57 protein-coding genes and 1 tRNA gene (2 of these 58 cut by a window edge) are annotated in these 54,968 nt (G+C 59.9%); 29 read left to right on the forward strand and 29 right to left on the reverse strand.

The genetic code is table 11. The features are described 5' to 3' along the window. From V8J84_RS10450 to V8J84_RS10465, 4 genes are all read right to left on the reverse strand, one after another. Positions 1 to 257, reverse strand: partial view of a bifunctional riboflavin kinase/FAD synthetase gene (locus V8J84_RS10450; RefSeq protein ID WP_339930816.1) — the 5' portion only. 682 nt of this gene lie to the left of the window's left edge; the window shows 257 of its 939 coding nt (coding positions 1–257); it begins with the start codon at positions 255 to 257; the stop codon falls past the left edge of the window. Positions 258 to 294: 37 nt separating this feature from the next. After that, a complete protein-coding gene (locus V8J84_RS10455) occupies positions 295 to 738 on the reverse strand; it encodes a MaoC family dehydratase (RefSeq protein WP_339930818.1) in 444 nt (147 codons plus the stop codon). Positions 739 to 830: 92 nt separating this feature from the next. Further along, positions 831 to 1,706: a TIGR01459 family HAD-type hydrolase gene (locus tag V8J84_RS10460; RefSeq protein ID WP_339930820.1), complete on the reverse strand. Its 876-nt coding sequence runs from the start codon at positions 1,704 to 1,706 to the stop codon at positions 831 to 833. 153 nt (positions 1,707 to 1,859) lie between these two features. Further along, entirely contained in the window at positions 1,860 to 2,777 is a 918-nt protein-coding gene (locus V8J84_RS10465; protein ID WP_339930822.1) for a manganese-dependent inorganic pyrophosphatase, read from the reverse strand. Between the two features lie 116 nt (positions 2,778 to 2,893). Between V8J84_RS10465 and V8J84_RS10470 the strand changes: the two genes are divergently transcribed. Beyond that, on the forward strand, positions 2,894 to 3,574 hold the full coding sequence (locus V8J84_RS10470; protein WP_339930824.1) for a DUF2161 domain-containing phosphodiesterase: 681 nt from the start codon (positions 2,894 to 2,896) through the stop codon (positions 3,572 to 3,574). Between the two features lie 158 nt (positions 3,575 to 3,732). Here V8J84_RS10470 and rpmB read toward each other — a convergent pair whose 3' ends face one another. Both rpmB and meaB read right to left on the reverse strand, forming a co-directional pair. Beyond that, positions 3,733 to 4,014 (reverse strand): 50S ribosomal protein L28, encoded by a 282-nt coding sequence (gene rpmB / locus V8J84_RS10475; protein WP_339930826.1) that lies wholly within the window; start codon positions 4,012 to 4,014, stop codon positions 3,733 to 3,735. A gap of 190 nt (positions 4,015 to 4,204) precedes the next feature. Then, positions 4,205 to 5,185 (reverse strand): methylmalonyl Co-A mutase-associated GTPase MeaB, encoded by a 981-nt coding sequence (meaB, locus tag V8J84_RS10480; RefSeq protein ID WP_339932040.1) that lies wholly within the window; start codon positions 5,183 to 5,185, stop codon positions 4,205 to 4,207. A 236-nt stretch (positions 5,186 to 5,421) separates the two neighbouring features. Between meaB and V8J84_RS10485 the strand changes: the two genes are divergently transcribed. Both V8J84_RS10485 and V8J84_RS10490 read left to right on the forward strand, forming a co-directional pair. Then, the gene (locus tag V8J84_RS10485; RefSeq protein ID WP_339930828.1) at positions 5,422 to 5,847 is read left to right on the forward strand and encodes a hypothetical protein; all 426 of its coding nucleotides are present in this window, start codon (positions 5,422 to 5,424) and stop codon (positions 5,845 to 5,847) included. Between the two features lie 32 nt (positions 5,848 to 5,879). Further along, positions 5,880 to 6,743 (forward strand): hypothetical protein, encoded by an 864-nt coding sequence (locus tag V8J84_RS10490; protein WP_339930831.1) that lies wholly within the window; start codon positions 5,880 to 5,882, stop codon positions 6,741 to 6,743. Between the two features lie 27 nt (positions 6,744 to 6,770). Here V8J84_RS10490 and V8J84_RS10495 read toward each other — a convergent pair whose 3' ends face one another. The 4 genes from V8J84_RS10495 to V8J84_RS10510 all read right to left on the reverse strand — a co-directional run bounded on the left by V8J84_RS10495 (position 6,771) and on the right by V8J84_RS10510 (position 9,441). Further along, positions 6,771 to 7,070, reverse strand: coding sequence for an arginine transporter (locus tag V8J84_RS10495; RefSeq protein WP_339930833.1), 300 nt, complete (start codon positions 7,068 to 7,070; stop codon positions 6,771 to 6,773). A 147-nt stretch (positions 7,071 to 7,217) separates the two neighbouring features. Next, positions 7,218 to 7,748 (reverse strand): adenine phosphoribosyltransferase, encoded by a 531-nt coding sequence (locus V8J84_RS10500; protein WP_339930835.1) that lies wholly within the window; start codon positions 7,746 to 7,748, stop codon positions 7,218 to 7,220. Positions 7,749 to 7,794: 46 nt separating this feature from the next. Further along, positions 7,795 to 8,463: a hypothetical protein gene (locus V8J84_RS10505; protein WP_339930837.1), complete on the reverse strand. Its 669-nt coding sequence runs from the start codon at positions 8,461 to 8,463 to the stop codon at positions 7,795 to 7,797. Then, entirely contained in the window at positions 8,464 to 9,441 is a 978-nt protein-coding gene (locus tag V8J84_RS10510) for an S-methyl-5'-thioadenosine phosphorylase (protein WP_339930839.1), read from the reverse strand. 57 nt (positions 9,442 to 9,498) lie between these two features. On the opposite strand from V8J84_RS10510, the gene V8J84_RS10515 reads away from it, so the two are divergent. Further along, a complete protein-coding gene (locus V8J84_RS10515) occupies positions 9,499 to 11,118 on the forward strand; it encodes a SulP family inorganic anion transporter (RefSeq protein ID WP_339930841.1) in 1,620 nt (539 codons plus the stop codon). An 86-nt stretch (positions 11,119 to 11,204) separates the two neighbouring features. Beyond that, positions 11,205 to 12,533, forward strand: a complete 1,329-nt coding sequence (locus V8J84_RS10520) for an ABC1 kinase family protein (protein ID WP_339930843.1) — start codon at positions 11,205 to 11,207, stop codon at positions 12,531 to 12,533. Here V8J84_RS10520 and V8J84_RS10525 read toward each other — a convergent pair. Further along, entirely contained in the window at positions 12,518 to 13,120 is a 603-nt protein-coding gene (locus V8J84_RS10525; protein ID WP_339930845.1) for a flavin reductase family protein, read from the reverse strand. The genes V8J84_RS10520 and V8J84_RS10525 overlap by 16 nt on opposite strands. Before the next feature lie 68 nt (positions 13,121 to 13,188). Between V8J84_RS10525 and V8J84_RS10530 the strand changes: the two genes are divergently transcribed. Continuing rightward, positions 13,189 to 13,695: a GNAT family N-acetyltransferase gene (locus V8J84_RS10530; protein ID WP_339930847.1), complete on the forward strand. Its 507-nt coding sequence runs from the start codon at positions 13,189 to 13,191 to the stop codon at positions 13,693 to 13,695. 39 nt (positions 13,696 to 13,734) lie between these two features. Continuing rightward, complete coding sequence (locus V8J84_RS10535; protein WP_339930849.1) at positions 13,735 to 14,547, forward strand: EcsC family protein; 813 nt, start codon at positions 13,735 to 13,737, stop codon at positions 14,545 to 14,547. Here V8J84_RS10535 and V8J84_RS10540 read toward each other — a convergent pair. The 7 genes from V8J84_RS10540 to V8J84_RS10570 all read right to left on the reverse strand — a co-directional run bounded on the left by V8J84_RS10540 (position 14,544) and on the right by V8J84_RS10570 (position 21,581). Further along, positions 14,544 to 15,173, reverse strand: a complete 630-nt coding sequence (locus V8J84_RS10540; protein ID WP_339930851.1) for a YdeI/OmpD-associated family protein — start codon at positions 15,171 to 15,173, stop codon at positions 14,544 to 14,546. The genes V8J84_RS10535 and V8J84_RS10540 overlap by 4 nt on opposite strands. A gap of 3 nt (positions 15,174 to 15,176) precedes the next feature. Further along, complete coding sequence (gene ptsP, locus V8J84_RS10545; RefSeq protein ID WP_339930853.1) at positions 15,177 to 17,417, reverse strand: phosphoenolpyruvate--protein phosphotransferase; 2,241 nt, start codon at positions 17,415 to 17,417, stop codon at positions 15,177 to 15,179. A gap of 54 nt (positions 17,418 to 17,471) precedes the next feature. Further along, a complete protein-coding gene (locus V8J84_RS10550) occupies positions 17,472 to 18,545 on the reverse strand; it encodes an alcohol dehydrogenase family protein (RefSeq protein WP_339930855.1) in 1,074 nt (357 codons plus the stop codon). Beyond that, a complete protein-coding gene (locus V8J84_RS10555) occupies positions 18,542 to 19,780 on the reverse strand; it encodes an aspartate kinase (protein ID WP_339930857.1) in 1,239 nt (412 codons plus the stop codon). Before V8J84_RS10555 ends, V8J84_RS10550 begins: the two co-directional genes overlap by 4 nt. Before the next feature lie 232 nt (positions 19,781 to 20,012). Beyond that, complete coding sequence (locus V8J84_RS10560; protein WP_339930859.1) at positions 20,013 to 20,660, reverse strand: SDR family NAD(P)-dependent oxidoreductase; 648 nt, start codon at positions 20,658 to 20,660, stop codon at positions 20,013 to 20,015. Positions 20,661 to 20,663: 3 nt separating this feature from the next. Continuing rightward, the gene (locus V8J84_RS10565; RefSeq protein ID WP_339930861.1) at positions 20,664 to 21,059 is read right to left on the reverse strand and encodes a DUF1178 family protein; all 396 of its coding nucleotides are present in this window, start codon (positions 21,057 to 21,059) and stop codon (positions 20,664 to 20,666) included. Positions 21,060 to 21,095: 36 nt separating this feature from the next. Then, positions 21,096 to 21,581 (reverse strand): NUDIX hydrolase, encoded by a 486-nt coding sequence (locus tag V8J84_RS10570; protein ID WP_339930863.1) that lies wholly within the window; start codon positions 21,579 to 21,581, stop codon positions 21,096 to 21,098. A gap of 34 nt (positions 21,582 to 21,615) precedes the next feature. Here V8J84_RS10570 and V8J84_RS10575 point away from each other — a divergent pair, with 34 nt between their 5' ends. From V8J84_RS10575 to V8J84_RS10595, 5 genes are all read left to right on the forward strand, one after another. Continuing rightward, positions 21,616 to 22,773, forward strand: coding sequence for an acetoin utilization protein AcuC (locus V8J84_RS10575; protein WP_339930865.1), 1,158 nt, complete (start codon positions 21,616 to 21,618; stop codon positions 22,771 to 22,773). Positions 22,774 to 22,817: 44 nt separating this feature from the next. Further along, positions 22,818 to 23,546 carry a molybdate ABC transporter substrate-binding protein gene (modA, locus tag V8J84_RS10580; protein ID WP_339930867.1) on the forward strand — a complete coding sequence of 243 codons (729 nt, stop codon included), beginning with the start codon at positions 22,818 to 22,820 and terminating at the stop codon, positions 23,544 to 23,546. Continuing rightward, complete coding sequence (gene modB, locus V8J84_RS10585) at positions 23,543 to 24,220, forward strand: molybdate ABC transporter permease subunit (RefSeq protein ID WP_339930869.1); 678 nt, start codon at positions 23,543 to 23,545, stop codon at positions 24,218 to 24,220. The genes modA and modB overlap by 4 nt, the downstream gene beginning before the upstream one ends. Beyond that, positions 24,193 to 25,269, forward strand: a complete 1,077-nt coding sequence (gene modC, locus V8J84_RS10590) for a molybdenum ABC transporter ATP-binding protein (RefSeq protein ID WP_339930871.1) — start codon at positions 24,193 to 24,195, stop codon at positions 25,267 to 25,269. Before modB ends, modC begins: the two co-directional genes overlap by 28 nt. 73 nt (positions 25,270 to 25,342) lie before the next feature. Beyond that, positions 25,343 to 26,947: a sulfatase-like hydrolase/transferase gene (locus V8J84_RS10595; RefSeq protein WP_339930874.1), complete on the forward strand. Its 1,605-nt coding sequence runs from the start codon at positions 25,343 to 25,345 to the stop codon at positions 26,945 to 26,947. Here the strand turns inward: V8J84_RS10595 and V8J84_RS10600 are convergent. From V8J84_RS10600 to V8J84_RS10610, 3 genes are all read right to left on the reverse strand, one after another. Continuing rightward, positions 26,940 to 27,605: an MIP/aquaporin family protein gene (locus tag V8J84_RS10600; protein WP_339930876.1), complete on the reverse strand. Its 666-nt coding sequence runs from the start codon at positions 27,603 to 27,605 to the stop codon at positions 26,940 to 26,942. The genes V8J84_RS10595 and V8J84_RS10600 overlap by 8 nt on opposite strands. 164 nt (positions 27,606 to 27,769) lie before the next feature. Next, positions 27,770 to 28,540 (reverse strand): Bax inhibitor-1/YccA family protein, encoded by a 771-nt coding sequence (locus V8J84_RS10605; RefSeq protein ID WP_339930878.1) that lies wholly within the window; start codon positions 28,538 to 28,540, stop codon positions 27,770 to 27,772. Positions 28,541 to 28,710: 170 nt separating this feature from the next. After that, complete coding sequence (locus V8J84_RS10610) at positions 28,711 to 28,923, reverse strand: DUF1127 domain-containing protein (RefSeq protein ID WP_339930880.1); 213 nt, start codon at positions 28,921 to 28,923, stop codon at positions 28,711 to 28,713. A gap of 112 nt (positions 28,924 to 29,035) precedes the next feature. Between V8J84_RS10610 and V8J84_RS10615 the strand changes: the two genes are divergently transcribed. Next, a complete protein-coding gene (locus V8J84_RS10615; protein WP_339930882.1) occupies positions 29,036 to 29,923 on the forward strand; it encodes a LysR family transcriptional regulator in 888 nt (295 codons plus the stop codon). Here the strand turns inward: V8J84_RS10615 and V8J84_RS10620 are convergent. After that, entirely contained in the window at positions 29,920 to 30,879 is a 960-nt protein-coding gene (locus tag V8J84_RS10620; protein ID WP_339930884.1) for an NADPH:quinone oxidoreductase family protein, read from the reverse strand. The two genes, V8J84_RS10615 and V8J84_RS10620, sit on opposite strands and share 4 nt — an antisense overlap. Before the next feature lie 284 nt (positions 30,880 to 31,163). On the opposite strand from V8J84_RS10620, the gene V8J84_RS10625 reads away from it, so the two are divergent. From V8J84_RS10625 to V8J84_RS10635, 3 genes are all read left to right on the forward strand, one after another. Continuing rightward, positions 31,164 to 31,532, forward strand: a complete 369-nt coding sequence (locus tag V8J84_RS10625; RefSeq protein WP_339930886.1) for a helix-turn-helix domain-containing protein — start codon at positions 31,164 to 31,166, stop codon at positions 31,530 to 31,532. Positions 31,533 to 31,607: 75 nt separating this feature from the next. Next, a complete protein-coding gene (locus V8J84_RS10630; protein ID WP_339930888.1) occupies positions 31,608 to 32,429 on the forward strand; it encodes an inositol monophosphatase family protein in 822 nt (273 codons plus the stop codon). Continuing rightward, entirely contained in the window at positions 32,422 to 33,759 is a 1,338-nt protein-coding gene (locus V8J84_RS10635; protein ID WP_339930890.1) for an 8-oxoguanine deaminase, read from the forward strand. The genes V8J84_RS10630 and V8J84_RS10635 overlap by 8 nt, the downstream gene beginning before the upstream one ends. Here V8J84_RS10635 and guaD read toward each other — a convergent pair. Next, the gene (gene guaD / locus V8J84_RS10640) at positions 33,756 to 35,045 is read right to left on the reverse strand and encodes a guanine deaminase (protein ID WP_339930892.1); all 1,290 of its coding nucleotides are present in this window, start codon (positions 35,043 to 35,045) and stop codon (positions 33,756 to 33,758) included. The two genes, V8J84_RS10635 and guaD, sit on opposite strands and share 4 nt — an antisense overlap. Positions 35,046 to 35,170: 125 nt before the next feature. Between guaD and mgtE the strand changes: the two genes are divergently transcribed. From mgtE to V8J84_RS10660, 4 genes are all read left to right on the forward strand, one after another. Then, positions 35,171 to 36,559, forward strand: coding sequence for a magnesium transporter (mgtE, locus tag V8J84_RS10645; RefSeq protein WP_339930894.1), 1,389 nt, complete (start codon positions 35,171 to 35,173; stop codon positions 36,557 to 36,559). Next, positions 36,556 to 37,110 carry a 5-formyltetrahydrofolate cyclo-ligase gene (locus V8J84_RS10650; protein WP_339930896.1) on the forward strand — a complete coding sequence of 185 codons (555 nt, stop codon included), beginning with the start codon at positions 36,556 to 36,558 and terminating at the stop codon, positions 37,108 to 37,110. Before mgtE ends, V8J84_RS10650 begins: the two co-directional genes overlap by 4 nt. A 71-nt stretch (positions 37,111 to 37,181) precedes the next feature. Beyond that, a complete protein-coding gene (locus tag V8J84_RS10655) occupies positions 37,182 to 37,997 on the forward strand; it encodes a TIGR00282 family metallophosphoesterase (protein WP_339930898.1) in 816 nt (271 codons plus the stop codon). Between the two features lie 70 nt (positions 37,998 to 38,067). Then, complete coding sequence (locus tag V8J84_RS10660; RefSeq protein WP_339930900.1) at positions 38,068 to 39,849, forward strand: SLC13 family permease; 1,782 nt, start codon at positions 38,068 to 38,070, stop codon at positions 39,847 to 39,849. 21 nt (positions 39,850 to 39,870) lie between these two features. Here V8J84_RS10660 and V8J84_RS10665 read toward each other — a convergent pair whose 3' ends face one another. Further along, entirely contained in the window at positions 39,871 to 40,875 is a 1,005-nt protein-coding gene (locus tag V8J84_RS10665; protein ID WP_339930902.1) for a hypothetical protein, read from the reverse strand. Between the two features lie 98 nt (positions 40,876 to 40,973). On the opposite strand from V8J84_RS10665, the gene V8J84_RS10670 reads away from it, so the two are divergent. The 4 genes from V8J84_RS10670 (at position 40,974) to V8J84_RS10685 (ending at position 49,121) form a co-directional block, all read left to right on the forward strand. Beyond that, the gene (locus V8J84_RS10670) at positions 40,974 to 41,507 is read left to right on the forward strand and encodes a hypothetical protein (RefSeq protein ID WP_339930904.1); all 534 of its coding nucleotides are present in this window, start codon (positions 40,974 to 40,976) and stop codon (positions 41,505 to 41,507) included. A gap of 147 nt (positions 41,508 to 41,654) precedes the next feature. Then, positions 41,655 to 44,567 carry a calcium-binding protein gene (locus V8J84_RS10675; RefSeq protein ID WP_339930906.1) on the forward strand — a complete coding sequence of 971 codons (2,913 nt, stop codon included), beginning with the start codon at positions 41,655 to 41,657 and terminating at the stop codon, positions 44,565 to 44,567. 129 nt (positions 44,568 to 44,696) lie between these two features. Continuing rightward, positions 44,697 to 46,871, forward strand: coding sequence for a calcium-binding protein (locus V8J84_RS10680; RefSeq protein WP_339930908.1), 2,175 nt, complete (start codon positions 44,697 to 44,699; stop codon positions 46,869 to 46,871). A gap of 93 nt (positions 46,872 to 46,964) precedes the next feature. After that, positions 46,965 to 49,121: a beta strand repeat-containing protein gene (locus V8J84_RS10685; protein WP_339930909.1), complete on the forward strand. Its 2,157-nt coding sequence runs from the start codon at positions 46,965 to 46,967 to the stop codon at positions 49,119 to 49,121. Positions 49,122 to 49,566: 445 nt separating this feature from the next. On the opposite strand, the gene V8J84_RS10690 is transcribed toward V8J84_RS10685, so the two are convergent. Next, a tRNA-Tyr gene (locus tag V8J84_RS10690) sits at positions 49,567 to 49,650 on the reverse strand. Positions 49,651 to 49,766: 116 nt separating this feature from the next. Between V8J84_RS10690 and rlmB the strand changes: the two genes are divergently transcribed. From rlmB to V8J84_RS10705, 3 genes are all read left to right on the forward strand, one after another. Next, positions 49,767 to 50,543 carry a 23S rRNA (guanosine(2251)-2'-O)-methyltransferase RlmB gene (rlmB, locus tag V8J84_RS10695; protein ID WP_339930910.1) on the forward strand — a complete coding sequence of 259 codons (777 nt, stop codon included), beginning with the start codon at positions 49,767 to 49,769 and terminating at the stop codon, positions 50,541 to 50,543. Positions 50,544 to 50,557: 14 nt separating this feature from the next. Beyond that, positions 50,558 to 50,914 carry a hypothetical protein gene (locus tag V8J84_RS10700; RefSeq protein WP_339930912.1) on the forward strand — a complete coding sequence of 119 codons (357 nt, stop codon included), beginning with the start codon at positions 50,558 to 50,560 and terminating at the stop codon, positions 50,912 to 50,914. Positions 50,915 to 51,099: 185 nt separating this feature from the next. Beyond that, on the forward strand, positions 51,100 to 51,570 hold the full coding sequence (locus V8J84_RS10705) for a CoA-binding protein (protein WP_339930914.1): 471 nt from the start codon (positions 51,100 to 51,102) through the stop codon (positions 51,568 to 51,570). A 49-nt stretch (positions 51,571 to 51,619) separates the two neighbouring features. Here V8J84_RS10705 and V8J84_RS10710 read toward each other — a convergent pair whose 3' ends face one another. Both V8J84_RS10710 and hisF read right to left on the reverse strand, forming a co-directional pair. Beyond that, positions 51,620 to 51,925, reverse strand: a complete 306-nt coding sequence (locus tag V8J84_RS10710; protein ID WP_339930916.1) for a phosphoribosyl-ATP diphosphatase — start codon at positions 51,923 to 51,925, stop codon at positions 51,620 to 51,622. After that, entirely contained in the window at positions 51,926 to 52,687 is a 762-nt protein-coding gene (hisF, locus tag V8J84_RS10715) for an imidazole glycerol phosphate synthase subunit HisF (protein ID WP_339930918.1), read from the reverse strand. It lies immediately after the preceding gene. Positions 52,688 to 52,765: 78 nt separating this feature from the next. Here hisF and V8J84_RS10720 point away from each other — a divergent pair, with 78 nt between their 5' ends. Further along, positions 52,766 to 53,212, forward strand: a complete 447-nt coding sequence (locus tag V8J84_RS10720; RefSeq protein ID WP_339930920.1) for a DUF302 domain-containing protein — start codon at positions 52,766 to 52,768, stop codon at positions 53,210 to 53,212. A 28-nt stretch (positions 53,213 to 53,240) separates the two neighbouring features. On the opposite strand, the gene hisA is transcribed toward V8J84_RS10720, so the two are convergent. Further along, positions 53,241 to 53,957 (reverse strand): 1-(5-phosphoribosyl)-5-[(5-phosphoribosylamino)methylideneamino]imidazole-4-carboxamide isomerase, encoded by a 717-nt coding sequence (gene hisA / locus V8J84_RS10725; RefSeq protein WP_339930922.1) that lies wholly within the window; start codon positions 53,955 to 53,957, stop codon positions 53,241 to 53,243. Between the two features lie 141 nt (positions 53,958 to 54,098). Here hisA and V8J84_RS10730 point away from each other — a divergent pair, with 141 nt between their 5' ends. Further along, on the forward strand, positions 54,099 to 54,494 hold the full coding sequence (locus V8J84_RS10730) for a DUF2147 domain-containing protein (protein WP_339930924.1): 396 nt from the start codon (positions 54,099 to 54,101) through the stop codon (positions 54,492 to 54,494). Between the two features lie 53 nt (positions 54,495 to 54,547). On the opposite strand, the gene V8J84_RS10735 is transcribed toward V8J84_RS10730, so the two are convergent. Continuing rightward, positions 54,548 to 54,968, reverse strand: partial view of a transglycosylase SLT domain-containing protein gene (locus V8J84_RS10735; protein ID WP_339930926.1) — the 3' portion only. 83 nt of this gene lie beyond the right edge of the window; 421 of the gene's 504 nt are visible here — the last part of the coding sequence; its start codon lies beyond the right edge, outside the window — the gene reads right to left on this strand; the stop codon is at positions 54,548 to 54,550.

Below are 54,968 nucleotides of genomic sequence, written 5' to 3' on the forward strand. Positions count from 1 at the left end.
ACACCCAGCTTTTCCAGACGGTTTGCCTTGGCTGTGGCGTTCATCAGGCGGAAGGGCTTGGGATCGCGCGAGAAATAGCTGCGCGGGTGCGGCTCGAACGTCATGATACCCAGCGGCGCGCCAGCGGCATCAGCCGCGGTGCGCGTCAGGTCGATAACCGATTGATGGCCCAGATGCACACCATCGAAATTGCCGATGGCCGCAGCAGCGCCTCGGTCGGCAGGATCGATGAAAAGTGTGTCACGGATGATGCGCATGGGCGATGCCTAGCGCGGGCGCGTCAGCGGTGCAAGGTCAGTCGAATTTACGCGACGGGGCCAGCACAGTTGCGTCACCCACCAGCACCTTTTTGTCGTTCACCAGACAGCGCGTGTTCATGGTCACACGGCGTTTGGAATGGTCAATGTCGGTCACCTCAACCTCGGCCACCACCATGTCGCCAGGGCGCACGGGGGCCAGAAATTTCAGGCTTTGACCCAGATAAACGGTGCCATGACCGGGCAGCTGTTCGCCAATCACCGCAGACACCAGACCGGCGGTCAGCATGCCGTGGGCGATGCGCCCGCCAAAGATGGTGTCCTGTGCGTAATCCTCATCCAGATGAACGGGATTTTTATCTGTGGAGACTTCGGCAAACAGCTCGATATCGCGGTCGGTAATCACTTTACGCAACGACCGGACCATGCCGATTTCAATGTCTTCGATGCAGATCGTGCCGCGGGGTGCGTTATCAAGCATTGCTGCCTCCGTTCGGTAATTAAAAATCACATACTGGCGTCAGTTTGAAATTTTATTACTTCGCAAATGCAGCAATGGCAAGCCCTTTTTGCCTAGCGCAGATGCCCGATTGTATATGTCGGCGATATCATTTCCGTTTGTAAATAATCGCTTAACGCTTGCGGGTCCGGTGTCGTGTCGGTTTTTGTCTCGGCTGCGGCTAGTCCGCCGGAGATGAAGAGGGAATCAATATCCTCTTGCAAGGCGCCGGAAATATCGGTGCCGATCCCGTCACCAATTGCGATGATACGTGGGTCTGATGGCGATTTCCCTAACGCGGCGAGCCTGCGGCGGGCCAGATCGTAGATCGGCGGGTGTGGCTTGCCGAAATAGAGGCTCTCACCGCCCATTTCAGTATAAAGAGCGGCCAGCGCGCCCGCGCACCATTCCCGGACATCGCCGCGATCCACGATGATGTCGGGATTTGCGCACAGCAGCTTCAGACCTTTCTGCTTGGCATAGAGAAATTCGGGGCGGTTCACATCCACATCGGCCAGCGGATCAAACGGGCCACAGCAGACGATCCCTTCGGCCTCTTCCAAGGGGACCTTTTTGATTTCGACCGGATCGTCGATGATTTTCAAAGGCTTGAAGAAGTCGTCATCGCGCGGGCTTTCGCCCATGAACCAGATTTTCGACCCCACCACACCGCGGAACATCGCCGCGCGCGCACTGTCGCCGGAGGTGGCGATTGCATCCCAAGCATCATCAGGCACGCCAAGTCCAAGGATCTGGTCTGCGACGCTGTCCCACGGACGCGGGGAGTTGGTGACAAGGATTACAACACCGCCGCGCGTGCGGTAATCCTGCATTGCCTTTACGGCGGCGGGATGGGCGGTGATGCCGTTGTGCATACAGCCCCACAGGTCCACGAAGGCGGCGTCATAGTCAGAAGAGATATCTGCAAAAGTGTTGATGATCTGGGTCATATTCAGGGGGCCTGTTAACTTTGATTTGGGCGCGAAAAGTGGTGTGCACCGGGCGTACACTGACCGTGCACCGCGCGTGCACAAATGGAAAGGGGCGCCGGATGCGCCCCATTTCTTAACTCAATAGCGGAAGTTTGGTTCAGCCTGCTGGCCTTAGACCGTCAGGCTGGGGATGATCTGCTTTTTGCGGCTCATGATGCCGGGCAGGACCACCGTGTCGCCCGTGACCTGCGCGCCAAACGAACGCTCGACCACTGTCTTGACCAGATCGTTTGGCACCAGCAGCGTGGCCTCTTCTTTCAGGATGTCGATGACGAAGAGCAGCACCTGATCGACGCCGTCCTCTTTTGCCACGTCAACCATGGATGTCATCAGGCTGTCCTTGCGGTCCAGCACGATCGCGGGGGCCGTGGTTTCCAGCACGGAGACGCGGAAGGCGTTGCCATCAACGGTGTATTCCTTGCTGTCCATGCGCAGCAGTTCCGCATCCGAAAAGCGTGAGACGTCGGATTTGGCAGCGAACATCTCGGCGGCGTAATCGGTGATGTTGATGTCCAGTGCGGCGGCCAGCCCCTCGGCCAGTGTCTGGTCCTGCGCGGTTGTGGTGGGCGAGCGGAATTCCAGCGTGTCAGACAGGATGCACGACAGCATCAGGCCTTTGACAGCGTCAGGCATCTGGGTGGCGTGTTCGCCCATCAAGTCGTTCATGATGGTGGCCGTGCAAGCCAGCGGGCGGATCGTGATGTCAATCGGGCCGGATGTTTCCAGACCGCCGACCAGTTTGTGGTGGTCGATGATCGCCGTGATATGCGCGTTGTTGATATTGGCGGGCAATTCGGCGGGGTTGTTGGTGTCCACGACAACGCAGGGCTGGTCGTTGGCCACATCGCCGATGATTTCGGGCAGATCAAAGCCCCAGCGCTTTGCGACAAAGGCCGCTTCGGTGTTGGGCGTGCCCAGCAGCACGGCTTTGGCGTCAAGGCCAAGGTGGTTCATGTACCACGCCCAGATCAACGGAGAGCCGGTGGAATCAGTGTCGGGGGCCTTGTGGCCGAAAACGAGGGTTGTCATGGTATGCATGCCTTGGGGTTGGTCGTGGAATTTGGCCGCCTTATAGCAGGTGCGCAGCCCCTGTCACGGGGCCAAAAAAGAAGGGCCGATATGCAGCGATCACAAGGCGAATGGCGATGGCTGGCGACAGTGTGAAAGAGGCTGATCTTTACCCGCCCGTCAAAGCGTTCCTGCAACGGCAGGGCTACGAGGTGAAGGGCGAGGTGGGCGCGGCAGATATTGTGGCCATGCGCGGGAAAGAAGATCCCGTCGTGGTCGAGCTGAAGCTGGGGTTTTCGCTGGCGCTGTTCCATCAGGGGATCGCGCGGCTGGGCGTGACGGAGCTTGTCTATGTGGCGGTGCCGCACAAGCCCGGCAAGCCGTTCGCGCGGGCGCTCAAGGACAACGTGGCGCTGGCCCGTCGCGTGGGGCTGGGTGTGCTGACTGTGCGGCTGCGCGACGGTCACGTCGAGGCGCACGCCGATCCGGGGCCTTATGCGGCCCGCACGATCAAGAAGAAAAAGCAGCGCCTGCTCAAGGCGTTTGACAGGCTCAAGGGTGATCCCAATGCGGGCGGGGCGACGCGGCACGGGCTGGTGACTGGCTACCGGCAGGACGCGGTGGCATGTGCGCGGTTTCTGGCGGTGCACGGCCCGTCAAAAGGCGCCAAGGTCAAGGAGTGGGCCGAGGTGCCGGATGCCACACGCATTATGCGCGACGATCACTATGGCTGGTTCGAGAGGGTGGAAAAGGGTGTCTATGGCCTGACCGCGAAGGGGCGCAAAGGGCTGGCCGATTACGGCGATACCGACGTTTGACCAAACGGAGCGGCTGCGCCGCACGCGATTTTTTTGGTCAAAGGCGCACCCAGTGTCCGCCGTAGGACCAATATGCAAGCTGATCGCAAGCACCAGACATGCAAAAAGGCCCGCCTGCGGTCAGGGGGCCTTGTGCATTGATCCAAGAAAGCAGCGCCTTAGGCGGTTGCTTTGTCGATCTCTTTTTTGACTTTCAACGCGCCTGTGGACAGCTCCGCCTCTTTTGCGCGGGCCATGAATGCGTCAAGGCCACCACGGTGATCGACCGTGCGCAGGGCTGCGTTGGAAACGCGGAACTTGAATGTGCGGCCAAGCGTGTCAGAGCGCAGGGATACGTCCTGCAGGTTTGGCAAGAACCGGCGGCGGGTGCGGTTCTTGGCGTGGCTGACATTGTTGCCAGACATCGGGCCTTTACCGGTAAGTTCGCAACGACGCGACATAAGCGTATTCCTTGTCTAAGTGGGTGTCACGCGCAGGAGGTGCGGGTCACCTTTTGTCAAACGGTTGAGCCCCCACGCGGGAGGCCCTGAATTCAGATGTCGGGATGTAGGAGGATTCCGCTGGGGCGTCAACCCGCTTGTGACGGGCAGATGCGCAAAATGCACAGGCCGCCTGTAGTGTGACGAAAGGTCAGCTGTCCAGCGTTGCAATGACGCTTGCAGCAGCGGCGGCGGGGGAGGTGGCCCCATCAGTCACAGCCTGTTCGAGTTGGGCCAGTTTGGCGCGCAGGCTGGCGTCTTCTGCCAGGCGGGCCAGCAGTTGCAGGCGCACCTCTTCGTGGAACCAGTAGCGGGCTTGCGCGGCCCGGGTTGTGGCCCAGATGTGGTTGTCCCGTCGCCAGTCTGAAAGTGTCTGCATCGCCTCCCATGCGCCTGTAAGTCCGTTGTTTTCAAGCGCAGATACGGTCAGTGCCTTTGGGAAACCATCGGGATCCTGCGCGCGCTTGCGCATCAGACGCAAGGCACCGGCGTAGTCGGCGCAGGTCCGGCTGGCCTGTGCCTTGAGGTCTCCATCCGCCTTGTTGACCAGCACCAGATCGGCGATTTCCATGATGCCGCGTTTGACGCCCTGTAGTTCGTCGCCGCCCGCCGGAGCCAGCAGCAGCACAAACAGATCGGCCATCTGCGCCACCATGGTTTCGGATTGGCCAACCCCCACGGTTTCGATCAGGACGATGTCAAAGCCTGCCGCTTCGCACAGCGCCACCGCGTCGCGGGTGCGGCGGGCCACACCGCCAAGCTGCGTTTGCGATGGTGAGGGGCGGATGAAAGCCAGCGGGTCGCGCGACAGCTGCTCCATGCGGGTTTTGTCGCCAAGGATGGAGCCGCCCGAACGCGCCGACGATGGATCAACCGCCAGCACCGCCACACGTTTGCCCATGCCCGTCAGCATAAGTCCGAAGCTTTCGATGAAAGTGGATTTGCCCACGCCCGGCGTGCCGGACAGACCGATGCGCAGCGCTTGTTGTGTGGTGCCCAGCGTATCGAGAAGGGTCAGCGCATCGGCGCGGTGGTCGCCGCGTCCGCTTTCGACAAGCGTAATGGCGCGGGCCAGTGCACGGCGGTTGCCTGCGGCGATATCGGTGGCAAGCTTGGCGAGATCGGTGGTCATAAAGGTCTGATAGCCAACGCGCAGGCGCTTGTCGAACACTTGCAGCGGGCCAATGGGTCGCGGACTGGCAAAGTGGCCAAACATGCGAAATTCTTGCGCGAACACGGAAATCGGCGTTTAATCTATGACATAAGCGGAGACGTGGCCGTTTTGGGCCAACACATCTGCGCTGGACGCCTTGCATGGCGGCGGTCTGTATTTCTCCGTCGTTGCCGTTTTGAAGGGGAGAACATTTGATGAAAACACCCATCCACCTTTGGATTGTCGGGGTGCTGTCGCTGCTCTGGAACGCGGGCGGAGCCTTTGACTATGTCATGACCCGGTCCGGCAGTGCGGAGTATCTTGCACAGATGCCAGACGAGCGCCTCGCCATGTTACAGAATGCGCCGCTTTGGTTTGATGTCTCGTGGCCTGTGGGTGTTTGGTTCTCGGTCATCGGGTCGCTGCTTTTGCTGTTGCGATCGCGCTTTGCGGTTGCAGCGTTCCGCCTGTCGCTGATCGGGCTGGCCGCATCGATGGTCTATACATATGGCATTGCCGATCCATCCGCGTTGACCATGGGTGGACCGTTTGAGGCCACCTTCACGGCTGCCATCATCGGCGTTTTGTTGCTGTTGATTGTCTATGCCCGCGTGATGCGAAACCGCGGTGTGCTGCGCTAACCCCCAATTTTTTTCAAACAAGAGGATTTTGAATGCCAAATCTAGTAAAGTTGTCCTGCGCTGTTGTTGCGTCTGTCGGAGTATCGGCCTGTGGCGGATCATCGTCGGGGCCGGACATTCCGCAATTAATGCTGGCCCCCGAAGCGCTGCAATCGGGCGATGTGGTTTTATCAAACGGCGGTGACGGCACGATGCCCGTGATCAACGGCCAGCCTGTTGATCTGACGCAGGGCGTCACATTTGGGGTCACAGATCCAATCGCTTTTGGTCAGCCGCTCGACAAATCGTTTGAGTATCTGGTTGGCACGGCAGGCTCTTTGGTGGGGTCCGTTTTTGTGCAGCAGACAAACACCATTGTTGCCGCAGACGGGCTGAGCCTGTCGCGCGGGCAGGACACGACTGTTCAGATTGCGGGTGACGCGCAATTAAGTGGTCCGTATCGCGGCTTTATCCGTGATGCCAATGCACCGCTGCGTTCGGGGGGATTTGATAACGCAGCGCAGGTCAGTGGCAATACGCAGGTGACCGTCAATCTGGGCGAGGGCACCTTTGCGGGCAGCATCACAGATCGCCGGACAAACGGCTTTGTGCCCTTCCTGCCCACGAAACAGGGTGCTGACCTGGATGATCTGACGATCACAAGCGGCATGTTAGATGCCAACGGTGTCTTTACGGGTCAGGCAATCGGCGGCAATGGCAATTTCGAAGGTGCAACCGTGACGGCCTTTCCTGCCACGATCAATGCGATGATTGACCGCGAATCCGCCACCGGTGCGGCCAGTGACCTTGTGGCCGTCGGCACAGTTGAACAGCGCCAGACAATCAGATTGGCCCCGACAACCGGCCCCGCGCAGGAGTTTACCACACGCGAAACTGGCGTCTTTGTGATCGACTAAAAAGCAAAACGGGCGTGCGGCCAGCCGTTAGCGGCAGTTGCGCCGCGCATCGTTGGCAAAAGCGGTGTAGCGGCGCCAGAAGGCCGATGTGCTGGGGATACCGCGCTGGCGGATATCCTGCGCCTCTTGCGGATCTTCAAAGAAGCCTGCGGCAAGGGTCTGATCGGACGATGACAACGTCCGGTCGGCGGCGCGTTGCACGCAAGAACATAGCTGTGGTGTGGCCGCCCGACGATCTGCATCCAGACACGCCTGCGAAATTTGGCCCGATCCGCCGGAACATGCGGCCAGAGCGGTAAACGATAGGGCGATAAAAATGCGCTGCATAGCGTGCCTCTTGCTTGTCACTTGGGGCCCGAAATTGCGGGCGGCGACTTGATCTTGTTTGGCCGTCAATATGCCGAAGGGCGGGCGGTGATGCAATTCAACTTTCGCGTCAGTGGCCCTATGCGGGGATTGTCGCTTGGCGTGGTCCTAGTCGCCGTCAAACGCGCAAAGGGCGTGCACGTCCATGCCCAGCGCTTCCAGCTTTTTGCGCCCGCCCAGATCGGGCAGGTCGATGACAAAGGCGCAGCCCACAACCTCGGCGCCCATACGCTCAACCAGTTTGATGCCTGCCTCGGCGGTGCCGCCCGTGGCCAGCAGATCATCGACCAGCAGCACTTTCTCACCCGGTTGCAGCGCGTCGTCATGCACTTCCATGACAGCCTCGCCGTATTCCAGCGTGTAGGCCTGTTCGATGGTCTTGCCGGGCAGTTTGCCCTTCTTGCGGATCGGGACAAAGCCGCGTGACAACTGGTGCGCGATCGCCCCGCCAAGGATGAATCCGCGTGCTTCCAACCCGACGATGGTGTCAATCTGCGTGCCAACATACGGGTGAAGCAGTTGATCAATCGCCAGACGAAACCCGCGCGGGTCGCTGAAAAGCGTGGTCACATCACGGAACATAATGCCTTCATGCGGAAAATGGGGGATCGTGCGGATGTAGTCGGAGACGGTTTTCATAAGCTGGCGATCCTTTGTGAACGTCGGATAATCTGGCGCGCTTTCATCATGAACCATAGAGCCTGCGCAAGACCATCCGGTCCTGTGCGCCCAGTTTCATCACCGTATTACTGTCCTCGGCAAAGACAGACCGGTTATTGTACCATGGGTTCTTGATATCGGTCAGAGGGCCAAGCGACTGGGTCATTTCCTCAAGCAGGATGGGGAACACCTCGTCGTTTTCGATGGTTGCGCCCATGACAATCAGCGCGTCGTCGATATAGTTGTCGCCGCCCCACCAGACGTGCACATGCGCTGCCCCGATGCGGGTCCCGTTGACCTGCGCGCGCGGCAGGCCCGTCATTCGGTCACCTGCCTGCCAGTTGCGCGGATAGATCACGACGTCGGCCGCAGTCAGCTTGTTGGTGCGCACGACTTGCAGATCAGCGCCCGCATCATTGATCGCCACGATGGCCTGATCCAGCGCATCCGGTAAACGCTCCGCCAAACGGCGCGGATAATCTTCGGGAAACGGCGCGATCGCAAAGCTGAGACTGGCAGCGTCCTCGGGGGCCCAGCGGATAATATCAAAGTCACACCGCCCGCCTGGTGCGGCACCGCAGGCCACAAGCCGGTAGAAATCATTGTCCGATAACTGACCATCCGTGCGCACGTAGTCCTGCGCGCATGCGGGCAGGGCACAGGCCATCATCAGGGCAAGACTGGCGCGCCACATCTAAAGGACGCGCCCCGCCACAGCGTCAAGCTTGGCCAGCAGCGCCGGATCGCGTTTGGAAGGGGCTGTCATAATGGCGTTGTCCAGTGCCGTTTGGCATCCCGCCCCACACACTGTGGCGAGACCGCCTGTCAGGGCGGGCAAGCGGCGGATCATATCGGCGGCTTTGGTGCCGTTGCCTTGCAGGGTTGCAATGACCTCTGCCACATCCACAGCGCCATGATCGGGGTGCCAGCTGTCATAATCCGTGACCATCGCGACAGAGGCATAGCAAAGCTCTGCCTCGCGGGCGAGCTTGGCCTCGGGCATGTTGGTCATGCCAATCACATCGCAGCCCCATGATTTATACATCACGCTTTCCGCGCGCGACGAAAATTGCGGGCCTTCCATCGCCAGATAGGTGCCGCCCGCATGAACGGTGATCCCCGCGTCGCGCGCGGCCGTGTGACAGGCATCGGACAAATGCGGGCAGGTCGGATGCGCCACGCTCACGTGGGCCACGCAGCCCGCGCTGAAAAACGATTTGGCACGTGCGAAAGTGCGGTCGATAAACTGGTCCACGATTACAAAATCACCCGGTGCCATCTCCTCGCGGAATGATCCGCAGGCGGACACGCTGACGACATGGGTTACGCCAAGCCGTTTGAGGGCATCAATATTTGCGCGGTAGGGCACGTCGGTCGGGCTGTGCACGTGGCCGCGCCCGTGGCGGGGCAGGAACACCATATCAACACCGTCCAGCCGCCCCGTCAGCATCGCATCCGACGGCGTGCCCCACGGGCTGTCGACCGCGACCCATGTGGCATCTTCCAGCCCGTCCATGTCATAGATCCCCGATCCGCCAATGATGCCGATTTTGGTCACGTCATGCCTCTTTTGTCGCGCTGCCCCAGCCAGACAATCAGAGCGTGCAGCCTGTGACAAGTGCGCAAAGCCCGCAGCGGCAATCGGTTGCAGGCGCGGCTGCGGGGGTGACATTGCCGCTATGGTCGTTTAGGCGGCTGGCAAAACCGCTTTCCAACCACAGGTATTCCGATGGCCCGCGCCCTTCTGGCAAGATTTGCCGACAACCTTTCCATGAGCGACCCCGAAACCCCGATGAACGCCGGACGCGTGCGGATCGAACTGTTGTCGGGTCTGACCGTCGCACTGGCGCTTGTGCCAGAGGCCGTGGCCTTTGCCTTTGTCGCAGGGGTGGAGCCGCTGGTAGGGCTCTACGCCGCCTTTATCGTCGGCCTGATCACAGCGCTGATCGGCGGGCGTCCGGGCATGATCTCGGGCGCGACGGGTGCGCTGGCCGTGGTGATGGTGTCGCTGGTGGCTGTGCACGGTGTCGAATATCTGTTTGCGACCGTGATCCTGATGGGTCTGATCCAGCTGGTCGTGGGCTTTATGCATTGGGGCAAGTTCATTCGTCTTGTGCCACATCCTGTGATGCTAGGCTTTGTGAACGGTCTGGCGATTGTGATTTTCTTGGCCCAGTTGGGTCAGTTTCAGGTGCCGGGCACGGCGCATGGCGGCGGTGGTCACGGCATGGCCAACGGAGAATGGCTGTCGGGTCTGCCGCTCTATCTGATGCTGGCGCTGACCGCGCTGACAATGGCGATTATCTGGGTCTGGCCCAAGGTGACAAACCTGATCCCTGCACCCCTTGCAGGTATCGGAATTGTCGCGCTGATCGTGATTGTGCTGGGCCTTGATGTGCCTTTGGTGGGCGATCTTGCCAGCATCGAAGGCGGACTGCCTGTTCTGCATATCCCCGCAGTCCCGCTCACGTGGGAAACCTTCATGATTATTCTGCCCTATGCGGTTATCCTTGCCGCCATCGGCCTGATCGAAAGCCTGCTGACGCTCAACCTTGTGGGCGAGATTGTGAACAAGCGTGGCGGCGCCAGTCAGGAATGTCTGGCACAGGGTGTGGCCAATACAGTGACGGGTTTCTTTGGCGGCATGGGCGGCTGTGCCATGATCGGCCAGTCGATGATTAACGTCAAATCCGGCGGTCGCACGCGGCTGGCGGGCCTTGCCGCGGCCTTGTTCTTGCTGGCGTTCATCCTGTTCGCATCGGGCCTGATCGAACAGATCCCGTTGGCTGCACTGGTGGGCGTGATGTTCATGGTCGTGATCGGCACGTTTGCGTGGAACTCGCTGACCATCCTGCGCAAGGTGCCCAAGATGGACGCGTTTGTGACCATCCTTGTCACCGTGGTGACCGTGGCCACTGATCTTGCCACCGCCGTTGTGGTCGGCGTGATCGTGTCCGCGCTGGCCTATGCGTGGAACAACGCGACCCGCATTCACGCCGTCACCTACGAGACACCCGAAAAGGCCAAGGTCTATCAGGTGCAAGGCCCCCTATTTTTCGGCTCCTCGGATGGATTTTCAGAGCTGTTCAAGGCCGAAACTGACCCCGCATTGGTCATCGTGGATTTTGAAAACAGCCGCGTGGTTGACCAATCCGCGTTACAGGCGATCGAGGCGGTGGCCGGAAAGTATCAGGCGCTGGGCAAGCAAATCCAGTTGCGCCATTTGAGCCGCGACTGCCACCGACTGCTGTCCAAAGCGGGGCACCTTGTGGTCGATAGCGATGATGATCCCGATTACGAAGTGGCCGTGGATTACGGCGTGCGCACAGGTATTCTGGGCGACCACTAAACCGCCCACCGCGATAAATTCGAAAGCCCCGCAGGTCATGCTTGCGGGGCTTTTGCTTTTGCGCCTCTGCCGCCTAGTTTATGGGCATGAGTGACAAACCCAGCAAAGCGCAGGCGATGGCCGTGCCATCAAGCCGCATCGGCCGCGTCAGTCGCCTTGGCGCGATGACGGCAGGCGTGGCGGGCAATATGGCGCTCAACGGTCTGGCGCAGGTCGGGCGCGGGCAACGGCCAAAGATGCGTGATCTGCTGCTGACACCACGCAACATGACCCGCGTGGCCGACCAGCTTGCGCAGATGCGCGGTGCTGCGATGAAGATCGGGCAGCTTGTGTCGATGGACAGCGGTGATGTGCTGCCACCGGAACTGGCGCAGATCATGGCGCGCTTGCGCGACGATGCGCATTTCATGCCGCCCGCCCAGCTGAAACAGGTGCTGGCCGCGCAGTGGCCGGACCGCTGGCTGGCGTCGTTTGCCAAGTTTGACGTGCGCCCCATCGCTGCCGCTTCAATCGGGCAGGTGCACCGCGCGCTGCTCAAGGACGGGCGGGATCTGGCGGTCAAGGTGCAGTACCCCGGCGTGGCCCGCAGTATCGACAGTGACGTGGCCAACGTCGGCGCGCTGATGCGCATGTCCGGCTTGCTGCCCAAGGGGATCGACATCGGCCCCTATCTGGAGGAAGCGGCCAAACAACTGCACGAGGAAACAGACTACGCCCGCGAGGGGGCGTGGCTCACGCGCTTTGGTGAACTGCTGGCAGAGGACCCGCGATTTGTGGTGCCCGCGATGCACGCAGACTGGAGCACGGACAGTATTCTGGCGATGGACTACGTTGCGGGTGAGCCGATTGAGGCGATGGTCAGCGCGCCGCAGGACGTGCGTAACGCGGTCGCCGAAAAGCTGATTGATCTGACCTTGCAAGAGCTGTTCACGCTGGGCGCGATGCAGACCGACCCGAACTTCGCCAACTATTTGTATCAGGCGGACACAGGCCGGATTGTGTTGCTGGACTTTGGTGCTGCCCGCCAGATTGATCCTGTGGTCACCGACCAGTATCGCCGTTTGATGCTGGCAGGGCTGGATCGTGATTTGCCTGCACTGGGCGAGATTGCGCAAGATATCGGCTTTGTCGCCAGTGACACCGCACAGCGGCATCGTGACCAGATCATCGCGATGATGGGAATGGTGTTTGACCACTTGCAGGCCGGTGATCGGGTCGATTTCTCTGACACGTCCCTGTCGCGCCACATGCAGGCCAAGGGCATGGCATTGGCCGAGGACGGTTTTGTCCCGCCACTTGTGCCGGTTGATGTTTTGCTACTTCAGCGCAAATTTGGTGGCGTGTTCTTGCTGGCAGCACGGCTTGGCGCGCAGGTTGATGTGGTGCGCTTGCTGGCGCGCTACTTGGGCCGCTGAAGCTGGAAGACATCCCTGACGGTCGTATAATCCATGTAGCCCATCCGCGCGAGCGGCTGATACTTGGTCACATCAAACGCGCCATCGACCACGCAGGCATCGGCCAGATGCACGCCGACAACTTCGCCCATGACCATGATATTGGTGTCGCCGATCAGGTCGATGATCTGGGTGACGCGACATTCCAGAACAGCGGGCGCGTCTGATACATAAGCGCAGTCGATCCCTTGCGCCTCTGACTTTGCCAGATTGGCCAGCGCAAATTCGTCGGTTTCGCGTGCTGCATTGGCCGCACTGGCGTTCATCGCATCACGCAGGGCGTGGCTGACGATATTGACGCAAAACACGCCCGTATCGCGCGCGTTGCCAACAGTGTCTTTGGTGTTGTCACGGTCCGGCTTTTGCCCGTTGGAGGCAAACATCACCTGCGGCGGGTCGGAGGCGATGGCATTGAAGAACGAATAAGGCGCCAGATTATCGCGGCCCTGCGCGTCGCGGGTCGACACCCACGCGATAGGGCGGGGCGATATAATCGCTTTGAACGGGTCATGGGGCAGGCCGTGGCCGTCTTTTGGGTGGTAGAACATGCACTTCCCCTTTTCGTCCAGTTGCCTTGGGGGTAGCGTGTGATCCAGCGCAAGGCCAGACAGAAATCATGCACCAACATATCAAGATCGCTCTGGCCCCTGAAACTGCCGCCGACTGGTGGGAGGTCGAGGCGCTTTATGACACCTGCTTTGCGCCGGGCCGGACGGCGTTGTCGTCGTATCGTCTGCGTGACGCATGTCCGCCGATTGCCGGTCTGTGCTTTACCGCCCGCGACCCCGACGGGGTGCTGGCAGGCGTTGTGCGCAACTGGCCTGTTATGGTGGGCGGCCAGGTGGCCGTTTTGCTGGGGCCGATTGCGGTGCACCCGACGCGTCAGGGCGAAGGCATTGCGGCGCTTTTGATGGTGCAGGCGATTGAGGCCGCGCGTTTGGCAAACTGGGACAGGATCATGCTGGTTGGCGACCTGCCGTTTTACGCCCGCTTTGATTTTCAACGGCTTGACGGCGTGGTCATGCCGCCGCCGACAAACCCCGACCGCGTGCTGGGTTTGGCCCTGCGCGATGGCGCTTGGGACGGTGTCACAGGCGATGTCACACCCGCCACAACGGACTGACAGTTTGCAATTCGTGCATTCGGCCCCCATTTTGAAAGTATGGATATGGACGAAAAGAACCTTAAACTGGTGAATCCCGATCATGCACCAGCCCCTTTGACCGATGACGCCAAGGCGCAGATCGCGGCGCTGGCTGCGCGTCAACGCAAGGCCAATGGCGTGTTGATGAGTGCGATCAACTTCGTGGGCGGTCAGGTTGAGGACGGGATGAAGATGCTGCCGAAAGGTGTGCGATCCCAGATTGACGGCGCGGCCCGTGCAGCGCTGACGTATAGCTATTCAGCGGCAGAGCGGTCCCGCAGCGGTGCCTTCTCAAAGGTGGCCGGATCGGACCGGATGCACCGCGTTCTGGGGGCAATCTCTGGCGCGATTGGGGGCGTGGGCGGATTGCCGACCGCCCTTGCCGAATTGCCGGTCGCGACCACCGTGATCTTCCGCGCCGTGCAGGGCGTCGCCGCTGAATACGGTGAAGATCCGCTAAGCGAGGACACGCGCAAGGAATGTCTGGCGGTGTTTGGCGCAGGCGGACCGGGCAGCGATGATGACGGGGTCGACACATCCTTTGTCGGTGCACGGCTAAGCCTGTCAGGGGCCGCGTTGCACAAGCTGATCGCCAAGATCGCGCCGAAATTTGCGGCAGTCCTGTCGCAAAAGCTCGCCACGCAAGCGGTGCCGATCCTTGGTGCGGCAGCGGGGGCTGGCACCAACTTTGCCTTTGTGGACTATTACGTCAGCATGGCGCATGTGCATTTTGGCTTGCGCAAGATCGCCCGTGACCATGGGGACGAGGCCGTGCTGGACGAATTCCACCGCGTCTTGGCGGCGGCCAAATTACCGGTGAACCGCGCTTAGTAGTCCTGCGTGCCTTTGCCCGCGATGATCTTGTCACGATATTTGGCGATCCGCGTAATGCGGGTTTCAGCTTTCTTCGCCTGACCGATGACAATGGCATAGCTGCGCTGCCGCCCGCGTGTCAGGGCCGCAAATGCCGCTGCCAGTTCATCGTCTGCATCCAGCGCATCAACCAGCTCTTGCGGTAAGTCGAACTGCGCCTGTGTCTTGGCGGGTTTGCGATTTGCGGCGGCGTTGGCTTTGGCCTGCGCCAGAAAGTCGTCAATCCGGGACGCCATCGCGGCCAGATCAGCGAGCGAGGCAAACCGCAGATGATCGGCGGTTTGCGTATGCGGGCCGGACTTCTGCAAGACGCCCGCGGGATCGTCCAGCAGGCCCGCGTGAAAGAAACTCAGGCTGAAATGCGCCTGTGACGCGCCGATCATTGCGATGTTGCGCTTGCCTTGCATGTAGACCGGAAAGCCCCATTTGGCTGTCTCGTGCAGGCCAGCACCCAGACAGATGTCGCGCAAGGCTGCGACCCCTTCGGCCCAGATGCGTGACGCGCAATCAGGTGTGTCAAACCGCGCGCACCGCCCGCAGCCTTTGTCAAAGAAAACCTGCGGGTCGGTGGTCATGTCGGGCATGGGTCAGACCTGATAGGCAAGCCAGTCAGCCACAGCGCGGCGGGCCGACGGATCACCGTTTGCGCGTGCTTCATCCATCACGCGGCGCACGTCGCCCAGATCAACGCGGCGCAGGACGTGCTTGACCGGACCCACCGACGCGGGGCGCATCGACAGGAATTTGAAGCCGAGGGCGGCAAATACCAGTGCCTCAACAGGGCGGCCCGCATCCTCGCCACAAAATGAAAGGCGCGTGCCCGCTTTTTCGCACCGCTCCACGACCAGAGACAGGAAATCCAGAAAACTGAATGACAGCGTGTCATAGCGTTTGCGCACGCGTTCGTTTTCACGGTCAGCGGCAAAGAAGAACTGTTTCAGATCGTTGCCGCCGATCGACACAAAATCGACCTCTTCGAAAAATGCATCCGGCGCAAAAGCCAGTGATGGCGTTTCCAGCATCGCCCCCACCTCAAGCGATGAGGGCAGAGGGTGGCCCAACACGCTTTCGCGTTTCTTGGCCTTTTCGATCTCGGCCTTGGCGGTGCGGAATTCCTCAAGCTGGGTGATGAAGGGGAACATCAGCGTCAGAGGACCACCGTTGGCGGCGCGCATCAGCGCCTGTAACTGCATCCGCAGCACGCCGGGCTTATCAAGTCCCACACGGATCGCACGCCAGCCCATCGCGGGGTTCGGCTCGTCGTTGGGCTTCATGTAGGTCAGCACTTTGTCGGACCCGATATCAAGGGTGCGGAAGGCAACACGTTTGCCTTTGGCGGCCCCCATCACGCGGCTGTAAAGTGCCACAAGTTCGGTCCGGCGGGGCATTTTGTTGCGGATCAGGAACTGCAATTCGGTGCGGAACAATCCCACGCCGGCGGCACCTGACCCTTCCAGCGAAGGCAGGTCGGCCATCAGGCCCGCGTTCATCGACAGTGTAATATCGGTGCCGCATTTGGTTAGGGCAGGCAGGTCGCGGATCGACGCATAGCGTTCCTGTGCCGCCGCCTGCATCGCGATCTTTTCGCGGAAAGCGCCTTGCACGGTTTCATCGGGGCGCAGGTGAACGATACCCTGATCGCCGTCGACCAGAATGGCATCACCATTCAACGCCTCGCGCACAATGGCCTTGGCGTTGATCACCAACGGAATGGCCCAAGCGCGGGCCACGATGGTGGCGTGACTGCCTACCGATCCTTCTTCCAGCACGATCCCCTTGAGCGCCTTGCCGTATTCCAGCAATTCACCGGGGCCGATGTTGCGCGCGACCAGAATCGGATTTTCGGGCAATTCGCCCCGATCAGCGCCTTGGCCGGTCAGGATGCGCAAAAGTCGGTTCGACAGATCATCCAGGTCATTGATGCGTTCGCGCATATAGGCGCTGCCAGCGCGGCTGAGCCTTGCGCGGGCAAGTGACTGTTCTTTCTCGACGGCAGCCTCGGCAGACAGACCATTTGATACATCCGCTTCCATCCGGCGCAGCCAGCTGCGCGAATTGGCAAATTCGCGGTAGGTATCAAGAATTTGGGTCTGTTCGTCGTTCATCCCGCCGGTGTCGGAGATCATGGATTCCACCGTGCTGCGCAGGCTTTCCATTGCATCGCGCAGACGGATCAATTCGCTTTCGGGATCGTCCGAAATCGGATTGGTGACCAACACGCGGGCCTCGTGCAGGTAAACCTGACCTTCAACAGCGCCTTCCTGCGCGATTGAGCCGCGAAACAGGCTGGGGCGCTGGTGCGGGGCTGTCAACGCGGCCCCTTCGCCCACAAAGGCACCCAGTTCGGTCATTTCGGCCAGCACCATGGCCACAACCTCGAGCGCGTAAACCTCATCGGCGGAAAACTGGCGCGCGGCTTTGGATTGCACGACAAGCACGCCCTGCGCGCTGCCAAGCCGCTGGATCGGAACGCCGCAGAACGACGAATAGCGTTCCTCGCCGGTTTCGGCCATGTAGCGGAAACCCTTGGCATTTGGCGCATCGGCGGTGTTGATGACGCGGCGTGACCGCGCGGTTCGGCCCACCAGACCTTCGCCCAGCTTCATGCGGGTCTGGTGCACGGCCTCGGCTTGCAGGCCTTGGGTGGCACAAAGTTCCAGCGTATCGGCATCACGAAACAGATAGATCGAGCACACTTCGGTGCGCATGGAGGACGCGATCAGTTGCACCACGCGGTCCAGCCGCTGCTGGCCTGCGCCGTCTTCGGCCAGTGCCATCCGCAACTTGCCCAGCAGTTTGCGGCTTTCTGTTTCAATCGATTGCGGCATGAGTTTTCCCCTTGGGTCTTACATACGTGTCCGGACGGGGTAGGGGAAGCGCGATTAGGGCGCAGGACGTGTCACATCCAGAACGATCTTGCCGATCAGGGTCTTTGCCATGAACGCTTGCTGTGCCGCTGCAATATCATTCAGGGGAAAAACTGCCGATACCAAAGGTTTGAGCGTGCCTGCCGCGATATAGGACACGATAGCGGGCAGAATATGCGCAGGCTGCGCCGTTGACCCGATTAGCGTCAGGTCCTTGAGGTAAAGCGTGCGCACATCAAGCGTGACCATCGGGCCTGCGATGGCACCGGACGTCACATAGCGGCCCTGCGGCTTGAGCGCGTCAAGAAGATCGGGAAAGCGCGCGCCTGCCACCAGATCAAGCACCACATCGTAGTGATTTTCCGGCAAGGGCGCGTCGTGGTCCAGCGTGTGATCCGCGCCAATGTCTTGCAGTGCGGCGGCCTTATCGGCTTGGGTCACGGCGGTGACGGTTGCGCCGCGCCGTTTGGCAAGCTGGATCAAGGCTGACCCCACGCCACCGGACGCGCCCGTGATCAAAACGGTCTCGGCGCCCAGATTACAGCGGGCCAGCATGCCCTCGGCAGTGGTGTAGGCGCAGGGGATCGAGGCCAGTTCGATATCGGTCCAATCGGCGGCGACTGTGATGGCGTCAAACGAAGGTGCCGCCATGTATTGCGCAAATGCGCCTTGCGTTTCAGAGCCTTGGGTCACCACCTTGTTGGTGCCGTCAGGCTGGGTCGTGTTGCGCATGGTGCGCGTCAGCACGCGCTGCCCGATCCGGTCGGCCGAGATGTTGTCACCCACAGCGACGATGTGACCGCAGCAATCGGCACCTTGGATGTGCGGAAATGTCAGCGTGTCACCGCTCCATGTGCCGTCTTCGCCAATGGCGGGACGCACATCATCGGACGTCGCAGCTGTCACAGACTTTGCGTACCAGCCAGTGCGGGTGTTGATATCGGTGTTATTGACGCCAGCCGCCGCCACGCGGATCAGCACATCGTCGGGGCCGACCTGCGGCACCGGCAGATCATCACGCCATTCCAGACAGTCCAGCCCGCCATAGCCCGTCAGGACCACGCCGGACATGACCGTCGGCAGGCTCATGCGGCTTTTTCAAGCTCGAACGCATCGTGGAGCGCCTGCACGGCCAGTTCCAGATACTTGCGGTCGATCAGCACCGAGATCTTGATCTCGGATGTGGTGATAACCTTGATGTTGATGCTTTCATCCTGCAGCGCCTTGAACATCTTGGCGGCGACACCTGCGTGGCTGCGCATGCCGATGCCGACGACAGACACTTTGCACACGCCGTCATCTGTCACCAGATCGTGGTAGTTGATCTCGCCCTTGGCCATCGCGTCGGCCACGGCCTTTTCGGCGCGCAAGACCTGATCGGTGGGGCAGGAGAAGGTCATATCGGTGCGACCTTCTTCGGAAATGTTCTGCACGATCATATCCACATTCACGCCTGCATCGGCCAGAGGGCCAAAGATTGCAGCGGCGATACCGGGGCGGTCGGCCACGGAAATGAGGGTCATTTTCGCCTCGTCACGGGAATAGGCCACACCGGCCACAGCGTTCTGTTCCATGATTTCCTCCTCGTCGCAGACCAGCGTGCCCGCTTTGTCCGACGGTTCTTCGAATGATGACAGCACCCGCAGGCGCACTTTGTAGCGCATCGCCAGCTCGACCGAGCGGGTTTGCAGGACTTTTGCGCCCAAGGACGCGAGTTCCAGCATTTCCTCAAACGCGATCTTGTCGAGCTTGCGGGCCTTGGATGTGATGCGCGGGTCGGTGGTATAGACACCGTCCACGTCTGTATAAATATCGCAACGCTCCGCGCCAAAGGCAGCGGCAAAGGCCACGGCAGTTGTGTCGGACCCGCCACGGCCCAGCGTTGTGATGCGGCCTTCGGGGCTGATCCCCTGAAAACCGGCCACGACCGCGACGCGCATGCCTTCGCCGAACTTGGCGGTGATGTTGTCGGTGGGGATTTCTTCGATCCGCGCGGAAGAGTGGGCGGATGTGGTTTTCACCGGCACCTGCCAGCCCTGCCAGCTGCGCGCAGGAATATCCATTTCCTGCAGGCGCAGGGCCATCAGGCCAGCGGTGACATTTTCGCCCGACGACACAATCGCATCGTATTCGCGTGCGTCATAAAGGGGCGAGGTGTCGTTGACCCAGCCGACCAGTTCGTTGGTCTTGCCCGACATGGCGCTGACAATGACGATGACGTCATAGCCGTTGGCCACTTCCAAAGCGACGCGCTTGGCCGCGCGGGCGATCCGGTCGAGGTTGGCGACGGATGTGCCGCCGAATTTCATCACGAGGGTGGGCATGGTCTGTCCTTGGTCAGGCTGCCTTTGTTTCCGCGTCTCTTAATCAGCTAAGTGACCCCACGCAATGCAGGTTTGACCAAAAGGAGCGTGCGCTGCGTGCCCGCACATCATTTTTTGTCCGCGCCGAGGCTGCCGGGACCGCACAGTTGGAGAGTGCGGAATGCGTATTTGGGGCAATCGAGCCGTCAATGAAACACTCCAGTGGAGTGTTTCCAGGTGAAGATGATGCAGGTCAGACCGCGTGGGGGCGCCCGTCCCAGTTTTCAAAGCAGCCGGTTTTGTCCAGCGACAGGTCTTTGAAACGTGCGATAAGGCCGCTTGCCGATGCCTCTGGCGTGATAGCCGCACTTTCGCCGCCCATATCGGTCTGCACCCAGCCCGGATGGTAGATGCCCACAGCGATGCCGTCCGGTTTGACGGTCTGTGCGACATTCATGCCAAGGTTCAGCACGGCGGCCTTGGAGGCACGATAGATGAACCCGTTTGTGCCCAGTTGCGTGCTGGACCCCAGCTGCGAGGAGATGATTGCGATCTTGCCTTTTGCGGCGCGCAGGTTGGGAAGCAGCGCCTGAATGGTGAGGAACACGCCGGTAACGTTGGTGGCAAATTCCTCCGCCCACATATCGGCGGGGTAGCCTGTCTCGATCGTTTCGTCACGGTCGATGAAAATGCCCGCATTGCAGACCAGAAGATCAAGCGGGGTATCGCCATATGCGGTCGCCATCGCCGTGACGGAGGCGGCATCGGCCACATCACAGGCCAGCAGATCGCCGGACGGATCGCGGGCTGTGCCACGTGCGGTCACGCCATCTGCATTAAGCTGCGCAAGCATTTCTGCGCCAATGCCGCGATTGGCACCTGTGATCAAAGCTGTTTTCATAGGTCAGTGCGCCTTTTTGCGGGGAATGAAAGGGAGCGGGAGGACAGGCACGCCATCCTCGATCAGTGATTTGGCCTCGGCACCATTGGCCTGTCCGTAGATCGGGCGTTCGGGGGCATCGCCCAGATGCATGGCGCGCGCCTCTGTTGCAAAGCGGTTGCCGACGTCATCGGCGTTTGCCTCGATCTCGGCGCGCAGTTTTTCCAGCGGCGCGGGCGCGGCTTTGGGTGCTTTGGTGGCCGTCACGGTCGGGGCCATCAGGGACTTGCTGACCGTGCTGGACCCGCAAACTGCGCAACTGACCATGCCAGCCGCCGCCAGCGTGTCGTAGGCGGCAGAGGACTGGAACCAGCTTTCAAAGGCGTGGTCGTTGTCACAGGTAAGATGGTAGCGGATCATACCCCTAAGATAGAGGGTGCGCGCAGACCCGCAAGCCTAGCTGCGCGACAAAAGTGCCGGATCAAAGTCCCGCAGGATTTGCTGAAGTGCCGGCTCTGCGACCTTTGTTGCGGCTTTTGCGGGCGTGAACCATTTGCGGCGGCGCTGGTCCTTTTCGGGCCAGTCACTGTGCACGTTCTTGACCTTTACAGGGTAGACGAGGACCAGAATGGGCAGTGGCCGTTTTTTGATCGGTTTGCGGTAGCTGTAGACGCCTAGACATGTGTTTGATGCCTTGCCTGTTAGACCGGCTTCTTCCCAGGCTTCGGTGGCGGCGGCACTTGCGGGGGTTTGTTTGTGCATCGGCCAGCCTTTGGGCACGATCCAGCGTTTGGTATTGCGGCTGGTGATTAGGCAGACCTGCACCTGCTTGCCCTTCACGCGCCAGCACAGGGCGGCGAATTGCGTGCGCACATCTGTCTTGGCAGCCCCGCGCAGGTGCAGGGGCCGGACCTTTGGTTTGGTCTTTGTGCGTTTGGCCATGGGTTTCGGGCTGCTCGGCGCTATTGTTGGTTTTATGCAAGTAACGTCACATGATGACGCCTCTGTGGCAAGAGGTGCCCCGCGTCTGATCGGGGCAGAGATTTACCGCACATCAAGCTATGGTGCCGCCCATCCGTTGCGGGTGCCGCGCGTGTCGACGGTGCTTGATCTGGTGCGGGCGCTGGGCTGGCTGCCGCCCGCGCGGTATCTTACATCGCCTGTGGCGAAACCGGCAGCGCTGACAAGCTTTCACACGCCGCGCTATCTGGCGGCGCTCCAAGCGGCAGAGGCCACGCAATCGGTGAGCGATGAGGTGCGCCAGCGGCATGGGCTGGGCACGCCGTCCAATCCCGTTTTCGCGGAAATGTATCGCAGGCCAGCCACGTCAGCCGGGGCGGCGATGCTGGCGGGTGAACTGGTGGCGCGTGGCGGGGTGATTTACACGCCTGCGGGTGGCACGCATCACGGCATGCCTGATCGCGCGAACGGGTTTTGCTATCTCAATGATCCGGTGCTGGCGATCCAGTCGCTGCGGCGCAACGGGGCCACACGGGTGGCCTATGTGGATATCGACGCGCATCACGCGGACGGGGTGGAGCATGCCTTTGCCGATGATCCGGATACCTTGCTGATATCGGTACACGAGGAAAACCGCTGGCCGCGCACGGGCAAGATCACGGATCGCGGAGTCGGGCAAGTGTGGAACGTGCCGCTGCCGCGTGGCAGCAACGATAGTGATACGGCGCTGGTGCGCGACGCGGTGATCCTGCCCGTCGTGCAGGCATTCGCGCCTGATGCGATTGTGCTGCAATGCGGGGCCGACGCGCTGTTGGAGGACCCGCAGTCGGGGCTTGCGATGTCGAACAACGCGCATTGGGCGGTGGTGCGGGCGCTGATGGCGCTTGCACCGCGCTACGTGGTGCTGGGCGGCGGCGGTTATAATCCGTGGTCGGTGGGGCGCTGCTGGACAGGCGTCTGGGCGACGCTGAATGGCTATGAGGTGCCGGACCATTTGCCTGATGCCGCGCAATCCGTGCTGCGGGCGCTGCGATGGGACGGGCAAAAGCGCGTGAAACTCCCGCCCGACCATTGGATTACGACCTTACAAGACGCCCCGCGCGACGGCCCGATAGCGGATGATGTGCGGACCCGCGTTCAGACATTGCAGGCGCGGATGGGTGCTTGGGTGTGATGCGGGCTTGCCTGTGCTGCGCGGGGCGCGGATAAGTTGACACGATGAAACAGCTTTTTGCCATTTTGCTGATGCTTTGCGCGGCACCTGTACGCGCGGACGATCTGGTCGTCTTTGCCGCAGCAAGCCTGAAAGGGCCGCTTGATGCGATAGCGGCGGATTTTGGCGGCGTTGTGGTGTCTTACGCGGGCAGCGGCACCATCGCGCGGCAGGTCAGCTTTGGCGCGCCCGCCGATGTTGTGCTGCTGGCGAATGTGGCGTGGATGGATGACCTTGTGGCGCGGGATGCCGTAGACCCGACCACCGTGGTGGATTTTGCGAGCAACGCGCTGGTGATCGTAGGCCAAGCCCACGCCACACCGCTGGACCTGACGCCGGATGCGCTGATGGCGGCACTTGGCGAAGGGCGGCTGGCGATGGGCAATACTGCATCGGTGCCTGCAGGGATTTACGGCAAAGCGGCCTTGGAACTCCTCGGCTTGTGGGCGGTCGCCGCACCCCGACTGGCCGAGGTTGAAAACGTGCGCGCGGCGCTGGCGCTGGTGGCGCGCGGCGAGGTGCCATTGGGGCTGGTGTATCAAAGCGATGCGCGGGTGGTGCCAGACCTGCCAGTGGTCGCGCAGTTGCCTGCGTCGGCGCACCCCACAATTCGCTATGTCGGTGCTGCAGTGTCGGACGATCCCCATGCCAAGGCGTTCTTGGCGGCGGTTGTCGCTGCGGAAGATACGTTGACCGCCGCAGGCTTTTGCCCTGTCGGGGGCTGCGCGGAATGACGTGGACGCCAGAGCTTTGGGGCATTGTCGCCTTGTCGCTGAAGGTGGCGTTGTGGGCCACTATTGTCGCCTTACCGTTTGCGGTGGCCGTCGCGTGGCTTTTGGCGCGCAAACGGTTCTGGGGCTGGCAGATCGTGAACGGGTTGGTGCATTTACCACTGGTCCTGCCGCCGGTCGTCACAGGCTATCTGTTGCTGGTGGTGTTCGGGCGGCAAGGGGCCGTGGGCGCATGGCTTTATGACCTGTTTGGCATCACGCTGGCGTTCCGCTGGACGGGGGCGGCGCTGGCGGCGGGGATCATGGCGTTCCCGCTGATGGTCCGCGCGATCCGGCTTGCGATCGAGGCCGTCGATGAAGGGTTGGAGGATGCCGCCGCGACCTTGGGCGCATCGCGCTGGCGGGTGTTTCGTACGGTTACAGTACCGCTCATCGCGCCGGGGATCATCGCGGGCGCTGTGCTTGGGTTTGCCAAGGCGCTGGGCGAGTTTGGCGCGACGATCACATTTGTCGCGGCGATCCCCGGACAGACGCAAACCATTCCGTCAGCGATCTACGGCCTGTTACAGGTGCCGGGGCAGGAAGGGGCCGTGCTGGCCCTTGTTGCCGTGTCGATCATCTTTGCAATGGGCGCGCTGATCCTGTCGGAATGGCTCGCGCGGCGGGTGCGGTCATGACGCTCGACGTGCACATTCAGGGCCGCTTGGGCGCTACGCAATTTGATGCGGGCTTTGTGGCTCCTGTCGGGGTCACCGCCCTGTTCGGACCATCCGGCGCGGGCAAGACAAGCATCGTGAACGCCATCGCGGGGCTTTGGCGGCCAAAGACAGGGCGCATCGCGCTGGGCGATCAGGTCTGGTGTGACAGCGCAAAAGGTCTTTGGACGCCGCCGCACAAACGCCGCGTGGGCTATGTGTTTCAGGATGCGCGGCTGTTCCCGCACCTGAGCGTGCAGGACAACCTGCGCTATGGCGGCCAACATGACGAGGCGGCGCTGGTTGAGCTACTGGGATTGGGCGATCTGCTGACCCGCAAACCGGCCAGCCTGTCAGGGGGTGAGGCGCAACGGGTGGCGCTTGCCCGCGCCTTGATGCGACGCCCCGACCTTGTGCTGATGGATGAGCCGCTGGCGTCATTGGACGGGCCGCGCAAGGCAGACATCCTGCCGTATCTGGAACGTTTGCGCGATGAAACGCAGGTGCCGGTGATCTATGTCAGCCACGCGATGAACGAGGTCACGCGACTGGCCAGCTATATCGTGCTGATGCAGGCGGGCCGCGTGGTGCAGGCCGGTCCGGTGACACAGGTTCTGGGTGATCCGGCCCAGGCGCATCTGCTTGCGCGAGGTGATCGCGGGGCGTTGCTGGACTACACGATCACGGCGCACGATGCGGATGACATGGTGACAACACTGACGTTCAGTGGTGGCACGTTGACGCTGGCGGGGCAGATTGGCACGGTTGGCAACAGAATGCGGCTACGCGTGCCGGCCCATGATATCATCCTGTCGCTGAGGCCGCCCACGGGGCTATCGGCGCAAAACGTGCTGCCTGTCACCGTGACAAGCGTGCATAGCGATACGCAGGGTGGTGCCGCCATTGGACTACAGGCCGGTAACACCGCACTTTGGGCGGGGATCACGGCAAAAGCCGCGCGCGAACTGGATTTGCAACGCGGCCAGCATATCTATGCGATCATCAAGGCAACGGCGGTGGCACCAGCCTGATGCACCGCTTGTCGGACGCGGCAGAACGGCATATGTGCGTCTGATTGCGCAGCACAAGCGACGGATGAGTGGAATGAAAAAGCTATGGGCATGGCGGTTTGACGTGTCGGTCTATGTGTTCGCACTGGCCGTGGCACTGCTGCATCTGGGCGTTTTCCAGCATCCGCTTGTGGGCTATGCGCTGTCGGTGTCCGACGCGGGATCAAACGCGCTGGTCAATGTGATATCGCTTCAGGTGCTGCAAATCGCGCTGATGGTCAGCTTTCTTTTGCTGCTGGCGGCGGTGTCGGTGACGCTGGCCAAGATCGTGGCGACCGCATTTGTCATCACGAACGCCATCGCGCTTTATTTCATGCGGACCTACGGGATTGAGCTGGATATCTCGATGATCTCTAACATTCTTGGGACAAACACGCGGCAATCATTTGATCTGTGGCACTGGCATATTGCGGTGTATTTTGTGGTGCTTGGTCTGCTGCCCGTCATCGCGATCTGGAAGGCCCGCATTCGCCGCCCGCGCTGGTTTGCGTCCCTTGCGGCCTCTGTCGGTGTGTTTGCCGCACTGCTGGCGTTTCTGTTCGCCACGTCATTCACATGGCTCTGGTATGACGCCCATGGCACGCGGTTGGGCGCACGGATTTTGCCGTGGTCCTATGTCGTGAACACAGGCCGCTATTACAACAAAAAGGCCAAAAGCAATCGCGAGCAGGAACTGCTGCCCGATGCGACCTTCACTGGCGCGGCACCTGCGGGCAAAGACATTGTCGTGCTGATTTTGGGCGAGGCTACGCGGGCTGCCAACTATGACTGGTATGGATACGAGCGCGATACCACGCCCTATACCGACGATAAGGATCTGGCGATCTTTCCCTACGGCGATGCGTGTTCCACCAACACCATCGGCTCAATGGCGTGCATTAATACCCATGAAGGGCGCGAGGCCGGATCGCGCACCGGATACGAACCTTTGGTCAGCTACATGACGCGCCACGGGGTCGAGACGATCTACCGTACCAACGGCGCGGGCGAGCCGCCGTTTAACGCCACCAGCCTGATGCGCGGCAGCGAAGTTGTGGCTGAGTGCGCAGGCGACGATTGCCCTGATCCCTATCTGGACGGCGCGCTGAACTATAAACTGGGCGAGGCGCTGGACGCGTCAGAGGCGGATCGCATCCTTGTGACGTTCCACCATACCGGCAGCCATGGCCCGCGCTATTCCGAGAAATACCCCGAAGCGTTCGAAGTTTTCACGCCAGTGTGCAGAACCGTGCAGGTGGCCGAGTGTGACCAGCAGATCCTTGTGAATGCCTACGACAATACGCTGGTCTATAACGACTATCTGATGGCCGACCTGATCGATCAGCTTGATCGCATCGATAACGCCAATGTTGTGCTGATCTATGTGTCCGACCACGGGCAATCGCTGGGCGAGGGGGGCATGTATTTGCACGGCGTGCCGCCCGCCATTGCCCCTGCCGAACAATTCGAAGTGCCGTTCTTCATCTGGATGAATGATGCCTTCAAACAATCACGCGGGCTGACCACAGACGCGATTGTCACCGATGTCACCTATCCGCATGATTTCCCGTTCCATTCGGTCATGGGTGCATTCGGAATGAGGAGCGATATCTACAAGCCCGAATACGATGTCTTTAACTCCGAAGTGCAAGCTAACTAACTAAGTCCTCGGCCAGCAGCCACTTGAAGAACACGGTCGCGACCACAGCGGCAATCAGCTGCACGATGATGAACGCCACCACATCGGCGGGTGCGATGCCTGCAAAGGTGTTGGAAAAGCCGCGCGCGATTGTCACCGCAGGGTTGGCAAAGGATGTGGATGACGTGAACCAATAGGCGGCCGTGATATAAAGCCCCACCGCCATGGGAACCGCCTGCGGGCGGGCCTTGATACAGGCCAGAATGGTGCCAACCAGACCAAAGGTGGCCACAAATTCCCCGGCCCACTGGCCCACGCCTGTGCGTGCGGTCGTTGAGGGATCAAAAAGCGGATGTTCAAACATCACGTGCGCGGCCAGCACACCAAGGATGCCGCTGGCAATTTGCACCATCACAAAAAGCACCGCATCCGGCACGGTGATTTCACGGCGGATCGCAAATGAAAGCGTGACAGCGGGATTGAAGTGCGCGCCCGAAATCGGGCCGAAGATTGTGATCAGCACCACGAGGATCGCGCCTGTGGGGATCGTGTTACCCAGCAAAGCAACCGCGATATTCCCGCCTGCCAGACGCTCTGCCATGATCCCCGAGCCCACAACTGTGGCCAGCAGGAAAAACGTGCCAAGGGCCTCGGCCATGAGGCGGCGGTCAAGTGTCATCAGGAAGGCTCCGGTCTGAATTGTCAGGCCACAGTCGGCTAGGACATTGGCGGCGTTGGGTCAAGATTGTGCGGCCACCCTTGCATCCCAATGTAACAGAACAAAGAAAAACCCCGCCCGACGTGCTGTCGGGCGGGGCTGAAAAACTCAGACTGTGGCGTTGCTTATTCGCGGTTGCCGAACAGCTGCAGCAGGAACATAAACATGTTGATAAAGTCCAGATACAGGTTAAGCGCACCCATGATCGCCGACTTTGCCAGCCACTCCTGATCGCCATGTGCGGCATGTGCGATGTAGTCTGTCTTGATCTTCTGCGTGTCATAGGCTGTGAGGCCCGCAAAGATCAGAACACCGATCATCGACACCGCGTACATGATCGCAGGCGACTGCAACCAGATGTTTACCAGCGACGCCACGATCAGGCCGATGACGCCCATGATCAGGAAGCTACCCCAGCCGGAGATGTCCTTTTTCGTGGTGTAGCCCCAGAGGGACAGACCCGCAAAGGCGATCGCCGTAATCAGGAACACCTGAATGATCGAGAAGCCTGTGAAGACCGCAAAGATCCACGAAATCGACACACCCATCGCGGCGGCAAAGACGTAGAAGAACAGTTGCGCACCGGCAGCCGACAGGCGGTTAATCATTGCACCGAATGCAAAGACCATCACCAGCGGCAGGAACATGACGACCCACTTCAACGGGCTTGTCCAAAGTGTTGCACCGAATTCGGTCAGATATGTGTTTGCACCGATCTGGTAGGCGGTGGGTTCGGTTGCGATTGCAAGACCGGACAGTGCCCAAGCAGCGGCTGCGGTGATGATCATGCCCACGGACATTGTGCCGTAGACTTTATTCATATGGGCGCGAAGGCCCTCATCGATCGCCGCCGTGCGAACGCCGCCCACGGTCCGGGTGGTTTGATATTCAGCCATGGATACCTCCAAAAAAGAATGACGCACGCCGGAATGGCGTATTGGCACAGATATTGGCAGCATGGGCGCGTTTTTCAAGATGCATCCGCACCTGACGGGCAGGTTTCTGACCTTTTTGGGCGGGTTTGTCGCAGGTCAGCGGATAATGCTGAAAAAACAGGGTAAATGTCTCAGTTGCGCCATGTGGCTGGCACGTCCCACGGCTTGCGCGATGCTTCCTGTGATGCTTGCGCGCTGGTCAGGCCGATATCGCGCAGTTGCGCGTCGCTCAGACCGGACAGCTGATGACGCTGACGCCGCAAGGCGAACATCTGCAAAAGGCGGGCGAAACCGCTCAGGCGCGGGGCAGGGCGGCAGTGGCGGACGGAAACATAGCTGGTCATGATATATCCTTTCGTGATGGTTTGGCGTAAATGCATGTCGATGCTTGATGTGTCGACGAAGGGATGACATAAGTGAAACGAATGTTTCTTATGTCCACCATCAAGGATTGTGATGATGCGAAATCTGGATATGACGGCGCTGCGGTCTTTCGTGGCTGTGGCAGAAGAGGGCGGCGTGACGCGCGCGGCCGGTTTTTTGAACCTCACGCAATCTGCGGTGTCGATGCAGCTGAAACGGTTAGAGGAGTCGCTGAATGTGTCTCTGCTCGACCGGACGGCGCGCACCATCGCGCTGACCGGCGCGGGTGAACAGTTGCTCAGCTACGCGCGGCGGATGCTGGCCCTGAACGACGAGGTCTATGGCAAGCTGACGGCCAATGATTTTGAGGGCGAGATCATCCTTGGCGTGCCGCATGACATCGTCTATCCGGCCATTCCGCCCGTGTTGCAACGCTTTGCTGCGGCTTATCCACGGGTGAAAGTGCAACTGCTTTCGTCCTTCACAACCGAGCTGAAACAGCAATTCAAACGCGGTGAGGCCGATATCATTCTGACCACCGAAGACGATCTGGATGCTGGCGGCGAAGAGCTTGGTGCGCGTCAGATGGTCTGGATCGGATCGCCCGGCGGTATCGCCTACAAGCAGCGACCGCTGAAACTGGCCTTTGAACAGCGTTGCATGTTCCGCCAGATGGCGCAGGCGCGTCTGGATGCGGCGGGCGTGCCGTGGGAAATGGCCGTGGAATCCGCATCATCGCGCACGATCGAGGCAACCGTGAGCGCCGATCTGGCGGTGCATGTGATGCTCGAGGGTACAGTGCCGGCCCATTGTGCGACATTGCCCGCAAATTGCGGTCTACCGGAACTGGGGCAGACGCGGATCAACATGTATCACACGCGGCAGGGCCACGCGCCGATGGTCGCCGATATGGTCGATATGATCCGCGCGGCCTATCGCGGGAAGCCCGCAGCGCAAGCACCAGTTACGGTGATGGCCTAGGGTGTCACCACCACCTTGCCGGTCGATTTGCGGCTTTCCATCAGATCCAGCGCGTCCTGCGCGTTTTCCAATGGCAAGACGTGGCTGATATGCGGCGTCAGCTTGCCCGCCGTGTAAAGATGAAGCAACTCGGCGAGGCTTTGGGTGAGGGCGGCGGGATTGAACTTCAGATAGCCGCCCCAGTAAAAGCCGATGACGGTGATGTTCTTGACCAGAATGATATTGGCGGGGATTTGCGGCACGTCACCACTGGCAAAACCGATGGTGATAACCCGCGCCTCGCGATTACAGGCACCAAGGGCGGCCTTGAAAGCGTCACCGCCCACGGGATCGTAAACCACATCTGCGCCGCCCAGCGCTTTGACCGCTGCCTTGATATCGTCGGTGGTGCTGTCGATCAGATGGTCGGCGCCCGCCTTGCGCGCCACCTCCAGCTTGTCCGCGCCACGCGCCACGGCGATCACGGTTGCGCCCAGCGCCTTGCCGATCTCGACCGCCGTCAGGCCAACACCGCCCGCTGCACCCAGCACAAGCAGGGTTTCGCCCGATTGCAGACCAGCGCGCCGTGTCAGCGCCAGATGCGAGGTGCCGTAGGCGACCATGAAACCGGCAGCCACGTCTGCGGGCATGTCATCGGGCACCGCACGGCAAAGCGCTGCCGGAAAGACGCCCTGTTCAGCAAGACCGCCCTGACCGCCGAAAACAGCGACGCGCGTGCCAACCGCAGGCGATGTGACCCCTTCGCCAAGTGCTGCAACGGTGCCGCAAACCTCCATACCAAGCGTGAATGGCGGGGTAGGCGTATCCTGATAGGTGCCTTTCGCCATCAGCAAATCGGCAAAATTCAGGCCGCAGGCCGCGATATCAATCAGCACTTCGCCTTTGGCGGGAACCGGCGGCGCGATGTCGCTGACCGCTGCGGGTGTGCTGAAATCGGTCACTTGAAAGGCTTTCATCGGGGCAGGCTCCGGCTTGGAATCGGTTTGTCTGGCGGACCATAGCGGAATGGCACGGGGGCGAAACCCTGCCCGGAATTAAGGCAATCGAAACCATGATTTTGAAAATGTTTGGGAACAGCCTGTCCTAAAGGTCAGGTTCGGCGCTGCAACCGTTGCGTGTCCGATATCTGATGTGCACGTAAGGCGGCAGTAAATACACACCGGGCCAGTTGCACGGTTGTCGCAACAGGAGCGAACGCCGCAGTTTGCCGTAAGACATGAAGCCGAAGGAAGACAAGAAAATGAGCCACCCAGTTGACGTTCACGTTGGAAAACGCATCCGCCATCGGCGCTGGATGAACGGGGTGACCCAACAACAACTGGCCGAACAGGTCGGGATCAAGTTTCAGCAGATTCAGAAATATGAAACCGGCATGAACCGCGTCAGCGCCTCCCGCCTTTGGGATATCGCAAGCGTGCTGGGTGTCGAAGTTTCTTTTTTCTTCGAAGGGTTAGACGAAGAAGCGGCGCAGCATGCCAGTGGTGACCTGCCCACCGATATCATGACCGACAAAGAGGCGCTGGACCTGCTGCGCTCTTATTATGCGATCCCCGAGAACCAGCGTCGGCGCTTGTTCGATCTGGCCCGTGTCCTGAGCGACGCAGCCTGATATCGCCGCTGCAAGCCTTGACCCCGTCCCGAGTGTCGCGTTACCGCTAACTGCAACACACGGGCAGGGGAACACATGGAAACGCAGATTGATCAGGCAACACAGGCAGACCTGATCCGGGTGGCGCATCTTGTCGCTGATGCGGCGCGCCCCGAGACACTTCGCCTGTTCCGCAACCCAGGGTTGGTTGCGGATGACAAGTCTACAGACACCACACCCTTTGATCCTGTGACCGAGGCTGATCGCGCCGCCGAGCTGGCCATGCGCACCATCATCGAGGCCGAGCGCCCCGACGATGGCATCCTTGGCGAGGAATATGGCACCAAGCCCGGAACAAGCGGTCTCACATGGGTTCTGGACCCGATTGACGGGACCCGCGGCTTTATCAGCGGCACGCCCACGTGGGGGGTGTTGATTTCGGTGTCCGATGCAACCGGCCCGCAGTTCGGGATTATCGACCAGCCTTACATCGGCGAACGCTTTTGCGGCGGTTTTGGCCATGCCGAATTGCAAGGCCCGCAGGGCAAAATGCCCTTGGCGACGCGCCTGTCGCGCGGGTTTAGCGCTGCGACGTTGCTGACCACATTCCCCGAGGTTGGCTCTGCTGCCGAACGCCGCGCGTTCGAGGCCGTTGCAAAGCAGGTGAAGCTGACCCGCTACGGCATGGATTGTTACGGTTACGCCCTTCTGGCCGCCGGTCAGGTGGATCTGGTGATCGAGGCGGCTTTGCAGCCCTACGATATTCATGCGCCCATCGCTGTCATACAGGCCGCTGGCGGCATCGTGTCCAACTGGCAGGGCGGGGCCGCGCACAACGGTGGTCGCGTGATCGCTGCCGCCAATCGCGATATCCATGCGGTGGCGCTTGCGGTTTTGCAGGACAGTATCGATGGGTAAGACACTGATCCGACAGGCTGATGTTGTCCTGACAATGGACGACAACCGCGCAGAGCTTGCTGGCGCCGATATCCTGATTGAAGGCGGCATTATCGCTGACATCGGCGTTGATCTGGCCGTTACAGACGCGAATGTTGTTCTGGCGAAAGGCTGTGTCGTGACACCCGGCCTCGTGAATACGCACCACCACCTGTATCAAACGCTGACCCGCGCCGTGCCCGGCGGGCAGGACGCGCTGCTGTTTGGTTGGCTAAAAACGCTCTATCCGATCTGGTCGCGGTTTGGCCCTGAAGAAATGTTCATCTCGGCGCAGATCGGGCTGGCGGAACTGGCGCTGTCGGGCTGCACGCTCACGTCGGACCACCTGTATCTCTATCCCAACGGGTCACGGCTTGATGACACCATCGCTGCGGCCAGCGAGGTGGGCTTGCGGTTCCACCCCACGCGCGGCGCGATGAGCATTGGTGAAAGTGATGGCGGCCTGCCGCCTGATAGCTTGGTTGAAAAAGAGGCCGCGATTCTTGAGGACTGCATCCGCGTGATCGACGCGCACCATGATGCGTCAGAGGGCGCGATGGTGCGGGTGGGCGTGGCCCCGTGTTCGCCGTTCTCAGTTACCCGCGATCTGATGCGCGATGCTGCAATCCTTGCCCGCGACAAGGGCGTGATGCTGCACACCCATTTGGCCGAAAATGACGAAGATATCGCCTATAGCCTCGAGAAATTCGGCTGCCGTCCGGGCCAATACGCCGAGGATTTGGGTTGGACGGGTGATGATGTCTGGCATGCGCATTGCGTGAAGCTCGACGGGCAAGAGATTGATCTGTTTGCCAAAAGCCGGACCGGCGTGGCGCATTGCCCATGTTCGAACTGTCGTCTTGGCTCTGGCATCGCGCCTGTGCGGGCGATGCGTGACGCGGGCGTGCCGGTTGGGCTTGGCGTGGATGGATCGGCAAGCAATGACATTGGCAATCTGGTGGGCGAGGCGCGACAGGCGATGCTGCTGCAACGGGTTGCGAATGGCGCCGACGCGATGAGCGCCCGCGAGGCGCTTGAGATCGTCACACGCGGCGGGGCGCAGGTGCTGAGCCGTCACGATTGTGGTCAGATCGCCGTTGGCAAGCGCGCCGATATTGCCGTGTGGGACGTGTCCGGCGTGGAAAGCGCAGGGAGCTGGGATCCGGCAGCGCTGCTACTAGCGGGACCAAGCAAGGTGCGCGATCTGTTTGTCGAAGGACGGCAGGTCGTGCGTGACGGACACATGGCGACGATTGATCTGCCGCGCGTCATTGAACGGCAGAACGGTTTGGCACGGGCGCTGGCGATCTAGGCGACCCGCTGACCTGCAACCCAAACATCGCGCACGGCGCGGTCATCGCCCATCATGATGGTCGGGAACAGCGCGTCCCAGATGTCATCCGCCCGCACTTCGCGCTGCGCAATCGCGCGGGTCGAGGCCAGATCAAGCACGCAGATATCCGCAGCGGCACCAACGGCCAGATTGCCGATCTGCCCCTCCATTCGTAGCGCCTGCGCCGATCCGGCGGTCGCCAGCCACATCAGTTGCGCCGGATGCAGTGCCACACCGCGCAACTGCCCGATCTCATAGGCCGCAGCCATGGTGTGCAGCATGGAAAACGACGATCCGCCGCCGGTATCGGTGGCCAGCCCCGTGCGGATGCCTGCCGCCGCCACGCCCATTAGATCAAACAAGCCCGATCCGATAAAAGTGTTGGACGTGGGGCAATGCACAACCGCAGCGCCAACTTCGGCCAATCGCGCCACTTCGCGGTCTTCCAGATGGATCGCGTGGCCGTAAAGCCCGTTTTCGCCCAGCAGGCCGAAGGCTTCGTAGGTGTCCAGATAGTCGCGGGCCTGTGGAAACAAATCCTTGACCCAAGCGATTTCCGGTAGCTGTTCGCTCAGGTGGGTTTGCATCAGGACATGTGGAAATTCGCCCCACAATGCGCCCAGCGCAGTCAGTTGATCGGGAGTTGAGGTGGGCGAAAAGCGCGGTGTGATCGCGTAGGACGCACGACCCACATCATGCCACTTCTCCAGCAGCGCCTTGCTGTCGTCATAGGCCGATTGTGCAGTATCGTGCAGGGCAGGGATCGCGTTGCGGTCCATGCAGGTCTTGCCTGCGACAACGGCCATATTGCGCTGTGCTGCCGCCTCGAAAAACGCATCAACGCTTTCGGTGTGGATCGTGCAAAAGCTGGTGAGCGTGGTTGTGCCATGCGCCAGCGCTAGATCAAGCGTATCGGCAGCCACCGCGTCGGCATAGGCTTTATCGCCAAACTTCGCCTCTTGCGGGAACGTATAGGTATTCAGCCAATCAATCAGTTGCTTGCCCCATGACGCAATCATCCGCGTCTGCGGGTAGTGCATGTGCGCATCGACAAAGCCCGCGTGGATCAGATCGCGCCCGTAATCGACAATTTTGGCCTGCGGATTGTCGCGGCGCAGCGTGGCCCCATTGCCAACGGCTGCAATCACGTCATCGCGGATCAGCACGCCGCCAGCACTGTCATGGCGGGCGCAATCGGCCCATGGGCCCACAAGCGGATTGCCATCAAACCACAGGGTCTGCCCCAGAAGAAGAGTATCAGTCATGGCCCTGTTGATAGGCCGCATCGGCGCATTGGTAAATTGCCGATCACGCCGTTGGCCCTACGTTATCAGGTTGTCGCGGCACAGCGTTCCGCTAATGTGCCCGCAGCTTTCAGGAACAGCCGAACATGACTGAACAACCCGACATTCGCGACGATCAAGACGACGAAGCCTTTGGTATCACCGATGCGCTGCTAGGCGATGTTCTGGCTGCGGTTGACGCGGGCGATGAGGCGGCTGTTGATGCCATTCTTGATCCGCTGCACCCCGCCGATATTGCGCACCTGATCGAATTGATCGACGGCAAGAAGCGCACGGCGCTTTTGCGTGTCTGGCAAGGCGGCGTTGACGGTGATGTGCTGTCGGAACTGGATGAAAACCTCCGCGAAGAGGTGATCGACGCGCTCAAGCCTGCCGAACTGGCCGAGGCGGTGCGCGATCTGGACAGCGACGATGTTGTCGATCTGGTCGAAACTCTTGAGGAAAGCCAGCAAGAGGCTGTGCTGGACGCGCTGGACGTCAGCGACCGGATCGCGGTGGAACGCGCGCTGTCCTACCCCGAGGAATCTGCCGGTCGCCACATGCAGTCCGAACTGGTGCGTGCGCCGGACTATTGGAACGTGGGCGAGGCGATTGATTACCTGCGGTCCGACGATCACACGCTGCCGGAGCAGTTTTATCACCTGATCCTTGTTGATCCGCGCATGAAAGCCGTGGGTTATGTCACGCTGGGCCGCATTCTTGCCAATCGCCGTGATGTAAAGCTGGTCGATATCGTGGAGGACAGCTTTCGCACCTTCCACGTGGCGCAGGATGTGGAGGAGGTCGCACAAGCGATCAACCACTACCATATGATCACAGCCCCCGTTGTTGATGACGATGACCGGCTTGTCGGTGTGATTACCATCGACGACGCGATGGCGTTTCTGGAAGAAGAAGCCGAAGAGGATATCATGCGCCTTGCCGGTGTGGTCGGCGACGGATCGCTGTCTGATCGCGTGCGCGAAACCGCCAAGCAGCGTTTCCCGTGGCTTGCGGTGAACCTTGTGACGGCGATCTTTGCCTCGATGGTGATTTCACTTTTCGAGGAAACGATTGCCGGATTGGTCGCGCTTGCGGTCCTGATGCCCATCGTCGCCTCCATGGGCGGCAACGCAGGCACGCAATCACTGACAGTGGCGGTGCGTGCGCTAGCCACCCGAGACCTGACAGGCGCCAATGTCTGGCGCGTCATCCGGCGAGAGGCGCTTGTGGGTCTGATCAATGGCGCGATATTCGCCGTGGTGATGGGTATCATTGGTGTTGTCTGGTTCGGCACCCCGATGCTGGGCGTGGTGATCGCAGTGGCGATGGTGGTGAATATGGTGGTGGCCGGATTGGCTGGCACCGGCATCCCGATTGTGCTTGAAAAGCTGGGCGTTGACCCTGCTTTGGCCTCGGGTGCATTCGTCACAACCGTGACCGACGTTGTTGGCTTCTTCGCCTTCCTTGGACTGGCCTCCGCGTGGTTGCTGTGACCGATCTGTCCGCGGCCAAAGACGCAGCGCGCAAGGCAGCATTTGCCCGTCGCAAGGCCGCGCATGATCCGTTTGCAGCCTCTGCGGGGCATCTGAGCGCTTTTCTGGCGGGACATCGTGGTGTGCCATTGGCAGGCTACAGCGCCATGCGCACCGAAATCGACCCTGCACCCGCCTTGGAAGAGGCTGCAGCCCACGGGCCTGTCGGCATGCCTGTGATCATAGGTGGAGGGCAGCCGCTGAAGTTCCGGACGTGGACCCCCGATTGCAAGATGGTGGCGGGTGAATTTGGTGCCGCAATTCCCGAAACCGGTGATTGGATGACGCCTGAAATTGTGATCGTGCCGCTGGTGGCGTTTGATCTTGGCGGCGGGCGGCTTGGCTATGGCGGCGGGTTCTATGACAGGACGCTGGAAATGCTGCGGGCCAAACGCCCTACGCTAGCTGTTGGATTTGCCTATGCCGCGCAGCAGGCCGAAGATCTCCCGCTGGAACCCACGGACCAGCCGCTTGACCTGATCATCACCGAAAATGGCGTGGTCTCTTTCTAAAGCACGGCGTGGCGCTATGTGATGCACCAGATATATCTGGCTTTGCCGCCGTTCCCACCGTAAGAGGCGCCATGAAAATACTCTTCCTTGGCGATGTGATGGGCCGCGCAGGCCGCGCCGCGATCACCGAACACCTTCCTGAATTACGCAAGTCCTGGCGTCTGGATTTTGTCGTCGTGAACGGCGAGAACGCGACAAACGGCATGGGTCTTTCCGCGCCGCATGCCCGCCTGCTGCTGGAGGCCGGTGCCGACGTCGTAACGCTGGGCGATCATGCGTTTGACCAAAAAGACATGCTGGCCTTTTGCGCCACGGAACCGCGTATCATTCGCCCGCTCAATTTCTCAAGATCTGCACCGGGTATGGGCGCGCGTGTGTTTGACGCCCCGCAGGGCCGCAAGGTTCTGGTCTGTCAGGTGCTGGGGCAGGTCTTTATGAAACGCCCCTTTGATGATCCGTTTTCGGCTGTGGACACTGTGCTGCGCCAGTATCCGATGGGCGGGCAGGTGCAGGCCAGCCTTGTCGACATGCATTGCGAGGCGACGTCCGAAAAGATGGCGATGGGGCATTATTGCGATGGCCGCGCCAGTATCGTTGTCGGCACGCACACCCACGTGCCCACCGCCGATGCGATGATCCTGCCAAGCGGGACCGCCTATCAGACCGATGCGGGCATGTGTGGCGACTACAATTCAGTGATCGGGATGGAAAAGGCCGAACCGCTGCGCCGCTTTATCACGGGCATGCCCAAGGACCGTTTCACCCCTGCGGCTGACCCTGCCACACTGTCAGGTCTTTACGTCGAAACCGATGATCGCACGGGCCGCGCAAACCGCGTGGAGATGGTGCGTCATGGCGGGCGACTGTCCGCTGCCGGACCCGCGTGACACGTCAGCACTTGCCGCGCGGCTGCGGTGACGCAAGTATAGCCCAACTGTTCCTGCATGGTGCCAGACTGTGACCGATTTCCTGACCCTGACCGATCTTCAATCCGCGATCCTCACGCTCTGCGTGGTGGCGGGCATGTTCATCATGTTCCTGCGCGAGGTTTACCCGACCGAGGTTGTGGCCCTGATCGGGATGTCGCTGCTGCTGGTGACAGGCGTGCTGTCCTATGATGATGCGGTGGCCACGCTATCCAATCCGGCCCCGTGGACCATTGCCGCGATGTTCATCATCGTGGGCGCGCTTGTGCGAACGGGTGCGCTGAATGAGCTGACGCAGGTGGTCGAACGGCAGGCGCAGATCAATCCGGCCCGCGCCATTGGCGGCGCGTTGGTTTTCGTAGCCTTCGCCAGTGCGATTATGAACAACACGCCGCTGGTGGTCGTGATGATCCCTGTGTTTGTGCAACTGTCCCGCAGTTTAGGCACATCCGCGTCGAAACTTCTGATCCCGCTCAGCTATGCCGCGATCGTGGGTGGCACCATGACACTGCTGGGCACATCGACAAACCTTCTGGTGGATGGTGTGGCCCGCGCACAGGGGCTTGAGCCGTTTTCAATCCTTGAGATCACGCCCATCGGATTGGTGGTTGTGGCGTGGACGTTCACCTACCTTTACTTCTTTTCCAACCGTCTGCTGCCAGACCGCACATCTATGGCGAATATGCTATCGGACCGCTCCAAGATGCGGTTCTTTTCCGAGGCGGTGATCCCAAAGGACAGTAACCTCATTGGCCGACAGGCCACAGATGTGCGCCTGTTCAAACGCGAAGGCGTGCGCCTGATCGACGTTGTGCGCGGCGACACATCCCTGCGCTATGATCTGGATGCGGTGATCCTACAGCAACGCGACCGCGTGATCCTGCGCACCGCCATGAGCGAGATCCTGTCGCTGCAAGCCACGCCTGAACTGCGCCGCGTCGATCAGGTGTCTGCGGTGGAAACAACCACCGTTGAGGTGCTGATCACACCGAACTGCAACATGGTAGGCCGCCGTTTGGGAAGCCTGCGCCTGCGTCGCCGCTACGCGGTTTATACGCTGGCCGTCCATCGTCGTGATACCAATATCAATCAAAAGATGAACGATATCGTTGTCAAAGTGGGGGACACCCTGCTTTTGGAAGGCGCGCCGGAGGATATCCAGCGCCTGTCGAACGACATGAACCTTGGCGATGTGTCGCGGCCGTCCGAACGCGCGTTCCGCCGCCCCAAAGCGCCCATCGCCATTCTGACCCTGATTTTTGTTGTCGCGTTGGCGGCGCTGAACGTAGCACCCATCCTGCTGTTGGCCGTGGTGGGCGTGGCGGTCGTGCTGATGACCGGCTGCATTGATGCCGACGAGGCTTTTGGCCATGTCGACGGACGCTTGCTGACCCTGATCTTTGCCATGCTTGGGGTCGGCGCGGCGCTGCAATCATCGGGGGCCGTGGCGCTGATTGCCGATACCATATCGCCCGTGATGACGGTCCTGCCGCCATTCTTCATCGTTTTGTCGGTGTACCTGCTGTCTTCGATCTTGACCGAACTGGTCAGTAACAACGCGGTGGCCGTGGTGATGACACCTATTGCAATTGGTCTGGCCAGCGCCTTGGGCGTTGATCCGCGCCCATTGGTCGTGGCCGTAATGGTTGCCGCATCCGCCAGCTTTGCAACGCCCATTGGTTATCAGACCAATACGCTGGTCTATGGTCCCGGCGGCTACAAATTCTCTGACTTTATGAAATTCGGCATCCCGTTAAACCTGACGCTGGCGCCGGTCGTGTCGTTTGTGATTCCGTTCATCTGGCCGCTTTAGGGAAGTATCCGTCGAGTCGGGTTACCTGATCCAGAACCCTGCCGATTTGATCCGGTTTCTGATTTGCTTTTCTTTGACGGGAAGATCGTTGCGGTCAAACATCGCCCGCAGTTTCTGGCCGCGACCCTGAAAAATTAGCCGCTTGAACGCATTATACTGCTTGAGCCATTTTTTCACTTTGTTGGGCGCTGTAACTTCTTCCATCACCGCCACTGCGTGATCGCTTTCGCGGGCGTAAAACAACGGCAACAGCCGCCAATGGCAGGTAATATCACCGTCCAGCCCGTCCAGTTCCGGTCCCGGTCTGCCACCGCCAAAGGAGTGGATGACAAGCGGCAGCACGATCTGGTCAAGCCACGGATCAATGGATTGCACGACCATCGTGTCGGGCCTGTCATCGCGCACGGCCAGCGCATATTCGAGAAACCGCTCGCCAAAGGCTGCGGGATCAGCACCGAAAAACCAGCCAGCATTGAAATACATATAGCGTTGCCAGTATTCGTCCGGCTGGCTGAGATCGAGCGTGTCTTCAAAGCCTTCCAGACCAAATTTATCATAAAGCGATTTCCAGATCGCGGTGTAGCCCGGCCAATAAAGCTCTTCCTCGGGCCACGTGCCCTCGCGTTTCATCGATGCTGACGGCCGGTCAAAATCAAACGGCACGGACATCAGATCGCCTGTGATGATCGTATCGGTGTCGAAAAACACAAACGGCTCACCAGCGGGCAGGATGGAAAGCCCTTCGATCTTGTTGCCATAGGGATAGGACTGCCCGAAGTGGCGGCTTTCGAACGGCACTACCTCGGCGCCCATATCGGTCAGCACGGCGCGGATATCATCCGACATGCGCGGATCATTGTCCCAGCGGTCGCCGGGCTGCGGTTCGGCCACAATGACGCGGCCAGCAAAATCGGGTGACATGGCATTCAGCGACGCCATAAACAGCACCGCCTCGTATTCCAGCCTGCCGCTTTGCCCCACGATCATGATGTTGAATGGCTGGCTTGCTGCCTTTTTCTTCGCCATAGTCTGCTTATCCTGCTTATTCTTGGCAGGCACTATAGGGTGGATTGCGTCCACGGGATAGAGCGTGGACGCCCCGCGCGTCAGCGAAAGGAAATAGGATGCTGGATTTATTTTTGCCATTTGTGATCGGCGTGGCCATCGGGATCGCGCCGCCAGAGCAAGAGACCGACATTGCGGTCAATGAATTGCCGCAGGTCGAAGAGGTGCCGCCGCTGGAAGTGGGGTCGGGTGATGATATCACCACCCGCGAACCCGAAGCGCAGGTGCCCACCGGCAAATACACCACCGCCGTTGAGGTCCGCCCGATTTTGGGGATGACCAAAAGCAACTGGGCGGCTGTGCGGCTCTTTAATGATCAGGATCTGGTCTACTTCACACACCTGATGGGCTGGCGCTGCGGCCTGTGGGAGATCCGCTATGGTATCAACGGTGATCCGGCGGACAACATCGTCCCGATGGAGCCTTGCAACGAAGAGTATCAGCAGCCCAACGTGATGATCGATGTCGAGAATTTCCTGCCCTACATCACACTGCCCCCCAACAGCGTTGAGACCGTCTATGTCGAGATCACATTTGACGATGGCACCACCGATTTTGCGCAGTTCAACCGCAATGAAATCCTGATCCCCTAGGGCGCTTTTCGCCATTTTCTGGCACGGGCCGCACTGTTGATTTGCGCAACAGCCTGTGCTTGAAATTATACATATTACATGCGGCGCCCGCATTTGGGCGCGCCGGCATGACATTTTATGAACCCATTTTGCCAACGGAGAACAACTATGAGCGGTGCAATCAAAACAATTACGGACACTTTTTTAGAAAACGGTTTTTCAACTGGTGCGGAGAACCCCGACCTTGTCGCGACCCAGTCGGGCGGCTTTACGATCTCGTTTGGTGATGAATACGGGGCTGACGACTTTGACGCACGCGGGCGCACCTTTGATGGGTTTGGCGCATCCTTGGCGACCTTCGCAATTTCATCCAGTTCGGTGACATTGGCAGCGACCCATGCCGCCACGACCTATCTTGCCGATGGGCGGCGCGTATCGGTTTGGTCACAAGACCAGCGTAACCCGACAACCGAAAACGTCGATCTTTATGGCCGGATCTGGCACCCTGACGGCACGGCGGATATTCTTCAGTTCTCCGTGTCGCAGGACGTGGGAAACCAGTTCGCGCCGCTTGTATTGGCAGGTGAAGACGGTGGATTTGCAGTGGCCTACGCCGATAGCCCCACTGGCACTGCTGTTATGAAGTTCTACAATCAAAACGGTGGCCTGATCCGCACCGTCAGTCCGGCCAACCCCAGTGGCAATGTGTCTGTGTCGTCGCCCAATGGATCAAGCCCGATTGAGGGCCTTGCGCTGGATAGCGGCAACTATGTGCTGACGTGGTACGCGTCAGGCGTATCGTTTTTCCAGATTTACGATGCCGGCGGCCTTCCTGTCGGCGCGACCGTCACGCTTGGCACCATGTCCACATTTGAGAACATGCCAAGGATGGCCCAGCTTGAGGACGGGCGTTTCGTCGTCACGTATCAAACATTTAACAGCATTTATGCAGAGATTTACGACGAAGACGGCACGGTTTCGGTTTCCCAGTTTCAGGTTGCAACAGATACGGTAACCTCATCCTCATCAGCGTCCGATGCGTCGATCGCAGGCTTGCAGGACGGTCGTTTTGTTGTCGTTTACGTCGCAGTCGGAAGCAATGGTATCAAGGCGCAGATTGTGCACGCGGATGGCACCCTTGATGGTGCGGCCTTTGACGTCTCAAGCGTCGATACCGGAACACAACGGGCCCCAACTGTTTCGACCCTTGCCGATGGCCGCTTTGCGGTCGCATGGCAAACAAGTGAAACCGGAACGGAAGAAATCAAATACGCCGTCTTTGATCCCCGCGAGGAAGGGATCGTCTTGGCCGGAACGCGTTTTGATGATTCCTTTGTCGGCACCGATTTTGTCGACTTCATCGCCGGAGGCCGTGGCGACGATACAATTCAGGGACAAGGATCGAATGATTATCTAGGCGGGGGCCGTGGTAACGACATCATCTATGGTGGCGCAGGCAATGACGAGATTGACGCGGGCGCGGGCAATGATGTGCTCAACGGTGATGCCGGGGTCGATGTGCTTAAAGGCGGGCTTGGCGCAGACACGATCTATGGCGGGAACGGCGACGATATCATCTATGCGGACGAGGGAGAGGATGTCGTTCTTGCCGGTGCGGATGACGATGTCATCTATGTCGGCCTTAATACCGCAAGTGTGGATGGCGGGTCCGGAACGGATCAGGCGATTTATGTGGCAGATCCCGGAGTTACCGCCAGATATATAAGTCTGAACCAGACGGGGATTGCCGGGTCTATTGTTTTTGATGGCGTCGAAAATTTCAAATCGGACAGCGACGTCAGATTTGTATTCGAGGGAACCAGCGGTGCCAACATAATTGAGCTTGGAAGCGGCAACGATATTGTCGGTGCTCAGTTTGGCAGTGACTACGTTGACCTTGGTGGCGGCGACGATGAAGTGATCGTCGGCGGTGGTCAGGAAACCTTTATCGGCGGAAGCGGGCGCGACACGATCAATTACCAGGATGCGACTGGTGGTATCGATATTAATCTGGAAACCAACGCGATTTCCGGATCATGGGCCGTGAACGACACCATTGACGGCTTCGAGGATTTCGTTGCGGGTGCGAACGGCAATGACAAAGTGGTGGGCACATCAGGTGCCAACCAGATCCAGACCCGAGGCGGCGACGACAGCGTTTATGCGGGCAATGGCGCGGATTATGTCCTGCTAGGGGCAGGCGATGATTATGTGCTTGTCGGCGGCGGTCAAGAGCAGTTCCACGGCGGCGCTGACACCGATTATATCAGCTACTACAAAAGCACCGGCGGCATTCAGATTGATCTGGCAGCCGATACGGTCGACGGATCATGGGCGACCAACGATGTGATATCGGGTTTTGAGGGCGTATCAGGCTCTGCCACGGGCGGCGATACGGTGAACGGCACCAGCGGTGCCAATGTCATCCGCACATATGGCGGCGCAGACAGGGTTACCGCAGGCAACGGCGCTGACCGCGTGTATCTTGGTGCGGGCGATGACTACGTGCGCGTTGGCGGCGGTGAGGAGTCCTTCTACGGCGGGTCCGGTAAGGACTATATCAGTTACTACGACAGCTCTGGCGGGATTACTCTGCGACTGGCCACGGACTTTGTGACCGGATCGTGGGCCGTGAACGACACGATCAAGGACTTCGAAAGTGCAGGCGGTTCCAACACCGGCAACGACGATATGCACGGCACATCGGGCAACAACACGCTCAATTCCTATGGCGGCAACGACACGCTGTTCGGACTGTCCGGCGATGACAGGCTCAATGGCGGATCAGGGATGGATTTCTTTGATGGCGGCGGCGGCAAGGATACGCTGACAGGTGGTGCTGATGCCGACACGTTCCATTTTGATCGCGGCGAAGGCGACGACATCATCAAGGACTTTGAAAACAACATCGACACGATCGAGTTGGACAACTTCAGCACCTTCTCGGATGCCGCAGGCGCACTGACCTTTGCGGTCAACACATCGGGTGGTGACGTATTCTTTGATTTTGGTTCCGATGGCACGCTTCTGGTGGAAAATACGACCAAAGGATTTCTACTGAACGATCTGGATGTGGTCTGACATTTTCGCCCACCGATAGGACCAATCAAAACGCCGTGCAGGCCCCTGCATGGCGTTTTTTCGTGCGTTTGGGCGTCACCGCGGTATAATTCCGTCATTTCAAATTAAGTTTTTAAAGGACATTGAGTCATGGCAATCAACATCATTTCTATTTCTTCGACCTCTGCCATCGCGGCAAATAGCAGCGCCGATTACTGGATCATCAACGAAGGTGTGATCATTTCGACCAGTGTTGATACCATTGGCGCGACCGGAGGTGCCGGCTTACAGCGGTTTGTTATCGAGGGAACGCTGATTTCATCCGCATCCGACACGTTTGATCTGGGCGACTCGATCAACAATACGGGCGGAGGCAACTACATTCTGGTCAGCGAGTCCGGTGTGTTGCTCGCGGCGTCCAGTGCCGTTGAAAGCGCGGGCGGCTTTCTGACCTTGGTCAACCACGGCGCAGTATCCAGCGTCGGGTCTGGCTCGCCGGCGCTTTTTATCGAGGACGGCGATAACAATATCACCAACCACGGCAGCATCGTGGCATCCGCAAGCAATGCGGTGCAAATGGACGGGTTTGGCAATTCCTTGGAGAATACCGGATCTATTACCGCTGACGACGGCGCGATTGTGATGGTTGACGGCGGCACCCTGCTGAATACCGGCACGATCAGGGCAAATGACGGTGTGGGCTTCGCAGGGACCGGATCGGGCCACAATATCGTCAATGAAGGTGCGATCACGTCAACGTCGCACGGTATCGAGCTGGATGGCGGAACAGCGCAAATCCTGAACTCCGGCACCATCGCGGCAAGCAAGGCCACAGGCCACGGTATCTTGATCGAAGACGGCGTCCTGAACGATGTGACCAACACTGGCGATATCTCGTCTCAGGATACAGCTATCGAAATTCTGGGGACGTCCGGCACAGTGACCAACGTGGGAACCATCACGTCATGGAACCAGGATGGTATCCAGATGGGGGCCAACTCGCGCGTCATCAACAACGGCGATGTCATGGCTACGGTCTTTGGCGTGGTGCTTGACGGTGCAAACTCAGAGGTCACCAACACCGGATCAATCAATTCCGGCAGCAAAGGTATCTCGTCCTCCGGTAGCAACAATCTGGTCATTAACTCGGGCGAGATCATCAGCGGTTTTGGCGCGATCTCAACATTTGACGAAGACAGCCGCGTGGTGAATTCGGGCCTTTTGTCCAACAGCAGCAATTCCATTGGCACCGTCGGTCTGATCGGGGGCAGCAGCTCTTTCGTCAATTCCGGCATGGTCACCGGCGGGTCGTCCGGCGTCTATGTGGCGGAATCCGATAACGTCATTACCAACCTGGAAGGTGGTCTGATCACTGGCGGGGACCGTGGCGATAGCCTGACCGCGATCTACATTAATTCGACATCTGTTACGACCAACCAGATCATCAACCACGGTGATATCATCGGCGATATCATGACCGAAATCCCTTCATTTGATCCTGATTTCATCGACATGCCGGGGCTAGGGGTAGAACTGCTGGTGAATCGCGGGACAATTGATGGTGATGTATATCTGGCGGGCGGTGACGATATCTACGACGGCGCTGACGGTCAGATGATCTATGGCTCCGAGATTTTTCTGGGGCAAGGCGACGACGAACTGCTGGGCGGTGAGGGGCGCGAGCGTGTCTATGACGGCGGTGGCGACGATCTGGTGGAAACTGGCGGCGGCAACGACAGTATTCGCGCAGGCACGGGGCAGAACGACTATGACGGCGGTGAGGGCAACGATTACCTGTCGTATTACGACTTTGCCACGGCGATCCGGATCGACTTGCTGACCAATTCCACAGCCGGTGGCGCGGCGGGCAATGCGGCTGGCAACGACACACTCGTGAACATCGAAAATCTGGGCGGCACAGACGGCGGCGGCGACACGCTGATCGGCGACAATGACGCCAACGCGCTTTACGGCTGGGGCGGCAACGACAACCTTTATGGCCGCAGCGGGAACGACAAGCTGGTCGGCGGCGATGGTGAGGATTTCTTTGACGGTGGGGCGGGCAATGACCGCCTTTTCGGAGAGGGCGGCGCCGACACGTTCCAGTTCGACGCGGGCGAGGACCACGACTACGTCATGGACTTCGAGAACAACATCGACACGGTGGAATTCGACGGTTTCAGCTACCTGACCAACGCCGCAAGCGCGCTGACCTACGCCGCACAAGAGGGCAACGATGTGGTCTTCGACTTTGGCGCGGACGGCATGTTGACGGTGTTCGGCACGACAACAGGCCAGCTTGCCAACGATATTGATATCGTCTGAGGCAACAGTAAGTCTGCTGGTCTCAATTGTAATTCACTGTTGCCTGCCCATTGTCCGGCAAGGCCGCAATTCACAAACCAAAGGAATTTTACCATGGCTACGATTATCGGAACATCTACCGTTCAATTTGATGCAAACACTTCAAATACCACATACTTCTTACCCAAAGACAACCTGCTGAACGTAGTGGGAGATGCGATTGCGGCATCCGCAACCGGTTTGGAACGGTCATTCCACATCGCGGGCACAATCTTTGCGTCAGGGGCCGACGGAATTGATCTGCAAGATTCCACGGACGATGGGATCGTTGTTGAGGAAACCGGACTTATCAACGGATCCTCCAGCGCCATTGAGATCACGGGCTCCGGTTTTTCGCTCTCGAATGCGGGTACTCTCTCTGCAAAGGCCACGAGTGGCGCCACTGTGCTGGTGGATGGCAACAATGCGATGATCGAAAACACGGGTCGGATCACGTCGCAATCCAACAATGCGATCAGTGTCTCCGGTGAGACAATTCAGGTGATCAACGGTGGCACCATTCTTGCCGACGAATATGGCGTGTCGCTTTTTGGCAGCAATACCGTGTCGAACAGTGGATTTATCACCGGCGGCGTTGCTGGCGCACTCAGCAACGGGTCCAACTCTGTTTACAATAATACCGGCATGATTACGGGTGTCGATTTCGGCCTGCTCGTGCAGGGTGATACCGGGACCATCAACAACTCCGGCAATATTTCCGCGTCTGGTGTGAATAGCATCGGCGTTTCACTGACCACGATGGCCAATGACGTGATCGTCAATTCCGGCCAGATCAGTGGTGTGCAAGGCGGTCTGGCGGCCAGCGGGCAGGGGGTGTCTGTCACCAACTCCGGCAGCATTTCGTCAACGGGCGGTGACGCCATTGTGCTATCGGGGTCCGGTCAGGTCACCAACACCGCGCAGGGCACTGTGAACGCGCGCGATGCTGCCATTGATGTGGCAGGTCTTGCATCGCAAGCCGTCAACGCCGGATCACTGACCAGCGAGGACGTTGGTATCATTATGCAAGGTGACGCTGTCACGGTGGACAACAGCGGCAGCATCGTGGCGGAAAATATCGGTATTGCGACCATTGGCGTGAACGCCACCGTAACCAATACGGGCAGCATTTCCACCTCCAGCTTTGAGGGGGTGGGCGTCTTTCTTCAGCGTGCCGACAGCATTTTCATCAACGAGGGCACCGTGATCGGCGGCAATACAGCCGTTGTGATGGAAGGCGACAACAGCCAGCTGATCAACGAAGCCGGTGGCGTCATTTCCGGCAAACTGCGGGGCAACGACCGCGATGCGGTGCGCGTTGAATCCAATGCGGGCGATGTGAACGAGATCACCAATCTTGGCACGATCGAGGGCACGATTTTCAGCACCTTTTTCGGCTTCTTTGAAGAGCAGGATGACCAACCCGGTGTGGGTGTTGAGATCCTCACAAACAGCGGCCTGATTGACGGTGATGTCTATCTGCATGGTGGTGACGATATCTATGACGGATCGCTTGGCACGTTGACGGTATTCTCGGAGATCCACCTTGGCAGTGGCGACGACGAACTGCTGGGCGGTGAGGGGCGCGAGCGTGTTTATGACGGCGGTGGCGACGATCTGGTGGAAACCGGCGGCGGCAACGACAGTATTCGCGCAGGCACGGGGCAGAACGACTATGACGGCGGTGAGGGCAACGATTACCTGTCGTATTACGACTTTGCCACGGCGATCCGGATCGACCTGCTGACTAATTCCACAGCCGGTGGCGCGGCGGGCAATGCGGCTGGCAACGACACGCTAGTAAACATCGAAAATCTGGGCGGCACAGACGGCGGCGGCGACACGCTGATCGGCGACAATGACGCCAACGCGCTTTACGGTTGGGGCGGCAACGACAACCTTTATGGCCGCAGCGGCAACGATAAATTGGTCGGCGGCGATGGCGAGGATTTCTTTGACGGCGGGGCGGGCAATGACCGCCTTTTCGGAGAGGGCGGCGCCGACACGTTCCAGTTCGACGCGGGAGAGGACCACGACTACGTCATGGACTTCGAAAACAACATCGACACGGTGGAATTCGACGGTTTCAGCTACCTGACCAACGCCGCAAGCGCGCTGACCTACGCCACGCAAGAGGGCAACGATGTGGTTTTCGACTTTGGCGCGGACGGCATGCTGACCGTGTTCGGCACGACCACAGGCCAGCTTGCCAACGATATTGATATCGTCTGAGGCAACAGCACGACTTCGCACCCCCGCGGGTCCCGCTCGCGCGTGGTGCGGATGCTATCAACTTAATCAAGAGATCGGGCTGCTTGGTTGCGAATGAAATACGTCTGCCTAATGGGCAGGCGCTCGTCGGTAATCTGGCCAGTGCCCAGCAGTTGCTCGCCGCGATTTCGAACCGGTCTGACGTAATTTGTGTAAGTGGTGGGCGACCCTGGAGTCGATACCTGTTCGTGCGTCTCCGCGAGGGGGCCGCAGGCGGCCCCGCCACCGGATCATCTCGAAAGCGCACTGCGATTTCGAACAGGACTAAATAATTGGGGTAAGTGGTGGGCGACCCTGGAATCGAACCAGGCGTGCGTCTCCGCGAGGGAGCCGCAGGCGGGCCCTGCCACTGGATCATCTCGAAAGCGCACTGCGATTTCGAACAGGACTAAATAATTGGGGTAAGTGGTGGGCGACCCTGGAATCGAACCAGGCGTGCGTCTCCGCGAGGGAGTTACAGTCCCCTGCCACACCTTGCGGCCTGTCGCCCACTGACGCGCTGATTAAGCAAAGCGCATGGGTGCGTCAACGGCAAAAATGCGCAGGGTTCACACATAGTTCGCGGTCAGGTAGGAGCGGGGTGAAAACCAAGCGAGGACGCAGCATATGGAAAAGCCAAAGTGGGTGATTGCCAAGGAACAGGCCAAGCGGCAGGCGGCGCAGGCAACGGTCTGGCTTTTTGGTCTGCATGCGGTGCGCGATGCGCTGGAAAACCCCAAGCGCGAAAAGCTGCGGTTGGTGGTGACGCGTAATGCCCTTGAAAAGCTGGGGGACGCCGTTGGCAAGGCAGGCATGGAGCCTGAAATCTCTGATCCGCGCAAATTTGCGGCGCCGCTTGATCCGCAATCGGTGCATCAGGGGGCCGCTCTTGAGGTGAAACCGCTGGACTGGGGATCGCTTGAGGATGTGGCATTGGGCGATGGTCCGCAACCGCCGCGTATTGTGCTGCTGGACCGCGTGACCGATCCGCATAACGTCGGGGCAATCCTGCGCTCAGCCGAAGTGTTTGGCGCGCGCGCTGTGGTGGCTGTGCAACGACATGCGGCCCCGGAAACGGGTGCATTGGCCAAGACAGCATCAGGTGCGCTGGAACGGCAGCCCTATCTGCGGGTGCGCAATCTGGCCGATGCGATGACATCGCTGAAGGACATGGGTTATCTGGTGCTGGGTCTTGATGGCACGGCCGACCAGACCATTGAAGAGGCCGTTGCGGGCAAACGCGACCGTGCTGTGGCCCTTGTGATGGGGGCTGAAGGGCCGGGATTGCGGGAAAAGACGCTGGAAACCTGCGATCAGCTGGTGCGAATTGACGCAAGCGGCGGATTTGGATCGCTCAACGTCTCAAATGCGGCGGCGGTTGCCCTATATGCAGCTAAAGGCTGAGTGAAAGGGCTGGTATGGCTGCGGTCAAGGTTGCGACCTGTTGTTATTGTGGTGTGAAGGCAGCGCTGGTGCTGCGCGGTGAGCAGCGTCACGAATTGAGCTGTGGCAGCTGTGGTGCGCCGCTGCACGCGATGAAGTTGCTGCCCACGGCGGCTGCGCAGGCGACTGCGCCTGCGGCGACACCCGCCCACCCGCAGCCATCGCACGCCAGCCCCACGCGGCCTGCCCATGCGCCAGCCTACGCCAAGCATCTTGAAAAAGAGAGCAAGCGCAAAAAGGTGAAGCGCCCGGGCAAACGCAAGAAATCCAAAAGCATGTCGCGCAAAATCTGGGGCGAAGTCTGGGATGTTCTGGAAGACATCTTTGATTGACCAAAGCCTTCACATTTTGGTGACAGGTCTTTGAAGCATTGGCCGCGCCCCCATCTCAGTAAGGTAAGGCGACAGGTTTGGAACACCGCAGCCTTGATCACTGTCCCTCGTTCCACACTTCAGGCGTCCGTGGCATCCCCCCGCGGACGCTTTTTTCTTTGCAAGACAGCGGGTAGCGTTGGCACATGACCTATGCAGATTCGTTTCTGAAAACCATTCTTGAGCGCACCCGAACGGTGGCGGTTGTTGGCGTGTCGGCCAATCCTGTGCGGCCCAGCTATTTTGTGGCCCGCTATCTGGGGCTGAAAGGGTATCGCGTGATCCCAGTGAACCCAGGTCTGGCAGGGCAGACGCTTTTCGGGGAAACCGTTTACGGGACGCTGGCGGATGTGCCGGATGATGTGGATATGGTCGATATTTTTCGCCGCTCTGATGCTGTGCCCGCCATTGTGGATGAAGCGCTCGCGCGCTGGCCGGACTTGCAGACGATCTGGATGCAGATCGGGGTCGAGCATGCGCAAGCCGCTGAAGTCGCGCAAGCGCGTGGCGTCGATGTCTTGCAGAACCGCTGTCCGAAGATCGAATACCAACGCTTGTTTGGCGAATTGCGGATGGGTGGATTTAATACAGGCGTGATTTCATCGCGGCTGCGGTAAGACGGGGCGCTGCCCCGGACCCCGAAGTATTTTTGTCCAAAAGAAGCGGTTAGCGGGCCGCTTTTTCGCTGAGGCCGGATTGGGACGTGCGTGTGGTCAATTCTGCTTCGATGTCGGCCAATGTCACATCACGGGCCGCACACATGACAAGCAGGTGATAAAGCGCGTCCGCCGCCTCTGACGTAAGTTTCGCGCGATCGCCTTTCACGGCTTCGATAATGGCTTCCACAGCCTCTTCACCGAATTTTTCGGCGCATTTTTCAGGGCCTTTGGACAGCAGTTTGGCAGTCCAGCTGCTACCCGGGTCAGCGGATTTGCGCGCGGCGATGGTGGCGGCCAGATCATGGATGCTCATTCAGGTGATCCTCATGGGGATGCCGGCGGCGGCCATGTGGGCCTTGGCCTCGGCCACGGTGTAGGTGCCGAAATGGAAGATGGAAGCGGCCAGCACGGCAGAGGCATGACCTTCGGTGACGCCTTCGACAAGGTGATCCAGCGTGCCCACACCGCCAGAAGCAATGACAGGGACGTTTACGGCATCCGCAATGGCGCGGGTCAGTGGCAGGTTGAAACCTGCGCGCGTACCATCGCGATCCATCGACGTGAGCAGGATTTCACCAGCCCCTTTTGCCACCACGAGACGTGCAAATTCCACAGCATCAATGCCGGTGGGCTTGCGCCCGCCATGTGTGAAAATCTCCCACTTGCCGGGGGACACGGTCTTTGCGTCAATCGCGCAGACGATGCACTGGCTGCCAAAGCGGTTGGCGGCGTCAGCAATTACATCGGGGTTGGCCACGGCGGCGGAGTTGAAACTGACCTTATCCGCACCTGCCAGCAGCAAGTTGCGCACATCATCTGCCGTGCGCACGCCACCGCCGATGGTGAGCGGCATGAAACACTGTTCCGCCGTGCGGGTCGCCAGATCAAACATCGTGCCACGGTTCTCATGGGTCGCGTTGATATCGAGAAAGCACAGCTCGTCCGCGCCGGCAGCGTTATAGGCTTTGGCCGCTTCAACAGGGTCGCCCGCATCCACAAGTTCGGTGAAATTGACGCCTTTGACGACGCGGCCGTCTTTCACATCGAGGCAGGGGATAATGCGGGTTTTTAACATGGCCTGACGTTTAGGCGAAACCGGTTGGCTTGAAAAGGCGTTGGTCTGTGTATGACGTGGATATCGAGGAGAAACGAGATGCTGAAACACACGATTGCTATGGCCGCGATGGTCGCCGGTCTGGCGGGGCCTGCTGCCGCCGAGATGATTGAGAAAACCTCGCCCAAATCTGTGGCGGAGACCATGGACGCGCTTGAAGCGGCGGTGACCGAGGCGGGTGCGACAGTGTTCGCGCGCGTGGATCACGCAGCGGGTGCGGCCTCTGTTGATATGGAACTGGACGACGCACAATTGCTGATCTTTGGCAATCCGCGGTTGGGCACGCTTGCCATGCAGGCGGATATGCTGGCCGGCTTGCAGCTGCCGTTGCGCGTGTTGGTCTATGACAGCAACGCTGGCACGATTGTCGCCTATGAAAGTGTGGATCAGATGTTTGACGGCCTTGATGTGCCCTTGGACGCGGAATTTGTTGAAAACATGCGCGGCGCGCTGCGGGCGCTGACAGGCAAGGCCGTCACACAGTAAAAATAGATGGCGGCGCGGATGTGACTGGTTAGCCCAGCAAGGCGAGGGCTGATTTGAGATCAATCGCGCCGTCATAAAGCGCACGGCCTGAGATCGCGCCGGAAATGACGCCGGTCTCTTTCAGCGCTTGCAAGTCATCCAGCGATGACACGCCGCCGGATGCGATAACGGGGATCGACACAGCGCGGGCCAGATCGGCGGTGGCCTTGAGGTTGGGGCCTTTCATCGCGCCATCACGCAAGATGTCTGTGTAGATGATTGCGGTAATGCCTGCGTCCTCGAACGAGCGGGCCAGATCGGTGACCATCACGTCGGTTTCTTCGGCCCAACCGCGCGTCGCCACGCGGCCATTGCGGGCGTCCAGTCCCACGGCAACCTGACCGGGGAAAGCGGCGGCAGCCTCGCGCACCAGATCGGGGTTTTCGACGGCGACGGTGCCAAGGATCACGCGGGTTAGCCCCTTATCCAGCCAGCGTTCAATCGTGGCCATATCGCGGATGCCGCCGCCCAGTTGCGTGGGCACCTTGCAGTCGCGCAAGATCGCCTCGACAGGGGCGGCGTTTACGGGTTCGCCTGCAAAAGCGCCGTTCAGGTCAACCAGATGCAGCCACTGACAGCCCGCATCCACAAAGCTGCGTGCTTGCGCGGCGGGGTCTTCATTGAAAACCGTCGTCTGCTCCATATCGCCATGCACCAGACGCACAGCGTTTCCGTCTTTGAGATCGATGGCGGGATAAAGGATCATGACAGGCGCTTTCGTTGTTTGCCGCCTCGTGCCACGCGGGGGGGCAAAATGCAACGGACCGCTTCCGACCCAACGTCAGGCTTGATCGAATTGCAGTTTGCGCCCCAAGGTCTTTGCATACTCAACGGGAGGGACTTGAGAATGAAGAAATTGGCAATGATTGCGGGCGCGGCCCTGATGGCATTTGCGGGTGCGGCCAGCGCGCAGGACGCAGCTGTTGGCGTTTGGCAGACCGAGGTCGACGACGGTGCTTTTGCACACGTGCGGATCGCACCTTGCGGCAATGCAGTTTGCGGCACGATTGCGCGCACATTTAACGATAGCGGCGAATACCAGTCGCCCAACATCGGTCGTCAGATCGTGATCGACATGGTGCCCGTGGGTGGTGGTGACTACGAAGGGTCCGTTTGGCGTCCGTCCAACAACAAGACCTACATCGGTAAGATGAACGTCAGCGGCAACAACCTGATCCTGCGCGGCTGCGTGGCCGGTGGTCTGCTTTGTGCAAGCCAGGGCTGGGCGCGCGTCGGTAACTAAGCCTTCATGGTTCGATTTGTGAAAGGCCCGTGCAGACAGCTCGGGCCTTTTTGCTATCCGCAGTAGCGGCGCACTTCGGTGTCGCGCAGTCCGGTTTCGCGCAACATGCAGCGGTTGCGGGCTTCATAATAATAGCCGCGCGCATACCATTGCACAGCTGTCGCTTCGTCTCCGTAGGACAGCAACCACGCGCCTTTCAGATAGCGGCCCGCATAGATCAGGTTCGTCTCGGCATCGAGGAGCGATGACGGTGTGCCGCGATGCCCCATCTGCCGCGCTGTGGCCGGCAGGATCTGCATCAGCCCCCAGTAGGGACCATTGCGGGCGCCAGCGCGATAGTCGCTCTCGCGCTGGATCACGCGGTGCAGCAGGCTTTCGGGGATATCATGGAACGCGGCGTATTTCTGGATCAGCGCGCGCATTTGCGGGGTTTCACCCGGGTAAAGGCCGACAGTGGCCAGCGGCGCGGTGGTT

Source organism: Yoonia sp. 208BN28-4 (genome assembly GCF_037543925.1).
Classification (GTDB): Bacteria; Pseudomonadota; Alphaproteobacteria; order Rhodobacterales; family Rhodobacteraceae; genus Yoonia.

Excerpts from the sequence above, each read along its gene's own strand:
- modC (WP_339930871.1), top strand. The coding sequence starts at position 24,193 with ATGGCTCGCGCGGCGGGTGCGGTCATGACGCTCGACGTGCACATTCAG.
- V8J84_RS10730 (WP_339930924.1), top strand. The coding sequence starts at position 54,099 with ATGAAGAAATTGGCAATGATTGCGGGCGCGGCCCTGATGGCATTTGCG.
- V8J84_RS10535 (WP_339930849.1), top strand. The coding sequence starts at position 13,735 with ATGGATATGGACGAAAAGAACCTTAAACTGGTGAATCCCGATCATGCA.
- V8J84_RS10615 (WP_339930882.1), top strand. The coding sequence starts at position 29,036 with ATGATGCGAAATCTGGATATGACGGCGCTGCGGTCTTTCGTGGCTGTG.
- ptsP (WP_339930853.1), bottom strand. The coding sequence starts at position 17,417 with ATGCCGCAATCGATTGAAACAGAAAGCCGCAAACTGCTGGGCAAGTTG.
- V8J84_RS10685 (WP_339930909.1), top strand. The coding sequence starts at position 46,965 with ATGGCTACGATTATCGGAACATCTACCGTTCAATTTGATGCAAACACT.
- meaB (WP_339932040.1), bottom strand. The coding sequence starts at position 5,185 with ATGACCACCGATCTCGCCAAGCTTGCCACCGATATCGCCGCAGGCAAC.
- V8J84_RS10675 (WP_339930906.1), top strand. The coding sequence starts at position 41,655 with ATGAGCGGTGCAATCAAAACAATTACGGACACTTTTTTAGAAAACGGT.
- V8J84_RS10520 (WP_339930843.1), top strand. The coding sequence starts at position 11,205 with ATGAGTGACAAACCCAGCAAAGCGCAGGCGATGGCCGTGCCATCAAGC.
- V8J84_RS10570 (WP_339930863.1), bottom strand. The coding sequence starts at position 21,581 with ATGGCCAAACGCACAAAGACCAAACCAAAGGTCCGGCCCCTGCACCTG.
- V8J84_RS10670 (WP_339930904.1), top strand. The coding sequence starts at position 40,974 with ATGCTGGATTTATTTTTGCCATTTGTGATCGGCGTGGCCATCGGGATC.
- V8J84_RS10605 (WP_339930878.1), bottom strand. The coding sequence starts at position 28,540 with ATGGCTGAATATCAAACCACCCGGACCGTGGGCGGCGTTCGCACGGCG.
- V8J84_RS10620 (WP_339930884.1), bottom strand. The coding sequence starts at position 30,879 with ATGAAAGCCTTTCAAGTGACCGATTTCAGCACACCCGCAGCGGTCAGC.
- V8J84_RS10515 (WP_339930841.1), top strand. The coding sequence starts at position 9,499 with ATGGCCCGCGCCCTTCTGGCAAGATTTGCCGACAACCTTTCCATGAGC.
- hisF (WP_339930918.1), bottom strand. The coding sequence starts at position 52,687 with ATGTTAAAAACCCGCATTATCCCCTGCCTCGATGTGAAAGACGGCCGC.
- V8J84_RS10700 (WP_339930912.1), top strand. The coding sequence starts at position 50,558 with ATGGCTGCGGTCAAGGTTGCGACCTGTTGTTATTGTGGTGTGAAGGCA.
- V8J84_RS10595 (WP_339930874.1), top strand. The coding sequence starts at position 25,343 with ATGAAAAAGCTATGGGCATGGCGGTTTGACGTGTCGGTCTATGTGTTC.
- V8J84_RS10610 (WP_339930880.1), bottom strand. The coding sequence starts at position 28,923 with ATGACCAGCTATGTTTCCGTCCGCCACTGCCGCCCTGCCCCGCGCCTG.
- V8J84_RS10465 (WP_339930822.1), bottom strand. The coding sequence starts at position 2,777 with ATGACAACCCTCGTTTTCGGCCACAAGGCCCCCGACACTGATTCCACC.
- guaD (WP_339930892.1), bottom strand. The coding sequence starts at position 35,045 with ATGACTGATACTCTTCTTCTGGGGCAGACCCTGTGGTTTGATGGCAAT.
- V8J84_RS10455 (WP_339930818.1), bottom strand. The coding sequence starts at position 738 with ATGCTTGATAACGCACCCCGCGGCACGATCTGCATCGAAGACATTGAA.
- hisA (WP_339930922.1), bottom strand. The coding sequence starts at position 53,957 with ATGATCCTTTATCCCGCCATCGATCTCAAAGACGGAAACGCTGTGCGT.
- rlmB (WP_339930910.1), top strand. The coding sequence starts at position 49,767 with ATGGAAAAGCCAAAGTGGGTGATTGCCAAGGAACAGGCCAAGCGGCAG.
- V8J84_RS10565 (WP_339930861.1), bottom strand. The coding sequence starts at position 21,059 with ATGATCCGCTACCATCTTACCTGTGACAACGACCACGCCTTTGAAAGC.
- V8J84_RS10470 (WP_339930824.1), top strand. The coding sequence starts at position 2,894 with ATGGCTGGCGACAGTGTGAAAGAGGCTGATCTTTACCCGCCCGTCAAA.
- V8J84_RS10720 (WP_339930920.1), top strand. The coding sequence starts at position 52,766 with ATGCTGAAACACACGATTGCTATGGCCGCGATGGTCGCCGGTCTGGCG.
- V8J84_RS10635 (WP_339930890.1), top strand. The coding sequence starts at position 32,422 with ATGGGTAAGACACTGATCCGACAGGCTGATGTTGTCCTGACAATGGAC.
- V8J84_RS10525 (WP_339930845.1), bottom strand. The coding sequence starts at position 13,120 with ATGTTCTACCACCCAAAAGACGGCCACGGCCTGCCCCATGACCCGTTC.
- V8J84_RS10500 (WP_339930835.1), bottom strand. The coding sequence starts at position 7,748 with ATGAAAACCGTCTCCGACTACATCCGCACGATCCCCCATTTTCCGCAT.
- V8J84_RS10540 (WP_339930851.1), bottom strand. The coding sequence starts at position 15,173 with ATGCCCGACATGACCACCGACCCGCAGGTTTTCTTTGACAAAGGCTGC.
- rpmB (WP_339930826.1), bottom strand. The coding sequence starts at position 4,014 with ATGTCGCGTCGTTGCGAACTTACCGGTAAAGGCCCGATGTCTGGCAAC.
- modB (WP_339930869.1), top strand. The coding sequence starts at position 23,543 with ATGACGTGGACGCCAGAGCTTTGGGGCATTGTCGCCTTGTCGCTGAAG.
- V8J84_RS10710 (WP_339930916.1), bottom strand. The coding sequence starts at position 51,925 with ATGAGCATCCATGATCTGGCCGCCACCATCGCCGCGCGCAAATCCGCT.
- V8J84_RS10490 (WP_339930831.1), top strand. The coding sequence starts at position 5,880 with ATGCCAAATCTAGTAAAGTTGTCCTGCGCTGTTGTTGCGTCTGTCGGA.
- modA (WP_339930867.1), top strand. The coding sequence starts at position 22,818 with ATGAAACAGCTTTTTGCCATTTTGCTGATGCTTTGCGCGGCACCTGTA.
- V8J84_RS10680 (WP_339930908.1), top strand. The coding sequence starts at position 44,697 with ATGGCAATCAACATCATTTCTATTTCTTCGACCTCTGCCATCGCGGCA.
- V8J84_RS10460 (WP_339930820.1), bottom strand. The coding sequence starts at position 1,706 with ATGACCCAGATCATCAACACTTTTGCAGATATCTCTTCTGACTATGAC.
- mgtE (WP_339930894.1), top strand. The coding sequence starts at position 35,171 with ATGACTGAACAACCCGACATTCGCGACGATCAAGACGACGAAGCCTTT.
- V8J84_RS10560 (WP_339930859.1), bottom strand. The coding sequence starts at position 20,660 with ATGAAAACAGCTTTGATCACAGGTGCCAATCGCGGCATTGGCGCAGAA.
- V8J84_RS10495 (WP_339930833.1), bottom strand. The coding sequence starts at position 7,070 with ATGCAGCGCATTTTTATCGCCCTATCGTTTACCGCTCTGGCCGCATGT.
- V8J84_RS10625 (WP_339930886.1), top strand. The coding sequence starts at position 31,164 with ATGAGCCACCCAGTTGACGTTCACGTTGGAAAACGCATCCGCCATCGG.
- V8J84_RS10705 (WP_339930914.1), top strand. The coding sequence starts at position 51,100 with ATGACCTATGCAGATTCGTTTCTGAAAACCATTCTTGAGCGCACCCGA.
- V8J84_RS10555 (WP_339930857.1), bottom strand. The coding sequence starts at position 19,780 with ATGCCCACCCTCGTGATGAAATTCGGCGGCACATCCGTCGCCAACCTC.
- V8J84_RS10630 (WP_339930888.1), top strand. The coding sequence starts at position 31,608 with ATGGAAACGCAGATTGATCAGGCAACACAGGCAGACCTGATCCGGGTG.
- V8J84_RS10575 (WP_339930865.1), top strand. The coding sequence starts at position 21,616 with ATGCAAGTAACGTCACATGATGACGCCTCTGTGGCAAGAGGTGCCCCG.
- V8J84_RS10665 (WP_339930902.1), bottom strand. The coding sequence starts at position 40,875 with ATGGCGAAGAAAAAGGCAGCAAGCCAGCCATTCAACATCATGATCGTG.
- V8J84_RS10510 (WP_339930839.1), bottom strand. The coding sequence starts at position 9,441 with ATGTCACCCCCGCAGCCGCGCCTGCAACCGATTGCCGCTGCGGGCTTT.
- V8J84_RS10485 (WP_339930828.1), top strand. The coding sequence starts at position 5,422 with ATGAAAACACCCATCCACCTTTGGATTGTCGGGGTGCTGTCGCTGCTC.
- V8J84_RS10600 (WP_339930876.1), bottom strand. The coding sequence starts at position 27,605 with ATGACACTTGACCGCCGCCTCATGGCCGAGGCCCTTGGCACGTTTTTC.
- V8J84_RS10655 (WP_339930898.1), top strand. The coding sequence starts at position 37,182 with ATGAAAATACTCTTCCTTGGCGATGTGATGGGCCGCGCAGGCCGCGCC.
- V8J84_RS10550 (WP_339930855.1), bottom strand. The coding sequence starts at position 18,545 with ATGAGCCTGCCGACGGTCATGTCCGGCGTGGTCCTGACGGGCTATGGC.
- V8J84_RS10505 (WP_339930837.1), bottom strand. The coding sequence starts at position 8,463 with ATGTGGCGCGCCAGTCTTGCCCTGATGATGGCCTGTGCCCTGCCCGCA.
- V8J84_RS10530 (WP_339930847.1), top strand. The coding sequence starts at position 13,189 with ATGCACCAACATATCAAGATCGCTCTGGCCCCTGAAACTGCCGCCGAC.